At 62.3% G+C, this 55,728-nt stretch carries 56 protein-coding genes and 1 riboswitch (2 of these 57 only partly in view); of the genes, 13 read left to right on the top strand and 43 right to left on the bottom strand.

Going from position 1 to position 55,728, the window contains the following annotated elements; translation table 11 throughout:
- From LNV07_RS08175 to LNV07_RS08105, 15 genes are all read right to left on the bottom strand, one after another.
- On the bottom strand, positions 1 to 239 hold the 5' portion of the coding sequence (locus LNV07_RS08175; protein ID WP_263570687.1) for a phosphopantetheine-binding protein. Its footprint begins 40 nt before the window's first position; the window shows 239 of its 279 coding nt (coding positions 1-239); the start codon lies at positions 237 to 239; the stop codon falls past the left edge of the window.
- Between the two features lie 2 nt (positions 240 to 241).
- Positions 242 to 1,009 carry a lysophospholipid acyltransferase family protein gene (locus tag LNV07_RS08170; protein ID WP_263570686.1) on the bottom strand — a complete coding sequence of 256 codons (768 nt, stop codon included), beginning with the start codon at positions 1,007 to 1,009 and terminating at the stop codon, positions 242 to 244.
- Positions 999 to 1,775 (bottom strand): beta-ketoacyl synthase chain length factor, encoded by a 777-nt coding sequence (locus LNV07_RS08165; RefSeq protein WP_263570685.1) that lies wholly within the window; start codon positions 1,773 to 1,775, stop codon positions 999 to 1,001. The genes LNV07_RS08170 and LNV07_RS08165 overlap by 11 nt, the downstream gene beginning before the upstream one ends.
- 115 nt (positions 1,776 to 1,890) lie before the next feature.
- A complete protein-coding gene (locus LNV07_RS08160; protein ID WP_263555671.1) occupies positions 1,891 to 2,307 on the bottom strand; it encodes a F0F1 ATP synthase subunit epsilon in 417 nt (138 codons plus the stop codon).
- A 73-nt stretch (positions 2,308 to 2,380) separates the two neighbouring features.
- Positions 2,381 to 3,805, bottom strand: coding sequence for a F0F1 ATP synthase subunit beta (atpD, locus tag LNV07_RS08155; RefSeq protein WP_263570846.1), 1,425 nt, complete (start codon positions 3,803 to 3,805; stop codon positions 2,381 to 2,383).
- A 50-nt stretch (positions 3,806 to 3,855) separates the two neighbouring features.
- The gene (atpG, locus tag LNV07_RS08150) at positions 3,856 to 4,740 is read right to left on the bottom strand and encodes a F0F1 ATP synthase subunit gamma (RefSeq protein WP_263570684.1); all 885 of its coding nucleotides are present in this window, start codon (positions 4,738 to 4,740) and stop codon (positions 3,856 to 3,858) included.
- Positions 4,741 to 4,792: 52 nt separating this feature from the next.
- Entirely contained in the window at positions 4,793 to 6,346 is a 1,554-nt protein-coding gene (gene atpA / locus LNV07_RS08145) for a F0F1 ATP synthase subunit alpha (RefSeq protein WP_263570683.1), read from the bottom strand.
- An 87-nt stretch (positions 6,347 to 6,433) separates the two neighbouring features.
- Positions 6,434 to 6,961 carry a F0F1 ATP synthase subunit delta gene (locus tag LNV07_RS08140; RefSeq protein ID WP_263570682.1) on the bottom strand — a complete coding sequence of 176 codons (528 nt, stop codon included), beginning with the start codon at positions 6,959 to 6,961 and terminating at the stop codon, positions 6,434 to 6,436.
- Between the two features lie 2 nt (positions 6,962 to 6,963).
- Positions 6,964 to 7,434: a F0F1 ATP synthase subunit B gene (locus tag LNV07_RS08135; protein WP_263570681.1), complete on the bottom strand. Its 471-nt coding sequence runs from the start codon at positions 7,432 to 7,434 to the stop codon at positions 6,964 to 6,966.
- Positions 7,435 to 7,476: 42 nt separating this feature from the next.
- Positions 7,477 to 7,722, bottom strand: a complete 246-nt coding sequence (gene atpE / locus LNV07_RS08130; RefSeq protein ID WP_263532376.1) for a F0F1 ATP synthase subunit C — start codon at positions 7,720 to 7,722, stop codon at positions 7,477 to 7,479.
- A gap of 82 nt (positions 7,723 to 7,804) precedes the next feature.
- A complete protein-coding gene (gene atpB / locus LNV07_RS08125; RefSeq protein ID WP_263570680.1) occupies positions 7,805 to 8,701 on the bottom strand; it encodes a F0F1 ATP synthase subunit A in 897 nt (298 codons plus the stop codon).
- Positions 8,702 to 8,723: 22 nt separating this feature from the next.
- Complete coding sequence (locus tag LNV07_RS08120) at positions 8,724 to 9,260, bottom strand: ATP synthase subunit I (protein WP_263570679.1); 537 nt, start codon at positions 9,258 to 9,260, stop codon at positions 8,724 to 8,726.
- Positions 9,261 to 9,385: 125 nt separating this feature from the next.
- Positions 9,386 to 10,303 (bottom strand): SMP-30/gluconolactonase/LRE family protein, encoded by a 918-nt coding sequence (locus LNV07_RS08115; RefSeq protein ID WP_318013700.1) that lies wholly within the window; start codon positions 10,301 to 10,303, stop codon positions 9,386 to 9,388.
- Positions 10,304 to 10,373: 70 nt separating this feature from the next.
- Positions 10,374 to 10,865, bottom strand: coding sequence for a GNAT family N-acetyltransferase (locus LNV07_RS08110; protein WP_263570678.1), 492 nt, complete (start codon positions 10,863 to 10,865; stop codon positions 10,374 to 10,376).
- A 46-nt stretch (positions 10,866 to 10,911) separates the two neighbouring features.
- The gene (locus LNV07_RS08105; RefSeq protein WP_263570677.1) at positions 10,912 to 11,598 is read right to left on the bottom strand and encodes a cytochrome b/b6 domain-containing protein; all 687 of its coding nucleotides are present in this window, start codon (positions 11,596 to 11,598) and stop codon (positions 10,912 to 10,914) included.
- Between the two features lie 143 nt (positions 11,599 to 11,741).
- On the opposite strand from LNV07_RS08105, the gene LNV07_RS08100 reads away from it, so the two are divergent.
- Positions 11,742 to 12,221, top strand: a complete 480-nt coding sequence (locus LNV07_RS08100) for a c-type cytochrome (RefSeq protein WP_263570676.1) — start codon at positions 11,742 to 11,744, stop codon at positions 12,219 to 12,221.
- Between the two features lie 7 nt (positions 12,222 to 12,228).
- On the opposite strand, the gene LNV07_RS08095 is transcribed toward LNV07_RS08100, so the two are convergent.
- From LNV07_RS08095 to LNV07_RS08065, 7 genes are all read right to left on the bottom strand, one after another.
- Positions 12,229 to 12,858 (bottom strand): glutathione S-transferase family protein, encoded by a 630-nt coding sequence (locus LNV07_RS08095; RefSeq protein ID WP_263570675.1) that lies wholly within the window; start codon positions 12,856 to 12,858, stop codon positions 12,229 to 12,231.
- A 357-nt stretch (positions 12,859 to 13,215) separates the two neighbouring features.
- A complete protein-coding gene (locus LNV07_RS08090) occupies positions 13,216 to 13,965 on the bottom strand; it encodes an alanyl-tRNA editing protein (RefSeq protein ID WP_263570674.1) in 750 nt (249 codons plus the stop codon).
- Positions 13,966 to 13,978: 13 nt separating this feature from the next.
- Complete coding sequence (locus tag LNV07_RS08085; RefSeq protein ID WP_263570673.1) at positions 13,979 to 14,629, bottom strand: VOC family protein; 651 nt, start codon at positions 14,627 to 14,629, stop codon at positions 13,979 to 13,981.
- A 10-nt stretch (positions 14,630 to 14,639) separates the two neighbouring features.
- Positions 14,640 to 15,491 (bottom strand): PhzF family phenazine biosynthesis protein, encoded by an 852-nt coding sequence (locus LNV07_RS08080; protein WP_263570844.1) that lies wholly within the window; start codon positions 15,489 to 15,491, stop codon positions 14,640 to 14,642.
- 2 nt (positions 15,492 to 15,493) lie between these two features.
- Positions 15,494 to 16,705: an aminotransferase-like domain-containing protein gene (locus LNV07_RS08075; RefSeq protein WP_263570672.1), complete on the bottom strand. Its 1,212-nt coding sequence runs from the start codon at positions 16,703 to 16,705 to the stop codon at positions 15,494 to 15,496.
- Between the two features lie 41 nt (positions 16,706 to 16,746).
- Entirely contained in the window at positions 16,747 to 17,457 is a 711-nt protein-coding gene (locus LNV07_RS08070) for an aspartate/glutamate racemase family protein (RefSeq protein WP_263570671.1), read from the bottom strand.
- Positions 17,458 to 17,460: 3 nt separating this feature from the next.
- Positions 17,461 to 18,078: a LysE family translocator gene (locus LNV07_RS08065; RefSeq protein ID WP_263570670.1), complete on the bottom strand. Its 618-nt coding sequence runs from the start codon at positions 18,076 to 18,078 to the stop codon at positions 17,461 to 17,463.
- A 104-nt stretch (positions 18,079 to 18,182) separates the two neighbouring features.
- On the opposite strand from LNV07_RS08065, the gene LNV07_RS08060 reads away from it, so the two are divergent.
- Genes LNV07_RS08060 through LNV07_RS08050 form a run of 3 tightly spaced genes read left to right on the top strand, consistent with a single transcriptional unit; the run spans position 18,183 to position 21,083 of the window.
- The gene (locus LNV07_RS08060) at positions 18,183 to 19,622 is read left to right on the top strand and encodes an aminotransferase-like domain-containing protein (RefSeq protein WP_263570669.1); all 1,440 of its coding nucleotides are present in this window, start codon (positions 18,183 to 18,185) and stop codon (positions 19,620 to 19,622) included.
- Positions 19,623 to 19,673: 51 nt separating this feature from the next.
- A complete protein-coding gene (locus tag LNV07_RS08055) occupies positions 19,674 to 20,294 on the top strand; it encodes a response regulator (RefSeq protein WP_263570668.1) in 621 nt (206 codons plus the stop codon).
- A gap of 18 nt (positions 20,295 to 20,312) precedes the next feature.
- A complete protein-coding gene (locus LNV07_RS08050; protein WP_263570667.1) occupies positions 20,313 to 21,083 on the top strand; it encodes a fumarylacetoacetate hydrolase family protein in 771 nt (256 codons plus the stop codon).
- Here LNV07_RS08050 and LNV07_RS08045 read toward each other — a convergent pair.
- Together LNV07_RS08045 and LNV07_RS08040 are read right to left on the bottom strand one after the other, a co-directional pair.
- The gene (locus tag LNV07_RS08045) at positions 21,080 to 21,481 is read right to left on the bottom strand and encodes a hypothetical protein (RefSeq protein WP_263570666.1); all 402 of its coding nucleotides are present in this window, start codon (positions 21,479 to 21,481) and stop codon (positions 21,080 to 21,082) included. The genes LNV07_RS08050 and LNV07_RS08045 overlap by 4 nt on opposite strands.
- A complete protein-coding gene (locus LNV07_RS08040) occupies positions 21,478 to 23,352 on the bottom strand; it encodes an ATP-binding cassette domain-containing protein (RefSeq protein ID WP_263570665.1) in 1,875 nt (624 codons plus the stop codon). Before LNV07_RS08040 ends, LNV07_RS08045 begins: the two co-directional genes overlap by 4 nt.
- Positions 23,353 to 23,640: 288 nt before the next feature.
- Between LNV07_RS08040 and LNV07_RS08035 the strand changes: the two genes are divergently transcribed.
- On the top strand, positions 23,641 to 24,351 hold the full coding sequence (locus tag LNV07_RS08035) for a choice-of-anchor J family PEP-CTERM protein (RefSeq protein WP_263570664.1): 711 nt from the start codon (positions 23,641 to 23,643) through the stop codon (positions 24,349 to 24,351).
- 497 nt (positions 24,352 to 24,848) lie between these two features.
- Here LNV07_RS08035 and fghA read toward each other — a convergent pair whose 3' ends face one another.
- From fghA to LNV07_RS08010, 5 genes are read right to left on the bottom strand one after another with little or no spacing between them, the layout of a single operon-like run.
- The gene (gene fghA / locus LNV07_RS08030) at positions 24,849 to 25,691 is read right to left on the bottom strand and encodes an S-formylglutathione hydrolase (RefSeq protein WP_263570663.1); all 843 of its coding nucleotides are present in this window, start codon (positions 25,689 to 25,691) and stop codon (positions 24,849 to 24,851) included.
- The gene (locus tag LNV07_RS08025) at positions 25,688 to 26,794 is read right to left on the bottom strand and encodes an S-(hydroxymethyl)glutathione dehydrogenase/class III alcohol dehydrogenase (RefSeq protein WP_263570843.1); all 1,107 of its coding nucleotides are present in this window, start codon (positions 26,792 to 26,794) and stop codon (positions 25,688 to 25,690) included. Before LNV07_RS08025 ends, fghA begins: the two co-directional genes overlap by 4 nt.
- Positions 26,794 to 27,282 carry a GNAT family N-acetyltransferase gene (locus tag LNV07_RS08020; protein ID WP_263570662.1) on the bottom strand — a complete coding sequence of 163 codons (489 nt, stop codon included), beginning with the start codon at positions 27,280 to 27,282 and terminating at the stop codon, positions 26,794 to 26,796. The genes LNV07_RS08025 and LNV07_RS08020 overlap by 1 nt, the downstream gene beginning before the upstream one ends.
- A complete protein-coding gene (gene gshB / locus LNV07_RS08015) occupies positions 27,279 to 28,232 on the bottom strand; it encodes a glutathione synthase (RefSeq protein WP_263570661.1) in 954 nt (317 codons plus the stop codon). Before gshB ends, LNV07_RS08020 begins: the two co-directional genes overlap by 4 nt.
- A 14-nt stretch (positions 28,233 to 28,246) precedes the next feature.
- On the bottom strand, positions 28,247 to 29,416 hold the full coding sequence (locus tag LNV07_RS08010) for a benzoate/H(+) symporter BenE family transporter (RefSeq protein ID WP_263570660.1): 1,170 nt from the start codon (positions 29,414 to 29,416) through the stop codon (positions 28,247 to 28,249).
- Positions 29,417 to 29,505: 89 nt separating this feature from the next.
- Between LNV07_RS08010 and LNV07_RS08005 the strand changes: the two genes are divergently transcribed.
- Positions 29,506 to 30,279 (top strand): class II glutamine amidotransferase, encoded by a 774-nt coding sequence (locus LNV07_RS08005; protein WP_263570659.1) that lies wholly within the window; start codon positions 29,506 to 29,508, stop codon positions 30,277 to 30,279.
- A 25-nt stretch (positions 30,280 to 30,304) separates the two neighbouring features.
- Here the strand turns inward: LNV07_RS08005 and LNV07_RS08000 are convergent, their stop codons facing one another.
- The 3 genes from LNV07_RS08000 to LNV07_RS07990 all read right to left on the bottom strand — a co-directional run bounded on the left by LNV07_RS08000 (position 30,305) and on the right by LNV07_RS07990 (position 37,120).
- On the bottom strand, positions 30,305 to 32,155 hold the full coding sequence (locus LNV07_RS08000; protein ID WP_263570658.1) for a potassium transporter Kup: 1,851 nt from the start codon (positions 32,153 to 32,155) through the stop codon (positions 30,305 to 30,307).
- 117 nt (positions 32,156 to 32,272) lie between these two features.
- Complete coding sequence (locus tag LNV07_RS07995) at positions 32,273 to 34,339, bottom strand: S9 family peptidase (protein WP_263570657.1); 2,067 nt, start codon at positions 34,337 to 34,339, stop codon at positions 32,273 to 32,275.
- Positions 34,340 to 34,381: 42 nt separating this feature from the next.
- Complete coding sequence (locus LNV07_RS07990) at positions 34,382 to 37,120, bottom strand: TonB-dependent receptor plug domain-containing protein (RefSeq protein ID WP_263570656.1); 2,739 nt, start codon at positions 37,118 to 37,120, stop codon at positions 34,382 to 34,384.
- Positions 37,121 to 37,252: 132 nt separating this feature from the next.
- Between LNV07_RS07990 and LNV07_RS07985 the strand changes: the two genes are divergently transcribed.
- Positions 37,253 to 38,206 (top strand): LysR family transcriptional regulator, encoded by a 954-nt coding sequence (locus tag LNV07_RS07985; RefSeq protein WP_263570655.1) that lies wholly within the window; start codon positions 37,253 to 37,255, stop codon positions 38,204 to 38,206.
- Here LNV07_RS07985 and gshA read toward each other — a convergent pair.
- Entirely contained in the window at positions 38,197 to 39,471 is a 1,275-nt protein-coding gene (gshA, locus tag LNV07_RS07980; protein ID WP_263570654.1) for a glutamate--cysteine ligase, read from the bottom strand. The genes LNV07_RS07985 and gshA overlap by 10 nt on opposite strands.
- Before the next feature lie 126 nt (positions 39,472 to 39,597).
- Between gshA and LNV07_RS07975 the strand changes: the two genes are divergently transcribed.
- Positions 39,598 to 40,002, top strand: coding sequence for a response regulator transcription factor (locus tag LNV07_RS07975; protein WP_263570653.1), 405 nt, complete (start codon positions 39,598 to 39,600; stop codon positions 40,000 to 40,002).
- 71 nt (positions 40,003 to 40,073) lie between these two features.
- Here the strand turns inward: LNV07_RS07975 and amt are convergent, their stop codons facing one another.
- From amt to LNV07_RS07960, 3 genes are read right to left on the bottom strand one after another with little or no spacing between them, the layout of a single operon-like run.
- Positions 40,074 to 41,600 carry an ammonium transporter gene (gene amt, locus LNV07_RS07970; RefSeq protein WP_263570652.1) on the bottom strand — a complete coding sequence of 509 codons (1,527 nt, stop codon included), beginning with the start codon at positions 41,598 to 41,600 and terminating at the stop codon, positions 40,074 to 40,076.
- Positions 41,601 to 41,625: 25 nt separating this feature from the next.
- Positions 41,626 to 41,964: a P-II family nitrogen regulator gene (gene glnK, locus LNV07_RS07965; RefSeq protein ID WP_263570651.1), complete on the bottom strand. Its 339-nt coding sequence runs from the start codon at positions 41,962 to 41,964 to the stop codon at positions 41,626 to 41,628.
- A 36-nt stretch (positions 41,965 to 42,000) separates the two neighbouring features.
- Positions 42,001 to 42,726: a TorF family putative porin gene (locus LNV07_RS07960; protein ID WP_263570650.1), complete on the bottom strand. Its 726-nt coding sequence runs from the start codon at positions 42,724 to 42,726 to the stop codon at positions 42,001 to 42,003.
- Between the two features lie 268 nt (positions 42,727 to 42,994).
- On the opposite strand from LNV07_RS07960, the gene LNV07_RS07955 reads away from it, so the two are divergent.
- Positions 42,995 to 44,506 carry a YifB family Mg chelatase-like AAA ATPase gene (locus tag LNV07_RS07955; RefSeq protein ID WP_263570649.1) on the top strand — a complete coding sequence of 504 codons (1,512 nt, stop codon included), beginning with the start codon at positions 42,995 to 42,997 and terminating at the stop codon, positions 44,504 to 44,506.
- Positions 44,507 to 44,513: 7 nt separating this feature from the next.
- Here LNV07_RS07955 and LNV07_RS07950 read toward each other — a convergent pair whose 3' ends face one another.
- Both LNV07_RS07950 and metH read right to left on the bottom strand, forming a co-directional pair.
- Positions 44,514 to 45,137: a glycine zipper 2TM domain-containing protein gene (locus LNV07_RS07950; RefSeq protein ID WP_263570648.1), complete on the bottom strand. Its 624-nt coding sequence runs from the start codon at positions 45,135 to 45,137 to the stop codon at positions 44,514 to 44,516.
- A 109-nt stretch (positions 45,138 to 45,246) separates the two neighbouring features.
- Positions 45,247 to 47,994, bottom strand: a complete 2,748-nt coding sequence (gene metH / locus LNV07_RS07945) for a methionine synthase (protein WP_263570647.1) — start codon at positions 47,992 to 47,994, stop codon at positions 45,247 to 45,249.
- Positions 47,995 to 48,047: 53 nt separating this feature from the next.
- Positions 48,048 to 48,155, bottom strand: a riboswitch (S-adenosyl-L-homocysteine riboswitch).
- Positions 48,156 to 48,224: 69 nt separating this feature from the next.
- On the opposite strand from metH, the gene LNV07_RS07940 reads away from it, so the two are divergent.
- The gene (locus LNV07_RS07940; protein WP_263570646.1) at positions 48,225 to 49,418 is read left to right on the top strand and encodes an HD-GYP domain-containing protein; all 1,194 of its coding nucleotides are present in this window, start codon (positions 48,225 to 48,227) and stop codon (positions 49,416 to 49,418) included.
- On the opposite strand, the gene LNV07_RS07935 is transcribed toward LNV07_RS07940, so the two are convergent.
- From LNV07_RS07935 to LNV07_RS07915, 5 genes are all read right to left on the bottom strand, one after another.
- Positions 49,419 to 50,483, bottom strand: a complete 1,065-nt coding sequence (locus LNV07_RS07935; protein ID WP_263570645.1) for a homocysteine S-methyltransferase family protein — start codon at positions 50,481 to 50,483, stop codon at positions 49,419 to 49,421.
- A gap of 125 nt (positions 50,484 to 50,608) precedes the next feature.
- Complete coding sequence (locus tag LNV07_RS07930) at positions 50,609 to 51,331, bottom strand: PEP-CTERM sorting domain-containing protein (protein ID WP_263570644.1); 723 nt, start codon at positions 51,329 to 51,331, stop codon at positions 50,609 to 50,611.
- A gap of 176 nt (positions 51,332 to 51,507) precedes the next feature.
- Positions 51,508 to 52,233, bottom strand: a complete 726-nt coding sequence (locus LNV07_RS07925; RefSeq protein ID WP_263570643.1) for a ProQ/FinO family protein — start codon at positions 52,231 to 52,233, stop codon at positions 51,508 to 51,510.
- Between the two features lie 69 nt (positions 52,234 to 52,302).
- A complete protein-coding gene (locus tag LNV07_RS07920; RefSeq protein ID WP_397545535.1) occupies positions 52,303 to 52,983 on the bottom strand; it encodes a DUF4197 domain-containing protein in 681 nt (226 codons plus the stop codon).
- 34 nt (positions 52,984 to 53,017) lie between these two features.
- Complete coding sequence (locus tag LNV07_RS07915) at positions 53,018 to 54,016, bottom strand: fumarylacetoacetate hydrolase family protein (protein ID WP_263570642.1); 999 nt, start codon at positions 54,014 to 54,016, stop codon at positions 53,018 to 53,020.
- 53 nt (positions 54,017 to 54,069) lie between these two features.
- Here LNV07_RS07915 and LNV07_RS07910 point away from each other — a divergent pair, with 53 nt between their 5' ends.
- The 3 genes from LNV07_RS07910 to LNV07_RS07900 all read left to right on the top strand — a co-directional run.
- Positions 54,070 to 55,083 (top strand): DUF3108 domain-containing protein, encoded by a 1,014-nt coding sequence (locus LNV07_RS07910; RefSeq protein WP_263570641.1) that lies wholly within the window; start codon positions 54,070 to 54,072, stop codon positions 55,081 to 55,083.
- Between the two features lie 168 nt (positions 55,084 to 55,251).
- The gene (locus tag LNV07_RS07905; RefSeq protein WP_263570640.1) at positions 55,252 to 55,545 is read left to right on the top strand and encodes a BTH_I0359 family protein; all 294 of its coding nucleotides are present in this window, start codon (positions 55,252 to 55,254) and stop codon (positions 55,543 to 55,545) included.
- A gap of 109 nt (positions 55,546 to 55,654) precedes the next feature.
- A protein-coding gene (locus LNV07_RS07900; protein WP_263570639.1) for an ATP-binding protein crosses the window boundary here: on the top strand, positions 55,655 to 55,728 show its beginning. The gene runs 2,239 nt beyond the window's last position; the window shows 74 of its 2,313 coding nt (coding positions 1-74); the start codon lies at positions 55,655 to 55,657; its stop codon lies beyond the right edge, outside the window.

Raw genomic sequence — 55,728 nt, 5'->3', positions numbered from 1 at the left:
CGAATGCTGGCGAAATGCTGGCGCGTCTGCGCGGCGTCCGCCGTCATGCTGACGCCGTAACGCTGCTGCAGGGCCAAGCCCAATTCCAGCGCGTCGATCGAGTCGAGGCCGAGTCCGTCGACGAACAAGGCCTGCTCGGCATCAATCTGCTCGGGAGCAAGATCCTCAAGGCTCAGGCAAGAGATCAACAACTGTTTGATCTCTTGTTCGAGTTCCGGTGCTTTCTCTGTGTATTGCATTTTCATTCCCCCTGCTTCGAAAAATATTTAGCCAAGTGTGCCGTCAAACTTCGCGCGGCCAACCCCGGCTCCTGGGCCGCCGCGTCCAGGAACGGGGCGATCGCGATGTCCTCGCCGACCACGATGCTGAAGTGCAGAGGCCGATCCGCGACACGCCACCAAGGCTGGCCCTTGCTCAAGCCCGGAGGCCAGCAATGGATATGTACCGGCGTCACATTGCAAGGCGCGCGGGCAGCAATTTGGGCCGCACCGCGCTGCAGTTGCAAGGCTTGGCCCGGTTTGCTGCGAGTCCCTTCCGGGAAGATCACAAGGTTAGCGCCTTGGCGCAGACTGTCCATACAGGATTGCAGCAGGTCGGGACCCTCGTTATTGCGCACATAGTCGCAGGCGCGCACCGGCCCGAAGGTGAATGGGTTGGACGCCAAGCCCGCGCGCACCACACAGTCGGCATTGCGAACCATTGAAATCAAGAACACCACATCAATCAGCGTCGGATGGTTGGCCAGAATCAACAGCCCCGACCTATCCAGCCGGCTCTGTCCTTCGATCCGGTAACTGATCAAGCCGAGCCGGCGCATCAGGCCGATAAAGGCCGAGAAAACCCAGCGCACCACGCCGCGTGCGTGGCGGGAGCGCTGGGCGGGCCGGCGCTCGAGCAGCAGCAGCAAGGGGAAGTAGAGCAGGCCGATCAACGCTCCACCGACCCCGAAGACAGCGAAAGCCACGCCGGTGGCGGCGATGCGGCGCAGGCGATTCAGTTCAGCCCGCATCGCGAGTCCAACACCAGCGGCCATGATTCAGCGTCGCGGCATCGCCGATCAAAAACTCCAGCGTTTTCAAATCGGCACCTAGTTCCGGGGCACGCCCCTGCGCTATGAGGGCTTGCCTGCAGGCTTGCAAGTTCAGCAAACCCTGACCCTTGGCCGCCTGACTTGCGGTTCCTGCAGGACGCAGCAGGCAAGCCCAGGCGTGCAGAAACTGCTGACCCGGTGTTGCGGTGGCGGAAAACTGGGCAAAGCTTGCCGGCAGCGGCGCATCAAAATAGACCAGCAAGACGGCTGTCGCGCCATCGGCCAACAGCCCCTGAGCTTCGGCAAAACCGGCCTCGGCGCTGTGCTCACCTGCGCTCACCGCAAGGTAGTTGGCGCGGTCGTGGCGCGCAATCGAATAGAGCGCGCCGATCGCGTTGTGGACCGACAGGCTGAAGGCCGTAGGCGACAGCGGCTGGCCCAAGGCGAGTTGCTCCAGCATACCGACCGAGCGAGCCAACTCGCCCCAGCGCGACGCGAATACCACCGGGCAGCTATCGATGGCCGCTGTGGCCGTCTCCGTCGCTTGCAAGGCATAGGCTGTCTGCAAGGCCGCACGCCCCAAAGGCTCGATGCGGCGGCGCATCATGGCCGGCATCTCGGCCAAGGGCGCGACGCCGTCCGAGATCGGAAAACTGGGCGCCGCCAACCATTGCCGCCACTGCACCTGGGATTCGATGCCCGGCGCCCAAGCGGCCCATTGTTCAATCCAGAAGCGTGTCGGCATGATTGTGCTTGCGGTTCCGAAAACGACTCCGCCGCGACGAATCGCGGCGGAGCTGACTTGATCGGTTGAGGACTGAACTACTGGCTTGCGCTCAGGCGGTCTGTCCCCCAAACCATTAGTTTTTCCGGAACTTGCGCAGCGCAGCGATCTGGGCAGCCATTGCAGCGAACTCGCCTTGCGCCTTGGCAAAGTCGATATCGCTCTTGGCGTTCTTCATCGCTTCTTCGGCCAAGGCCTTGGCTTCAACCGCCTTGGCTTCGTCCAGATCCTTGCCGCGAATCGCGGTGTCGGCCAGCACGGTGACACGGCCCGGCTGCACTTCCAGCAAGCCACCGGCCACGAAGACAAACTCTTCCTGGCCGTTGTCGGCGCGCTGGATGCGCACAGCACCCGGCTTGATGCGGGTGATCAGCGGTGCGTGGTTGGGCAAGATGCCCAGCTCACCGCTTTCACCCGGCAGTGCAACAAACTTGGCTTCGCCGGAGAAGATCTGCTCTTCGGCGGAGACCACATCCACATGGATAGTTGCCATCTTGAATCTTCCTTAGCGTTTGCGTTGAGAACTGTGCTGAATGCAGGGAGAGCTGACGCCCTCCCCGCTGTCATCAGCCCAGCTTCTTCGCCTTTTCAAACGCTTCGTCGATGGTGCCAACCATGTAGAAGGCCTGCTCTGGCAGGTGATCGCATTCGCCGGCAACAATCATCTTGAAGCCGCGGATGGTTTCCTTCAATGGCACATACTTGCCAGGCGAGCCGGTGAAAACCTCGGCCACATGGAAAGGCTGCGACAAGAAGCGCTGGATCTTCCGCGCGCGGGAGACCGACAGCTTGTCTTCAGGCGACAGCTCGTCCATACCCAGAATCGCGATGATGTCGCGCAGTTCTTTGTAGCGCTGCAGCACTTGCTGAACGGCACGGGCCGTCGAGTAATGCTCATCACCGACCACGTTCGGGTCCAGCTGACGCGAGGTCGAGTCGAGCGGGTCCACGGCGGGGTAGATACCCAGCGAAGCGATGTCACGCGACAGCACGACGGTGGAGTCCAAGTGAGCAAAGGTCGTCGCAGGCGATGGGTCGGTCAAGTCGTCCGCTGGCACGTAAACGGCCTGGATGGACGTGATCGAACCGACCTTGGTCGAAGTGATCCGCTCTTGCAAGCGGCCCATTTCTTCGGCCAGCGTTGGCTGATAACCCACGGCGGAAGGCATACGACCCAGCAGCGCGGACACTTCGGTACCGGCCAATGTGAAACGGTAGATGTTGTCCACGAAGAACAGCACATCCTTGCCTTCGTCACGGAAGGACTCGGCGATCGTCAGACCGGTCAAGGCCACGCGCAGACGGTTGCCTGGAGGCTCGTTCATCTGACCGTAAACCATCGCGACCTTGGAGTCCTCAAGCTTCTCGAGGTTCACCACGCCGGAGTCGGCCATCTCGTGATAGAAGTCGTTACCTTCACGAGTCCGCTCGCCCACACCCGCAAACACCGACAGACCGCTGTGGGCCTTGGCGATGTTGTTGATGAGTTCCATCATGTTCACGGTCTTGCCCACACCGGCGCCACCGAACAGACCCACCTTGCCGCCCTTGGCGAACGGGCAGATCAAGTCGATCACCTTGATGCCGGTTTCCAGCAGTTCTTGCGACGGGCTCAGCTCGTCGTAAGCCGGAGCCTGGCGGTGGATCGACGCGATTTGCGTCGAGTCAACCGGACCACGCTCATCAATCGGCGCGCCCAGCACGTCCATGATGCGGCCGAGTGTGCCCTTGCCCACGGGCACCTGGATGTTCTTGCCGGTGTTGAAAACTTCGGTGCCGCGGCGCAGGCCGTCCGACGATCCCAAAGCAATGGTCCGCACGATCCCGTCGCCCAGCTGCTGCTGAACTTCCAGGGTCAGGTTGCTACCGTTCATCTTCAGCGCGTCATAGACCTTCGGCATCTGGCTGCGTGGGAACTCAACGTCCACAACGGCGCCAATGCACTGAACGATCTTGCCAACGGCGTTGGTTTGAGTGTTCGACATATCGATTCCTTAAAACAATCAGTATTCGTTGCGTATGGTTTGGCAGTTAGCAGGCATTAGCCCACTGCGGCCGCTCCGCTGACAATCTCTGACAACTCTTTGGTGATAGCTGCTTGGCGGGTCTTGTTATAGATCAGCTTCAGCTCACCAATCAAGGTGCCGGCGTTGTCGGTTGCGGCCTTCATCGCCACCATGCGTGCCGATTGCTCGGACGCCATGTTTTCTGCCACGGCCTGGTAGACCAGCGCTTCGGCATAACGCACCAACAGCTCGTCAATCACCGTCGGCGCATCGGGCTCGTACAGATAGTCCCAAGCGTGAGCTGGGGAGCCATCGGCCGCGGCCGTCTTCATGCCTTCGGTCGTCAACGGCAACAATTGCTTGATGACGGTTTCCTGCTTCATCGTGTTGATGAAACGGGTGTAGCAGAGGTAGACGGCGTTCAGCTTGCCTTCGGCGTAAGCGTCGAGCAGAACCTTGACCGGGCCGACCAGCTTTTCGATGTGCGGCTTGTCGCCCAGATGCGTGACATGAGCCACCACCTTGGCGCCGATGCGGTTCATGAAGCCCAGACCCTTGTTGCCGATGGCGACGACTTCGGCCGATTGGCCGACGGCGTCGAGGTCCTTCAGCTTGGCCGTGGTTGCACGCAACAAGTTGGTGTTCAAACCACCGCAGAGGCCTTTGTCCGTCGTCACCACCACGAAGCCGGCTACTTTTGCATCCGGATTGGCGGTCAGGAAGGCATGCTTGTACTCGGGGTTAGCCTGGGCGAGGTTAGCGGCGATATTGCCGATCTTCTCGCTGTAGGGACGACCCGCACGCATGCGTTCCTGGGCCTTGCGCATCTTCGAGACCGAGACCATTTCCATGGCCTTGGTGATCTTCTTGGTGCCTTCGACCGACTTGATCTTGCCGCGAATTTCCTTGCTTGATGCCATGATTTCTCCTTTTCAGATTGGGTGAATTTTCAAGCTCACCCAGTCAATGGCATTAAGCGAAGGACTTCTTGAACGCGGTGATTGCAGCGTTCAACTCGGCTTCGGCATCCTTGTCCATCGCCTTGTCGGCTTCCAGCTTGGCCAACAGAGCGGCGTGGCTGGTCTTCAGGAACTGGTGCATGCCGGACTCGAAAGCCAAGACCTTGTTGACCGGCAGACTGTCCATGAAGCCCTTGTTGACCGCGTACAACGTCGCGCCCATCAAGCTGATGGTTTGCGGCGAGTACTGAGCCTGCTTGAGCAACTCGGTCACGCGAGCACCGCGGTCCAACTGCTTGCGGGTGGACTCGTCCAGATCGGAAGCGAACTGCGCGAACGCGGCCAACTCACGGTACTGGGCCAGGTCGGTACGGATACCGCCGGACAGGTTCTTGACCAGCTTGGTTTGCGCTGCGCCACCGACTCGCGACACCGAAATACCGGCATTGATCGCAGGGCGGATACCGGCGTTGAACAGCGAGGTCTCCAAGAAGATCTGACCGTCGGTGATCGAAATCACGTTGGTTGGCACGAAGGCCGACACGTCACCGGCTTGCGTCTCAATGATAGGCAACGCGGTCAAAGAACCGGTCTTGCCCTTCACTTCGCCCTTGGTGAAGGCTTCGACATAGTCGGCGTTCACGCGAGCGGCACGCTCCAGCAGGCGGCTGTGGAGATAGAACACGTCGCCGGGGTAGGCTTCACGGCCTGGTGGACGGCGCAGCAGCAGCGATACCTGACGGTAAGCCACGGCTTGCTTGGACAGATCGTCATAAACGATCAGCGCGTCTTGACCGCGGTCGCGGAAGTACTCGCCCATCGTGCAACCGGAGTAGGCCGACACATATTGCATCGCAGCCGACTCGGAGGCCGAGGCCGCCACGACGATGGTGTAAGCCATCGCGCCGTTGGCTTCCAGAGCGCGCACCACGTTCTTGATCGACGAAGCCTTCTGGCCGATCGCAACGTAGACGCAGGTCATGTTCTGACCCTTCTGGTTGATGATGGCGTCGATCGCAACAGCGGTCTTGCCGGTCTGGCGGTCACCAATGATCAGCTCGCGCTGACCACGGCCCACCGGCACCATCGAGTCAATCGACTTCAGGCCGGTTTGCATAGGCTGATCAACCGACTTACGGGCGATCACGCCTGGAGCGACCTTCTCGATCACGTCCGTCATCTTGGCGTTGATCGGGCCCTTGCCGTCGATCGGGTGACCCAGCGCATTGACCACGCGGCCAATCAGCTCGGGGCCAACCGGCACTTCCAGAATACGACCCGTGCACTTGACGGTGTCGCCTTCGGAGATGTGCTCGTACTGGCCCAAGATCACGGAACCGACCGAGTCACGCTCGAGGTTCAGCGCCAGACCGTAGGTCGGCTGACCATCGGCACCGGCCGGGAACTCCAGCATCTCGCCTTGCATCACGTCGGAAAGACCGTGGATGCGGCAAATGCCGTCGGACACGGACACCACGGTGCCCTGGTTGCGGACGTCCGTCGAAGTGCCAAGGCCCTCGATGCGGCTCTTGATCAGTTCGGAAATTTCAGCAGGATTCAGATTCATTGCTATGGCTCCCAGCTGGCCCTCCGTCTGTTACCAGAGCGGACGACACAGGGATGAATGAAGGGTGTGAAGTTGCACTCAAGGCCATCAGGCCGTGAGCGCTACTTTCATGCGTTCCAGACGGTACTTGACCGAGGTGTCCAACACCTCATCGCCAACCACCACCCGAATGCCGCCAATCAGTGACGGCTCCAAGACGAGCTGTGCGTCGAGCTTGCGGGCGAAACGCTTTTCCAGCGACACCATCACCTCGGCCAATTGGGCCGCATCGATGGGGTAAGCGCTGTAAATCAAAGCGTCGGCGACACCGGCTGCAGCATTGGCCAAGAGATGGAATTGCTGAGCCACCGCCTGCAAAGCGCCGAGGCGCCCGTTGGCGATGACGGTGCGCAAAAAGTTCTGCACACCCTCAGCGAGCTCCAATTTGCCTGCCACAACGGCATAGACCTGCTCGGCCGTGGCCTTGGGATGGTCAGCAAACGCAAGCAACTCGGGCGCCCCGGCCATTTGGGCCAAGGCATCAAGCTGCAAGCCCCAGGCCTTGACGTCATGCTTGGACGCTACTTGATACAGCGCTTCGGCGTACGGACGGGCAATGGATGCGAGCTCGGCCATGCTTACAGCTCCGTCTTCAGGCGACCCAGCAACTCGGCGTGCACAGAGGCGTTGACCTCGCGCTGCAGAATTTGCTCGGCACCCTTGACGGCCAGCGCGGCGACTTGCTCGCGCAAGGCCTCACGAGCACGTACGGATTGCGCTTCGGCTTCGGCATGAGCGTCGGCCACGATCTTGGCGGCCTTCTCTTCGGCTTGGCCGGCGGCAGCAGCCACGATCGCAGCGGCACGCTTTTCAGCGTCGGCCAACAGCTTGGTGGTTTCGCCACGGGTCAGCGCCAATTGCTCGTCGACCTTCTTGTTGGCGTTGGCCAACTCGGACTTGGCCTTGTCGGCCGCAGCCAGACCTTCGGCGATTTTTGCGGCGCGCTCATCCAGGGCCTTCATCATTGGAGGCCAGATGAAGCGCATGGTGAACCATACAAGGATCGCAAAAACGATCGCCTGCAGGAACAGTGTTGCGTTGATATTCACAGAGCTATCCTTTCAACCGTGAACGGTTGGCGCATCAATTAATTAGATGGCGAAAGGCTTGGCGAATGCGAACAGCAGAGCGATAGCCACACCGATCAGGAACGCGGCGTCGATCAGACCAGCCAAGATGAACATCTTGGTTTGCAGTTCGTTCATCAGCTCAGGCTGGCGAGCCGAAGCTTCCAGGAACTTGCCGCCCATCAAAGCGATACCGATAGAAGCGCCCAATGCGCCCAGACCAACGATGAGACCGCAAGCCAGTGCTACGAGACCGAGAATGTTTTCCATGATTTGCTCCAGAAGGAAAGGTAAGTAAAGAAAAAGGAAAGGGAAAAGAGAAAAAGCGAACTATCCGACGCTCGGCCGCAGATCAATGCTGATCGTGCGCCTGGCCCGTGTAGATCAAGGTCAGCATCATGAAGATGAAGGCCTGCAAGGTGATGATCAGGATGTGAAACAGCGTCCACACCGTACCAGCCACCAAATGGCCCAGACCCAGCCAGAAGCCACCCGACAACGGGTTCAACTCCCAGGCCCAGACGCCACCCATCAGCGCGATCAGCATAAACACCAGCTCACCCGCAAACATATTGCCGAACAACCGCATGCCATGTGACACGGTCTTGGCAGCGAACTCGATCAGCTGCATCAGGAAGTTGATCGGATACAAAAACCACTTGTCACCGAAGGGAGCGGCAAGCAACTCATGCGTCCAGCCGCCGATGCCCTTGATCTTGATGCTGTAGAAGAAGCACATGATCAGCACGCTGGTCGACAGACCCAGCGTCGTCGACAAGTCGGCGGTCGGCACCACACGCATATAAGCGTGATGCGGGTCGTGACCCATGGAGCCAAACACCTTGGCCCACAGCGTCGGCAGCAGGTCGACCGGCAGCATGTCCATGAAGTTCATCAGGAAAATCCAGACAAACACGGTCAGCGCCAAGGGTCCGATGACCTTGCGGCTGGCGGCATTGTGAATCACACCTTTGGCCTGGTTCTCGACCATTTCGGACAAGATTTCAACCGCAGCCTGGAAGCGGCCGGGGACGCCGGAGGTCGCCTTGCGCGCGGCACGCCACAAGATGAAACAACCCAACACACCCAAAATCACCGCATAAATCAGTGAGTCCAGGTTGAACAAGCTGAAATCAACGATGCTGGTCTGCTTGACCAGTTCACCCTTGAAATTCATCTGCATATGCTGCAGGTGATGCTGGATATATTCCCCAGCGTTGGGCCCTTGCCCGTGTCCTTCGGCTGCCATCGTTAGTTTCCGTCCTGCGTATTTACTTAACTTGACTCGTCCGACCCTGCCAAAGCAGGGCCAACCAATTAACTTTCAAGCATCCGACCAAACCCGCCAGCATTGCCAGCCAATTCAAATCCGACACCCATACCGCTGCCACCGCCAAAATGGCAACAGCCGTCATGATCTTGATCAGCTCCCAGAACATAAACCCCAGCACCGCAGCAGCTGGCATTCCTCTGAAGAGCCCGGTCATCCCCCACGCCATCAAGGCATTCGGAAAAACCACCGCAGCCGCACCCCAAAGAGCCGACTGCGCTGTTTTGCCCTGCCCGGTCAACAGGTAGGCCAGCACAGCAATCACCGCACCGACCAAGGCCTGAATCCCGACGACACGCCAAACCGAAATCGGCGGGTGCTTAACTTGCAAGGCCTGCGCTTGTTCTCGCGTCAGGGTCTTGAAAGGCAGCTCCTCGGCCTCATTCTGTTTGTCTTCATTCCAGTCATCCCAATCAGGGCTTGCCAGAGAGACTTTCGGTCTTTCTTGGCGCACTTGCTTGGTCACCAAATTGGTCATGAAGGGCTGATGAATGTCGGCAAAACCCAAAGATTATATGTGGAAACCCGTAGGTTTCCGACAAGAACCTTAGCAAAGGCTCAAGATGTGGCCGTGACTTCCGGCACAGGCGAGCCCGCCCGCCCTCAGAGTTGGAGCAAATTGGCCGGCAATCCCGCGACCTCCACACGCACCCGCAACACGCAGCCGGCCAAGGGCTGGGCCGCCAATTCCTCGACCGAGCGGCCCTCGCTGGCGGTGGTGATGTAGAGCGTGCGCAGGTCGGCGCCGCCAAACGTCGGCATGGTCGGGCAGCGCACCGGCAGATGCAGTTCGCACAAGACCTGACCCTCGGGCGACAGCCTCAGCAAACGCTGGCCTTCGAACATCGCCACCCAGTAACAACCCTCGACATCAACGGCTGCGCCGTCAGGGCGGCCGCCGTATTGATCCAGGCTCTCCCCGGCCGCGCGCGGCGTGAACTTGGCAAACAGTTGTCGCTCGCCGATAGTCCCGGCGGCGGCATCAAAGTCCAGCACATAGATTTCATGCGCCTTGGTGTCGGACCAATACATCTTGCGCTGATCGGGGCTCCAGGCCACACCATTGGAGGTGACGATGCCTTCGGCCATGGATTCAAAGCTGCCGTTGGCATAACGGTACAGGCCGGCGTGGGGCGCGCGAGCGTCATCAATGGTGCCGACCCAGAAGCGCCCTTGCGCATCGGGCTTGCCGTCATTGAAGCGCTGCTGCCCACTGTCGAACGGCGCTGCCGCCAGCTGCGTATGCTCACCGGTCCGGGTGTCCAGGCGCCACAAGCCATTGCGCTGGGCCACGGCCAAGCCGCCACCTTCGATCAGCGCAATACAGCCTGGCTCGCTGTCCAACTGCCAATGACGAAGCTCACCACTGGCCGGCTCAAGCCGCAAAACCTGCCGCTTCGGGATATCTACGTAATAGAGACATTGCTCGGCGACGCTCCAGAGCGGCGATTCGCCCAAGGCGGCGACGGCCGGGCCGGCGGCCTCAAGCTGGTAGAGCGTTGCATCGGACTTGTTCATCATGGCTGCGACTTGGGCGGGACAAAGCGCGATGCTAAAGCCGTAACCCGATGAAACCAAGCTTGAAACCCAATCAGTCCAAATCAACCTTCAAATAATGCGCGCCCGGAATCGGGTTGAAATAGTAAGGCGGCACCGACTCGAAGCCCAGGCTCTCGTACAGGCCGCGCGCCGATTCCATATCGTCCAGCGTATCCAGCAACATCGCCGAATAGCCGGCTTGGGTCGCCGCATCGATCAAGCCCTGCGCCAACAAGCGCCCCAGGCCAAAGCGGCGAAAGGCCGGCCGCACAAACAGGCGCTTCATTTCGCAGGCGTTCGCATAGTCGACATCAAGCAGCGGGCGAAAGCCACCGCAACCCGCGACTTGGCCGTCCACCAAGGCCAAGAGCATGACCCCACCGGGCGCTTCATATTGGCCAGGCAGGCTTTGCAGCTCCGCCTCGAAATCCTGGAAGCACAGATCAACCGCCAAGCTGGCGGCGTAGTCGCGCAGAATCTCGCGGGTCGACTCCCAATATTCGGCGGAATCGGGCGAAAGCAGAGTGATGTCGGGGCTATTCATGGGCCAAGGCTGAGGGCAGCCAGCAGTGTACCCATCCAAGGCCGCATCAGACCGTCTCCAGGCCGATCAAAAGATAGACCGCCGCGGCGCAAGCCCCCAGCAGAGTCAAGGCAAACAAGCGGGTTGCCAAGCTATCCCGCGCCGCCGGCACCGCATGCGGCAATAGCTTGTCGCCGCTGAACATCGGCCCGATCAGATCGTTGCGATGGCGCAAGCGGTAAAAGGCAATCGCCGCCACATGCAGGCCCACCAGAACAAACAAACCCCACTGACCGTAGCTCTTGTGATAGGCGGTCCAAGCCAGGCTGACCTCGCCCGACACAAAACGTATCAAAGGGCCGGTACTGGCGATTTCGTCATCGGCAATCAGGCCGGAGCCGACTTGCAACAACAGCCAAGCCAGCATAGCCAGCACCGCGTACGCGCCCAGCGGGTTGTGGCCCACCTCGAAATGGTCATCGGCATGGGCCCGGCCGCGCAGATAGCGGACAAGCGCGGCCGGCGAATAGACAAAGCTGCTGAAGCGCGACCAGCGCCCGCCGACCAAGCCCCAAACAATTCGAAATGCCACCAGCGCCAGCACCGCGTAGCCCAGGCGCATATGCCAGACAAGCGCATTGCCACCAAGCTTGGCGCTGATCACCGAACCCAGCACGCAAGCCACCAAGGTCCAGTGAAACAAGCGAGTGGGCAGGTCCCAGATCCGCACCGGCATCAACAAATCTTTAGGCATCAGATCTCCCTTTCGATGTATTCAACGATAACGCATGCGGCCCTGGCTGCAAAGATCGCGCCGGCTGTCTACACTGCAGCGGGCCAGCGACTTTGCTTGCCGTCCAAAATCACCAGCCAATGCAAAAACCCAAGGAAGCCAGCATGGAAAAAAGAAAACTCCTGATCGCCGCGAGCTGCGTGGCCAGCATGGTCGGCCTCTGCGCCGCCCTGCCCGCCCACGCACAGTTCCAGAAACCGGAACATGCCATCAAGTATCGGCAGTCATCGATGAGTATCTTGGCCACCCATTTCGGCCGCATTGCGGCAATGGCCAACGGCAAGGTCCCCTTCGATGCCAAGGCCGTCGCGGCCAATGCCGAAGTCGTGAGCATGATCGCCAAGCTGCCTTTGGCGGCCTTTGGCGAGGGCACCGACAAGGGTCTGCCAACGCGCGCCAAGCCCGAGATCTGGAAGGAGTCCGCCAAGTTCAAGGAAGCCTCCGACAAGATGATCGGCGAAATCGCCAAGCTGGATGCGGCGGCCAAGGGCGGCAATCTGGATCAGATCAAGGCGGCGGTCGGTGGCGTCGGGCAGAGCTGCAAGGCCTGCCACGACAGTTTCCAGAACGACGACCTGAAGTAGGCGGCCCTCAGGCCATGCCGTTGCGGCCGTGCGCGATGAAGCCCGGCCGCTCGCTCAAGCGCTCGCAGTAGGCCGCAATCGCCGGCAACTCCGGGCGACCATGAGCATCCAAGGGCGCCATCAACCAGCGCTGTGCCGACAGACCCAAGACCACGTCGGCCAAGCTGAACGTATCGCCGGCCACAAAAGCGCCGGTCTGGGCCAAGCGGCGCGCCAGGATTTCGACGTGGCGGTTCCAATTTGCCACGCCCGCACTCAAGAGCGCCGGATCCCGATGCGCCGGACTTTGCCGCACTAGGCTCATGAAGGCATAGCGCCAGGAGTTATTGAACTCACCGGCCTGCCAATCCATCCATTGCTCGACGATGGCGCGCTCGCGGGGCTGCGCCGGCAGCAAATCAATACGCTGCTCACGCGCCGCCAAGTAACGGCAAATGCTGTTGGACTCCCACAGCACAAAGTCAGCATCGATCAAGACCGGCACCATCGCATTCGGATTCAAGGCCAGGAACTCGGGCGCTTCGGTCGAGGCGAAGCCGGAGCCCCAATCCTCACGCTCGTAATCGAGGCCGAGTTCGGTGCAGGTCCAGAGCACTTTGCGGACGTTGATGGAGCTGGCTTTGCCGAGTATTTTCATGGCATTGAACTTGGTTGGAAAAAGAAGAAACCGGCCTTCATGCTTCGCAAGGCTGGGCAAAGCCGAGCACGGCCCAGTCGCCGGTATCGCGACTGAGCCTTCGGCAGCCACGCGCCGCCTTCCGGCGCCACATGCGCGGCCTCAGCCCATGCGGGTCGAGGCCACACTTTTACTATTCTGGTGATCACCCACTTCGGCTGCGCCGAAATGAGTGCTCCCCGAAGAAAAGCACCTTCAGCCTCCGGCTGACTCGGCAAAGCCGAGCACGACCCTGCGGGTCGAGGCCACCCTTTTACTATTCTGGTGATCACCCACTTCGGCTGCGCCGAAATGAGTGCTCCCCGAAGAAAAGCGCCTTCAGCCTGCGGCTGACTCGGCAAAGCCGAGCACGACCCTGCGGGTCGAGGCGCTTTTCTTCTCAATCTTCGTGACGACCACGGCCCCGATTTCGGCGGTGTTGGCGACATGGGTGCCCCCACAAGGCTGCAGGTCAACCCCGTCGATCTTCAAGACCCGCACACGCCCCATGCCACGCGGCGGCTGCACGCTCATGCTGCGTACCAGGCCCGGATTGGCATCCAGCTCCGCCTCGCTTATCCAGCTGTGACTGACCGGGTGCGCCTCGGCCACCAAACGGGCCAGGCCCGCCGTCAGCTCTTCCTTGCTCAAGGCCTCGGTCATGTGGAAGTCCAGCCGCGCATAGGTCTCGGTGATCGAACAACCATCAACCGGATGCGGCACCAGCGCACAGAGCAAATGGGTCGCCGAGTGAAAGCGCATCAAGGCATGCCGGCGCGGCCAGTTCAAGCGAGCAACAAGGCCAATACCCGGCTGCAAACCGGCCAGCAAGGCCTCCTGACCGGGAGCCGGCAGATGCAGGATTTCGCCCTCGGCGCCCTCTCCCTTGCCTTTGCGGGTGTCGGCGATGTTGACGACCCGGCCATCGACCAAGAGCAGCTCGCCCACATCGCCGGCCTGCCCGCCACCCAAGGGATAAAACACCGTCCGGTCCAACAACAGACCGCGCTCGTCGATGCGCAGCACGATGGCCGCGCATTCGCGCAAGGTGGAGTCTTCCCGAAACAGCTCTTCGCTATGCGTCGTCATCGCGCTCCAACCTTCACGTCATCAATGGCAGGGAAACAAGGCCTAAGGGCGTCTGCAACCGGGCCTCAAGCCAGGCCTCGCCGGCATCGGCAGCCAAACCTGGCAGCAAGCCCGGCTGTGGCAAGCGAAGCAGCAATTGCTGCAAACTCACGCCACTGTTCGGTAAGCCATCGGCCGGGTGCACCTCGCCCCACTCGATCAGCAAGGGCAGCGCACCGCCGAAAAGGCGTTGACCATCGGCTCTCAAGGCAATCCGCCAGCGCAGCTCGCCGGCCGCGGTCATGCGCGACGCCGCCACGGCCTCACCCGCCTCGGCGCCCTGCTCTCGCCAAGCAATCAGTTGTGCCTCCAGATCGCCATCGACCCTGGCCACCCAATGGATCAGCCCCGGCCCTTCGACCCGCAAACGCTGCTGCAAGGCAGGTGAATCGAGATCGAACCAGCGCGCCCGCCCAGGCGGCGGAGCATCCGGATCGATGGCGATGATCTCCAAGTAGCAGCGCGGGAAGCTCGGCCCGCTCAGATTGAGCAGGCGGTTATGCGTGCTCATCAACAGATGCTTGCCGCCACCGCTGGGCCGAACACCCAGCGTCGCCTCGCACCAGGCCTCGCCCTCGGCCAGGCTGGCGGCACCAATCACCAGATGATCAAGCCGCAAACTCACAATTGCACACTCACAGCCGCACTTCGCCGTTGATCATCGGCGTTACGTCACCACCGATCCAGACATCAGCACCGCTGCGCTGTACATGGATGCGGCCGGCACGCCCGAGCATCTTGCCCTGCGCCACCACATAGCTGTCGCTGCACAAGCCCTTCTCCAACATCCACAGCGCCAAGCCCGCATTGAGGCTGCCGGTGACAGGGTCTTCGGGTACGCCCATGCCGGGCACAAAGGCGCGCACCTCGAACTGCTGTTTGGCCCCGCTCGGGTAGGCGCCGACGACGCCCAATTCGAGGCCGGCCATGGCGTTGAAATCCGGCGTCAGGGCCAAGACCGCCTCGGCGCTCTTCAGCCTGGCCGCAATCCAGGGCGGGCCGTTGTCCACCCACACCACGTCCAGCACCTCCTCGGCGGGCAGGCGCAGCGAGCGCAAGACCTGCTCATGCAAGTCCGCTGCCACCGGGCCGCCCCGGCGCAGCGGCGGCGCGGCAAATGCCAGCCTCTCCTTGCCGCTGCGCTCGACCACCCGCTTGATGCGCACCAGGCCGATGTCGCATTGCTGCAGCAACTCAAGCTTGTTGCGCGGCGTTCCGCCGGCCGCCAGCCAGCAATGCGCCGAACCCAGCGTCGGGTGGCCGGCAAAAGGCAGCTCACCGCCGGGCGTAAAGATGCGCAAACGGTAGTCGGCTTGCGGATCGGTCGGCGGCAGCAGAAAAGTCGTCTCCGACAGATTGGTCCAGCGGGCAAAGCTGGCCATCGCCGCATCACTCAAACCCTCGGCATCGATAACGACAGCCAAGGGGTTGCCCAGCAAGGGCATGGCCGTGAACACATCGACCTGAGCGAAGCGCCTCGTTTGCAGACTCATGGGGCTGATTCGGCGCCGATGTCTTCCAAGGCAGTACGCAAGACCCGGCCGAGTATCGCCACGCCCTCTTCAATCTGCGGTGGCGTCAAGGTGACAAAAGACAGGCGCATCGCGCGCGGGTCGGGCGTATGGGCATAGAAGGCTGCGCCCGGCACAAAGGCGATGCCGGCGTCGACCGCCTTGGGCAGCAAGTCCATCGCATTCAGCCCCTCGGGCAGGCGAATCCAGAAGAACATGCCTCCCTTCGGCGTTTGCCATTCGCAGCCCGGCGGAAGATGCTGCTTCAGCCCCTCGGCCATCGCATCGCGGTTGGCCTTGTAGCGGGCGCGGATCTTGGGCACATGCTCGTCAAGGAAACCGTTGCGCACGACTTCGTAAACAACACGCTGATTGAAGCCCGGCGTGTGCAGGTCGGCGGCTTGCTTGGCCTGCAAGAGCTTGGGATACAACTCGGGCGGCGCAATCATGAAACCGAGCCGGAAACCCGGTGTCAAGACCTTGCTGAAGGAGCCCAGATAGATCACGCCCTCGGGCCACAGCGAGGCCAGCGAAGGCAGCGGCGGCTCATCAAACCAGAGGTCGCCGTAGGGGTTGTCTTCGACGATGGGCACGCCCGCTGCCTTGGCCGCGGCGACCGCTGCTTGGCGCCGCTCCAGGCTCATCACGCGGCCGGTCGGGTTTTGGTAATTGGGCAAGAGATAGGCGAAGCGCGTACCCGGCGCATCATGCGGCAGGCGGGCGATGGCGGCCGGGTCAACACCCTGCTCATCGCTGTCCAGGCTGGTGAAGATGGGCTCATAGGGCGTGAAGGCCTGCAGCGCACCGAGATAGGTGGGCGTTTCGACGGCCACCGGCGCGCCGGCGTCACAGAGAATCTTGCCGACCAGATCCAGGCCCTGCTGCGAACCGCTGGTAATCAGCACCTGATCGGGCGTGACCTGCATGCCCAAGCTGGTGACCCGCTGCGCCACCCATTCGCGCAGCGGCGCGAAGCCTTCGCTGGCCGCGTATTGCAGCGCCTCTTTGGCGTTCTCGTTCAGGACTTTGTCGCAGGCGGCCTTCAGCTCCGCGACCGGAAAGGTATCGGCCGAGGGCAGGCCACCGGCCATCGACAGGATGCCGGGCTTTTCGGTGACCTTGAGGATTTCCCGAATGATCGAGGGGTTCATGCGCGCGGCACGCCGCGCTTGGGTCCAGACTGAGTTCATGTTGTCTCACTTGTAAGCTTGTTGCGGCGTGATTCGGCCGTCTAAGTTGACGTTGTACCACCCAACATCCAGTCCACCGCCGCACGGGCATGCAGGGCGGTGCCGTCGAACAAGGGCGTTGGGCCGGCAGCCGACGGGTCCAGCAGCAAGCAGATTTCGGTGCAGCCAAGAATCACCGCCTCGGCTCCGGCCTCACTCAAGCCCTGGACGATGCGCTGATAGCGGGCTCTTGAGGGCGCCAAGATCTGGCCGCGGCAGAGCTCTTCGAAAATGATGCGGTGAACCTCGTCGCGGTCCTCTTGGCCTGGCAGCAGCAGCTCGATCCCATGCCTATCCTGCATGCGCCCCCGGTAAAAATCTTGCTCCATCGTGTAGCGGGTAGCCAACAAACCGGCGCGTTTGACGCCGGCCGCCTTCAAGCCAGCGGCCGTCGCATCGACGATATGGATCAAGGGCAGGCCGCTCAGGCGCTCGACCTCGTCGGCGACCTTGTGCATGGTGTTGGTCGCAATCAGCAATCCCTCGGCGCCGGCCGCCTTCAAGCCGCGCCCGGCCAAGCCGAGCATTTGGCCGGCTGCGGCCCAGTCGCCAGCGCGCTGCATCGCCTCGATCTCGGCAAAGTCGACGCTGCGCAAGAGCAGGTCGGCGCTATGCAGTCCGCCCAGCCTGGCGGCCACGTCCTGATTCAGCAGCTTGTACAGATGGGCGGTCGACTCCCAACTCATGCCGCCCAGAATTCCCAAGGTCTTCATCTCTCAAGCTCCCAACATCGGCCAGATACTGGCCAGCAATGACAAGGCCATCACGGCATTGAAGGCGCGGCGGCGCGCAGGCTCAGCCAAGAAGCGGCTCAACTTGGCGCCAGCAAACGCCCACAGGCCCACACAAGGTGCATTGACCAGCGCACAGATCAGCGCCAAGCCCAGCATCGCCGCCAAGCCGCCATCCGGCGCCGTGAAGCCCGCCACCGCGCCGATCGCAATCATCCAGGCCTTCGGGTTGACCCACTGAAACGCCGCCGCGCCCCAAAAACCCATCAAACTCGCCGGGCCTGAGCTTGCCGGATTCCCTGCCGGCCCGGTCGGTGCCTCGGCGTGCCAGAGCTTCCAGGCCAGCCACACCATATAGGACACGCCCACCACCTTCAGCCCCAGATAAAGCTGCGGCCATTGCTGCAACAAGGCCCCCAGACCGAGGCCGGCGGCCAAAAGCAGGACCAGGAGTCCGATGCTGATGCCGGCAATATGCGGCAGCGTCTTCTTGAAACCGTGGTTAACCCCCGAGGCCAGCAGCATCATATTGTTGGGGCCGGGCGTGATCGAGGTGACCGTGGCAAATGCGATCACGGCAAACAAGGTGGGCAGGGTCATCATGGCGGGCATCCAAATCTCTCAACTTCAGAGCCTCAGTATGCTGCCCGCAACCAATACAGCTGCAGTACACTTTTACGGTCAATTGATCAATCTGTATCGGCAAAATGACCAACACAGCAGCCATACCCAGCAGCCCGCTTGCACGCAAGGCCAGCCAACCCTTGGCGCAGCAATTGGCACAGCGTTTTGCCGAGCGCATCCGGCAGCGCCTGCTCTTGCCCGGCGCGCGCCTGCCCTCGGTACGCGAATGTGCGCGCCATCACGGCGTCAGCCCCTACACAGTGGTGGCCGCTTATGACCAACTGCTGGCCGCCGGCCTGCTGGAAGCACGCAAGCAGCGCGGCTTTTTCGTACGCGACAGCCAGGCCGCCGCAAGAGCTAGACCGCCCGCCGCCGCGGCGGTGGTGGTGCCGCAGCCGCCGCCGGTCGACGCGACTGCCTTGATACGCGGCATGTTTCAGGCCGACGCCAAGCGCGCGCCGGGCCTCGGCACCTTGCCGGCCGAATGGCTGGACCTGCCCATGCTGCAAGCAGCGATGCGCCAGGTGCTGAAGGCCGGCAGCGGCGCCGAACAACTGGCCTTGCACTATGGGGAGCCGGCCGGCGACGCCCGTCTGCGCCAAGCCTTGGGTCTGCGGTTGGCCGATCTCGGCATCGCCTGCCCGGCCGAGCAGATCGTTACCACAGTCGGCGCCACCCACGCGCTTGACCTGATCACCCGCACGCTGCTGCAACCGGGCGACGCGGTGCTGGTGGATGACCCCGGCTGGGCGATCGAGTTTGCCCGCCTGACGCATGCCGGCATGCGCTTGCTGCCGGTGCCGCGTGGCGCCAACGGCCCCGACCTGGCCGTGATGGAGCAGCTCATCGAACAGCATCGCCCGCGCATGTATGTGACGGTGTCGGTGCTGCACAACCCGACCGGCAACAGCTTGTCGCTGGCGAATGCGCACCAAATCCTCAGTCTGGCCGAACGAGGTGACTTTCAGATCGTCGAGGACGATACCTATGCCTTCCTGGCGCCCAACCATGCGCCGCGCTTGTCCGCTCTGGACGGCCTGCGCCGCACCATCTATGTCTCGGGCTTTTCAAAGATTTTGACGCCCGCTTGGCGGGTCGGCTATCTGGCCGCCAGCCCGGCCTGGATCGAGAAGCTCACGAACCTGAAACTGCTCAGCAGTCTGACCACCAGCCCCTTGCTGGAGCGTGCCGTCGCCCATTGCCTGGAGCAGGGGCAATTGCGCCGCCATGCCGAGCGGGTTTTGACCCTCTTGGACGCCGCCCGCCAGCGCAGCATGAAGCTGGCCGAGGCGGCGAGCTGCCGCTTCGTGGCGCCGCCGCAAGGCCTGTTCGGCTGGGTCGATGTGGGCATGGACACCGAACGCCTGGCCCAAGCGATGATGGACGAGGGCTGGCTGACCGCGCCCGGCATGCTGTTCAGCGCCAGCCGCCAAAGCAGCACGCTGATGCGGATCAACTTCGCTACCGCGCAAGACGCCCTGTTTTGGCGGCGCTTGCAAAGCCTGCGCGCTGCAGCGGCCTGAACAAGCCGTTACCATCCTGTCAATTCACCAGTGAGCCCCTTTGCCTTGCCCATGCCCGCCGACCTTCGATTTCTAGTGGTAGATGGCCTTGCCGGCGTTCAGACCTTTGCTCGCCAATTGTTGGAGGGCTTCGGGCTCCCTGCCGACACCATTCGCTGCGCCAGCGATCCGGAATCAGGCTTGAAGATCGGGCTGGACTTCAAGCCCGACTACCTGATCAGCGACTGGTTCCCCAAGGCCACCATGAGCGGCATCGAGCTATACGGCCGCCTGAAAGAAGCCAATCCAGGCTGCCGCCTGGCGCTGCTGAGCTTCGAAGTCAGCCCGCAGCATATGGCGGACGCCTATGAGGTGGGTTCGAATTTCTTGCTGAAAAAGCCCTTCACGGCGGCAGAGCTGAAGTCGACCATGACGCAGGCGCTGGAGGCGCTGGCGAGAGAGCGCCCCGAGCTGCACGCAAGGCTCAGCGCCATCGTCAAGATCGCGCCGCCGGCTCCAAAACCGCCCAGAATTGTCTTGCCCGTGCTGCCCGTCCTGAAGGCCGGTGACCGGGTCAAGTACCACGACAAGATCGAAACGGTTCAATGCGTGGTCGTCAGCCATGGTGAGTTGGTGGTGCAACTGAAGGGCCACCAGGTGCTGATTCCCGCCATCCGGCTGGACAAGGTCTGACTCCGCCCGGGCAAACTCATGAACAGCAAAGCCAAGCAAGATCTCGCCCTGGCGCTGCGCCAAGCCTGGAGCCAGTCTCTGCGCATCAGCGCCGCCGACTGGCCGGACTGCGTGCCCAACGGCGAGGCCGCCTACGCGATTCAACAGTCGGTGGCGCAGGGCTTGGGCTGGCTTGAGCCTGGCCGGCCGCAATATTGGAAAAGCGGCGGCGCCTCGCGTCAAGTTAGCTTGACACATGCGCCGCTGTCACCTACCGGCGTGCGCCAAAGCCCGGCCGACTTCAGCGATTTGCAACTGACTTCACCGGGCATCGAGGCCGAGATCGCCTTGCGCATTGGCAGCGAAGTCACGCCCGAGCAGGCGGCCGGACTGAGCATTGAGGGCGCACGCGACTTGGTCGACGCGATGACCGTGTCGGTCGAACTGGTGAGCTCGCGCTGGCAAGAGGCGGGCGCGGCGCCGGCCCTGTTGCGGCAGGCCGACTTTCTCTCGCATGGCGCCTTGGCCCTGGGCGACTGGCAGCCCTTCAAGCCACGCGACTGGTGGGCGCAGGCCTGCGAATTGCGGGTCAACGATGGCCCGGTTCTGCGCGGCGTCGGTGGCCATACGCTGGATGACCCCGCCTGGGGTTTGAGCGCCTGGCTCAGGCATGTCACCCGCGAGGGCCGCAGCTTGCCCGCCGGCAGCGTGGTGACGACCGGTGCCTGGTTGAGCCAAGCGGGCCTGCAGCCCGGCGACCGCGCCAGCGTCGGCTTTGCCGGCCTCGGCAGCGTGACGGTGCAGCTCTAAAAGAACCCCACCAGCAAGGCCAGCAGCGGATAAGGGAAGGCCACCGTCGGGCGCAAGGCGCTGAGCGCATATTCGCCCAGCAGCGCCGCGCCACGCGGCCTTGAAACCAGCCATTCGCTGTGCAACTGCAGCGCTTGATCCGGCCCTGCTTGCCCCTCGCGAAGCAAGGCCTCAACGCGCAGGAGGCGAGCGCCCAAGCGTGCCTGAAAGGTCTTGAAAATCGCCTCTTGCACCCACAAGATCAGCATCAGGACCCAGAGCCAGCGCAAACCAAAAGCCAGCGCGCAGAGCGCCACGGCCAGCAACTTGACGCCGAGGGCCGCGCGCTCGTATTGCTCATGGTTGGCCTGCAGCGCCAGCCACTCGGCCTCCAGCTTCTCGGCGGCGCCTGCTGTCACTTCGCCTCCAAAGCTTCCCAGCGCTCCATCAGCGCCAGCAAATCGGCATCGATCTGGCCGCCGCGCTCGGTGACTTCAGCAATCCGCGCCGCGCCTTGCGAGTAAAGCTCCGTGCCATTCAGCAAGGCATTGATCTGCACCTGCTCGGCCTCCAGCGCCGCCACCTTGGCCGGCAACTCATCCAGCTCGCGCTGCTCCTTGTAGCTGAGCTTTTTCTTGTTGGCGACGACGGGCGCTGGCGCTGCTGCCGGAGCCGGAGCCGCCGCTGGAGCCTGCTTGGCTTTTTGCTCATTGATGGCCGCTGCGCGCTTGGATTGAATCAGCCAGTCCTGCACGCCGCCCTCGTACTCGCGCCAGCGGCCATCACCCTCGTTGACGATGGTGCTGGTAACGACGTTGTCGAGAAAACGCCGGTCATGGCTGACCAGAAAGACCGTGCCGTCGTAGTCAGCCAGCAGTTCTTCCAGCAACTCCAGCGTTTCGATATCGAGGTCATTGGTCGGCTCGTCCAGCACCAGCACATTGGCCGGCCTTGCGAACAAACGCGCCAGCAGCAAGCGGTTGCGCTCGCCACCGGACAAGCTCTTGACCGGCGAATTGGCGCGCGCCGGCGAGAACAGGAAGTCGCCGAGGTAACTCTTTACATGCTTGCGCTGGTTGCCGATCTCGATCCATTCGCTGCCGGGGCTGATGGTGTCGGCCAGCGTCGCCTCCAGGTCCAGCACATCGCGCATCTGGTCAAAGTAGGCGACATTGATCTTGGAGCCCATATTGACGGTGCCGCTGTCCGGCGCCAGCTGGCCCAAAATCATTTTCAGCAGCGTGGTCTTGCCGGCACCGTTGGCGCCGACCAGGCCGACCTTGTCACCGCGCAGAATGGTGGCGGTGAAGTCGCGCACAATCATCCGGTCGCCATAGCTCTTGCAGACGTCTTCCATCTCGGCCACGATCTTGCCGCTGGCGCCGCCGGTGTCGATGTCCAACTTGACCTTGCCCTGCACATCGCGGCGCGACGCATGCGCCAAGCGCATGGTCTCAAGCCGCTGAATCCGCGCCACGCTGCGGGTACGACGAGCCTCGACGCCCTTGCGGATCCAGACCTCTTCCTGCGCCAGGATCTTGTCGAAGCGGGCGTTGTAAAGCGCCTCGTTTTCCAGCTCATAGAGCTTGGCGGCGGTGAAGGCGGCAAAGTTACCGGGGTAGTTGCGCAGCTGGCCACGGTCCAACTCGACGATGCGGTTGGCGACGTTGTCCAAGAAGGTCCGGTCGTGGGTGATCAAGAGCAAGGAGCCCTTGAAGTTGTTGAGCAACTCTTCAAGCCAGGTGATCGCATCCAGATCCAGATGGTTGGTCGGCTCGTCGAGCAGCAACACGTCGGGCTGGGCAACCAGCGCGCGGCCCAGCGCCACCCGTTTTTTGAGTCCCCCAGAGAGCGAGCCAATCAGGCGCGAGCCGTCCAGGTCGAGGCGATGCAAGGACTCCTCGACGCGCTGCTCCCAGTTCCAGGCGCCGATATGTTCGATGCGCTCGGCCACCCATTCGAGGTCATCCTCGGGGTCATGGATCTCGTAGCGCGCGCGCAAGGCCTTGGCCTCGGCCACACCCTCGCTGACGGCCTCGAAAATCGTTGCCTCGGGGTCCATGATGGGCTCTTGCGGCACATAGACGCTGGTCAGGCCTTGCTGCAATTGCAGCAGGCCGTCGTCGAGCTTCTCCATCTGGGCGAGGATTTTCAGCAACGACGATTTGCCGGTACCGTTGCGGCCGATCAGGCCGACACGCTCACCCATTTCGAGCGAGAACGAAGCGCCATCCAGCAAGGCGACATGGCCGTAAGCGAGATGGGCGTTGGAGATAGATAGGACTGCCATATCCTTCCATTGTCGTTGACTGGCGAGAAGTCACCGTTATACGGGTTTAAACCAGGATGCTGGCGAGCAAGGCCAGGCCTGAGCCCCGGGAATGTCCGGGGGCCTACAAGCTAGGGGGCGTGAGGGGTTTCACGGATTCGTCACATCCCTGCAGCCGGTACAAAGCAGATGTGCAACGAGCACGATGAGGCGCTTAAGCCAAGCACCCCACCCGATCGGACCGCAACAAATCAGCCCGGCGCAAGCCAAACCCGATCCAGCACGGATCTGCTTCAGGAGGAACGCAAGATGACTTCAGCTTCTTTGTTTGCCAAGGCCAGCGTGCCAGCAATCGTTACGGCCTTGGCGCTGGCTTTTGCCGGCAGCGCATCGGCGGCATCGCTGACCGAAGGTTTTGATACAGGCGTCCCGGTTGGCTGGACAGTCAAGAACAATAGCGTGCCGGTCGGCACCATCGCTTGGTTTCAAGGCGGCAGCGGCACCACGTTCGCCGGGCACGCGGGTGGTCAGACCTCCTATGTGGCGTCCAACTTCAACAGCACCGGCAGCGTCGGAGACATCAGCGATTGGTTGATTCTGCCGAGCATGAGCTTCAACGCCGGTGACATGCTGAGCTTCTACACCCGCACAGCCACCGGATCGACCTGGCCAGATCGCCTGGAAGTTCGTTTCAGCGCTGTCGGTGGCACCGATGTGGGCGGCGACGCCAGCAGCGTTGGCACCTTCACCACGCTGCTGTTGAGCATCAACCCGGACGTGAATGTGGGCGGCTACCCGGAAACCTGGACGCAGTACAGCGCAGCACTCAGCGCGGCGGCCAATGGCGCGATCGCCTTCCGCTACTTTGTGCCGAACGGTGGCCTTAGTGGCGACAACTCCAACTTCATCGGCGTGGACTCCTTGAGCATCACCGCCGCCGTGCCGGAGCCAAGCACGTACGGGCTGATGGCGCTGGGCCTTGGCGTTTTGGCCCTGCGCCGCAAGCAAAAACAAGCCTGATCGTCGACTGAACGGCAAAAGGGGTGATGCCTAGCATCACCCCTTTTCTATTGCCGGCCCGCGGGCCTAGGCGATTACTTCTTCGGTGCTTCTGCGGGTTTGGCGACGGCCGCAGTGGCGGGCTGCGCAGGCGCACTGGCGGCAGTTTCAAGTTTTGTCACAGCTGCTTTGACTTCAGGCTTGGTTGCAGCCGCCTTGGCTGCAGGAGCAGCGGTCGTCGCCGCCGCAGTGACAGCCGGTGTAGCAGCAACTGCCGCAGCGGCAGCAGGCTTGTCCTGAGCCATGCTCGCTTGAGCGGCAAAAACAGCAATCAAAGCACCAGCAACAGCCACAGAAAACTTAGTCATCTCAGAACTCCAATCAAAGTCTCGCCATCCGGCGCCGCATCAGCTCTCGTCTGTTATTGACTATTGCTGCTTCAGTCGCCTGGCCCTTGCACAACGGGGGCCAGAGTCAGGTTGTTGACGAGGCAATTGTGAGCAATTGCAACAGCCTACTTAGCCCAATAACTGCGCCGCGTGATGGCGCAGATGGTCTTCGACAAAGCTGGCAATGAAGTAGTAACCATGGTCATAAGCGGCATGCCGGCGCAGGGTCAGGTCTTGCCCTGCCACCAGGCAAGCCGCCTCGAACGCCTCGGGCATCAGCTGCGTTGCCAAAAACGGATCGGCCAGGCCTTGGTCGATCAGAATGCCGGCAGGGAACGGTGGACGAGTCTGCGTCAGCATCAAGGCGCTGGCGTCGTGACCGGCCCAATCCGCGTGATCCCGCCCCAGGTAGCCTGCAAAGGCTTTCTGCCCCCAAGGGCATTGCAAGGGCGCGCAGACCGGTGCAAACGCCGACACCGAGCGGAAGGCGCCAGGATGGCGCAGCGCCAAGGTCAAGGCACCATGGCCGCCCATCGAATGACCAAAAACCCCGCTGCGCTCGGGCCCTAGATTGAACTGCTGTTGCACCGCCGGCAGCAACTCATGCATCAGGTAACTCTCCATGCGCCAATAGCTTGCCCAGGGCGGCTGGCTGGCATCGAGATAAAAACCGGCGCCGACACCAAAGTCCCAACTGTCCGACTCGCCGGCAATGCCGACGCCGCGCGGGCTGGTGTCGGGGGTCAGCAAGGCCATGCCCAGCTCCGATGCCAAGCGCTGCGCGCCGGCCTTGATCGCAAAGGTTTCTTCGCTGCAGGTCAGCCCCGCCAGATAGACCAGCAAGGCGCGCGGCTCGGGCGGCAGGAACAGCCCGAAGCGCATGCTGAGGCCTATCTCGCGTGAAGCATGGCGATAGAAACGCTGCCGGCCGCCGAAGCAAGCGTGCTCACCGAGCAGTTCGAGTTCTTTCAAAACTCCACCACCGCCCGAATCGACTCGCCACGCTTCATCAAATCAAAGCCTTCATTGATGCGCTCAAGTGGCAGCTTATGCGTGATCAGGTCATCGATATTGAGCTTGCCGTCCATATACCAATCGACGATTTTCGGCACATCGGTGCGGCCGCGCGCACCGCCAAAGGCCGAGCCCTCCCATTTGCGCCCTGTCACCAACTGGAAGGGCCTGGTGCTGATCTCCGCACCCGCCTCGGCCACGCCGATGATGATGCTGCGCCCCCAACCCTTGTGCGTGCATTCCAGCGCATCGCGCATCACCTTGGTGTTGCCAATGCACTCGAAGCTGTAGTCGGCGCCGCCGTCGGTCAACTGCACGATCTCATCCACCACGTTGGCAACATTCTTCGGGTTGATGAAATGCGTCATGCCGAATTTGCGCGCCATCGCTTCCCGCGCCGGGTTCAGATCGACGCCGATGATCTTGTCGGCGCCGACCATCTTGGCGCCCTGGATCACGTTCAGGCCGATGCCGCCGAGGCCAAACACCACCACGTTCGCGCCGGCCTCGACCTTGGCCGTGAACAGCACCGCGCCAACGCCGGTGGTGACGCCGCAGCCGATATAGCAGACCTTGTCAAACGGCGCATCCGAGCGGATCTTGGCCAGCGCGATGCCGGGCACGACGATGTGATTCGAGAAGGTCGAGGTGCCCATGTAATGAAAGATCGGCTGGCCATCGATCGAGAAGCGCGAGGTCGCATCAGGCATCAAGCCCTTGCCCTGGGTCGAGCGGATCGCCTGGCAGAGATTGGTCTTGCGCGAGAGACAGAACTTGCACTGCCGGCATTCGGGCGTGTAGAGCGGGATCACATGGTCGCCGGGCTTGAGCCAGGTGACGCCCTCGCCGACTTCGAGCACGATGCCGGCACCCTCATGGCCGAGGATGGCGGGGAAGATGCCTTCCGGGTCGGCGCCCGACAGCGTGTAGTAATCGGTATGGCAGATGCCGGTGGCCTTGACCTCGACCAGAACCTCGCCGGCGCGCGGGCCGTCGAGTTGCACCTCTTCAATCGTCAAAGGGGCGCCGGCTTTCCAGGCGACGGCGGCACGGGTTTTGATCATTCCATTCTCCTTGTTGTTGAGTCGTCCAGGCTCAGGCACAGGACGGTTTCATCGTCATCAATTTCGCCCGTGGCCACAAAGCCCAGCGAGGCGTAAAAGTCCGCCAAATTCGGGCCCGTCGGGCCGTCATGAACATAGCTGGTGAAGAGCTCACGCGCACCTGGCCTGGTTCGCACATGCTCGATCAGGGCCAATAGGGCGAGCCTGCCAAACCCACGCCCCTGCTCGGACTTGTCAATCATCAAGCGCCACAGCGAGAAGCGCTTTTCTTCGGCGTCGGCGCTGAGCGTCGGGTCATTCAGCAACAAGAAGCCGACCGGCCGGCCATCGACGTAAATGGCACGTATCCAAGCCTCGGGCATCACCGCCGCCTCGGCGATCGAGTACAGATTGCTGGCCACCTGCTGCTGCGCGTCGCCGGCATCCAGCGCGCGGACGGCGTCGAAGTTATGGCGGCCGACCGGCCTTAATTCGAGCCCGCTCATGGGTGCTGCAGCGCTTTCTCCAAGGCATCGATAAACATCTTCGCCACATCAAAACCGGTTTGGTCGGTGATCTCCTGAAAGCAGGTCGGGCTGGTGACATTGACCTCGGTGAGGCTGTCGCCAATCACGTCCAGACCCACCAGCAACAGGCCTCGCGCCGCCAACAGCGGCCCGACCGCCTCGGCTATCTCGCGGTCACGCGCGCTGATGGCCCGCGCCACGCCCTTGCCGCCAGCCGCCAGGTTGCCGCGCACCTCGCCGCCCTGCGGAATGCGCGCCAGGCAAAACGGCACGACCTCGCCACCTATCACCAGCACGCGCTTGTCGCCGTCTTTGATGGCGGGCAGGTAACGCTGCACCATGACGGTCTCGGCGCCGCCCTTGTTGAGCGTCTCGATGATGGCGCCGAGGTTCATGCCGTCGGCGCCGACACGGAAGATGCCGGTGCCACCCATGCCGTCCAGCGGCTTCAGGATGATGTCGCCATGCTCGGCATGGAAGGCGCGGATCGCCGCCTCGCTGCGCGTCACCAGCGTGCTCGGGCAGAACTGCGGGAACTGCATCAAGGCCAGCTTCTCGGGGTGGTCACGCAGCGCCTGCGGCTTGTTGAAGACACGCGCGCCCTCGCGCTCGGCCTGCTCCAGCAGATGGGTCGCGTAGAAGAACTCGCTGTCAAACGGCGGGTCCTTGCGCATCAGGACGGCGTCGACCTCGGCCACCACCAGGTCGCTCCGCTCGCCCTCGGCAAACCAATTGAGCGCATCGCCGGTCAGCGTGAGGGCGCGGGCCCGCTGCGCCGTCACCCGGCCGCCGGAGCGCCAGATCAGGTCTTGCACCTCGCAGGCCCAGAGCTGATGACCGCGTTTGGCCGCCTCGCGCATCATCGCGAAGGTGCTGTCTTTGTAGATCTTGAACGACTCCAGCGGATCGGCGACAAATAGCAGTTTCATTTGATTCAGTCCTGTTAATTCTTCGAGCGTAAATATTGCACCAATAAGGCCGAGCTACCGGCGACCACGCCCCAAAAAGCGGAGCCGATGCCAGCCACCGTGAGTCCGGACAAGGTCACCAGAAAGGTCAGGCAGGCGGCGTCACGGTGTTTCTCTTCCTTCAAGGCCGTGGTCAGACCGCCGGCGATGGTCGAGATCAAGGCCAGGCCCGCCAGCGCCGCCACCAACTCGCGCGGGAAGGCAACCAGAAGCCCGACGACGGCGCCGCCGGCCAGACCCACGCCAATGTACACAAGGCCGGCCGACATCGCCGCGGTATAGCGCCGCGCCGGGTCGGCATGCGCCTCGGGGCCGTTGCAGATCGCGGCCGTGATGGCGGCAAGATTGAAGGCGAAGCCGCCGAACGGCGCCAACAAAAGGCCGGCAAGACCCGTCACCGTGAGGCTGGCCGAGACCGGCGTGCGGTAGCCGGCCGCACGCTGCACCGCCACACCGGGCAGGTTTTGCGAGGCCATGGTGACCAGGAACAAGGGCAAGGCCACGCCCATCAGCGCCGCCCAACTGAATTGCGGCGTGGTCCAGACCGGCTGCGCCCAGGCCCAGTCGACGGCGGCCATCTGCAAGCGTCCTTGCAGGCCCGCCACCGCCACCCCGGCCAAGAGCACGCCGGGCACCGCATAGCGTGGCCACAGGCGCTTGCCCAGCAAATAGGCGCAGGCCATGGCCAAGACCAAGGTCGGCGCGGTCTTGACGGCCAGCACCGCGTCGAGCCCAAAGCGGGCCAACACACCGGCCAGCAAGGCGGCCGCCACGGCCAAGGGGATACGGGCCATCACGCGCTCGAACCAACCGGTGACGCCGAACAGGCAAATCAGCGCGGAGCTGAACAAAAAGGCCCCGATCGCCTCGGGCATGGAGATGCCCGAAGTGGCCGCGATCAAGGCCGCGCCAGGCGTCGACCAAGCGGTCAAGAGGGGCTGACGGCTCCAGACCGACAGACCCAGGCTGGTAATGCCCATGCCCAAGCCGAGCGCCCAGATCCAGGAGCTGGTTTGGGCGGATGTCGCACCCAAGGCCTGGGCGGCCTGAAAAATAATCGCTACCGAGCTGGTAAAACCGACCAAGACCGCGACAAAGCCGGCCACAAGGCTTGAGACTGAGAGATCATTGAGGCTGCGCTTCATTCTGCAAGCATAGCGGCATGGGCAGCAAGCCGCGGCGCCGCTCGGTTTGACCGCTAGCAGTTCAGGACATTGGAAGGAGGCTTTCGCCCATGTGCAGATTTCTGGCCTATCTTGGCCCCTCGATCTTTCTGGATGAGTTGGTCTGCAAGCCCCAGCATTCGCTGGTGCGTCAGTCGCTGCGTGCCGATCAGGCCAAAGCCGTCACCAATGGCGATGGCTTCGGCGTTGGCTGGTACGGCGAGTTGAGCTCACCCGGCGTCTACCGCGAGGTGATGCCGGCTTGGTCGGACGAAAACCTGCTGGCGCTGTGCAGCAATGTTCGTTCGCATTTGTTCTTTGCCCATGTGCGCGCCGCCACCGGCACCGGCATCGCGCGGCAGAACTGCCACCCGTTTCGCTACGGCCCTTACCTCTTCATGCACAACGGCCAGATTGGCGGTTACGGGCAAGTCCGCCGTGCGATGGAGGCGCGCCTGCCTGACCATCTCTACGCCGAACGCAAGGGCGCGACCGACTCGGAGTTGCTGTTCTTGCTGATCATCGCGCGCATCGAGTCCGGCCAAAGCGTCACGCAGGCGGTCAGCCAGATCCTCAACGAGACGCTGGCGATGATGCAGGTTCTGAACATCCACGAACCGCTGCGTTTTGCCGGTGCCTTGGCCGACGGCAGCCAAGTGCACGCGTTCCGCTTTTCCAGTGACCAGCGCGCGCCGACCCTGTACCTGCGCCAGGACGGCGCGAACGGACTGGTAGTGGCGTCGGAGCCCTTGGCCGATGAACAGGACGGCTGGGGCTTGATCCCACCGGGCAGCGTCGTGCACATGAACGCGCATGGTGTCAGCAGCAGCGAGGCGCTGATGTAGGCGAACTCGTCGCCCCAGGCGACGCCTAGATTTCGACCTTGGATCCCAACTCCACGATCCGGTTGGTGGGCAGGTGCAAGAAGTCCGCCGCAGCGGCGGCGTTGCGGTGCATGCTGGCGAAGAGTTTTTCACGCCACATTGCCATGCCGCCATTGCCGATGGTGGGGATCACGATGTCGCGGGAGAGGAAATAGCTGGTTTCCATATCCTCCAGGACCACCCCGTTTTGCTCCAGCAGCTTCAGCGCATAGGGCACATCGGGCTCATTCTTGAAACCGAAATGCAGGCTCACCGCCCAGCATTGATTGCCCAGCGCGGTGACCTGTACACGCTTGTCGAAACCGATCCAGGGCACTTCATGGTGCTTGACGGTGACGAACAGGTTCTGCTCATGCAGCACCTTGTTGTGCTTCAAATTGTGAAGCAGCGCATTCGGCGTTACGCCGGCCTCGGCCGACAAGAACACGGCCGTGCCTTCGACCCGCACCGGCGGGCTCAGGAAGACCGCATCGAGAAAACTGCGCAGGTCGATGGCATCCTCGCGCAACTTGCTGCTGAGCAGGCGACGGCCCTGCTTCCAGGTCAGCATCAGCGTGAACATGCCTATGCCTATCATCAGCGGGAACCAGCCGCCGGCGACCAACTTGAGCATGTTCGAGGCCAGGAAGGTCAGGTCAATCACGAAGAAAAAGCCGGTCGCTGCCACACACAAGGCCAAGGGGTACTTCCAGCCATAGCGGATCACGAAGAAGGTCATCACCGTGGTGATGGTCATGTCAATGGTGACCGCGATACCGTAGGCGCCGGCCAACTTGCTGGATGAACCAAACAAAACCACCGCCAACACGATGAAGACAAACAGGCCCCAATTGATGAAGGGCACATAGATCTGCCCGGTGTCACGCTCGGAGGTGTGCAGGATGCGCATGCGCGGCAGGATGCCCATCTGCACCGCCTGCTTGGTGACCGAAAACGCGGCCGTGATCAGCGCTTGGCTGGCCACCACGGCGGCCGCCGTGGCCAGCAAAAACAGCGGTATCTCCGCCCAAGCCGGTGCCAGCATGAAGAAGGGGTTTTGCACTCCTTCAGGGTGATCCAAAAGCATCGCGCCTTGGCCAAAATAATTGATCACCAAGGACGGCATGACGATATTGAACCAGGCCATGCGGATCGGCTTCTTGCCGAAATGCCCAAGGTCGGCATACAAGGCCTCGCCGCCGGTGACCACCAGCACCACCGCGCCCAAGGCTACAAATGCGACCCATCGATGTTCCAGGCAAAAGCCCAGCGCATAGGCCGGATTGATCGCCACCAGCACATGCGGATTTTCAAGAATGTGCGGCAGACCCAGCAGCACCAAGCTGCCAAACCACAGCAGCATGATAGGGCCGAAAGCCTTGCCGATGCCGCCTGTACCCAGACGCTGCACGGCGAACAGACAGGCCAGCACAATCAAGGTCAGCGGCAGAATCAGTTCGTGCAACTGGGGCGCGTACACATCGATACCCTCGACGGCACCAAGCACCGTCATGGCCGGTGTGATGACCGCGTCGCCATAAAAGATGGCCGTGCCAAAAAGGCCGACCAACATCAGCGTGCGGCGCAGCTTGGGCTGGTCATTGACGGCATTGGTGGCCAGCGCCAGCATCGCAATCAAGCCGCCCTCGCCGTTGTTGTCGGCACGCAGGATCAGCACCACATACTTGATCGACACGATGATGGTCATCGTCCAGAACAACAGCGAGAGCACACCGAGGATGTTGTCCGGCGTCGGCGCAACATGGCCGCCGTGGAACACCTCCTTCAGCGCATAGAGTGGACTGGTGCCGATGTCGCCGTAGACGACCCCCAGCGCGCCGAGGGTCAAACCGGCCATGGCCGTATTCGAATGACCCACCGATGGGGCAGTGTTGGAAGAGCTCACGTGGTGTTGCAGCGCGCTTTGCGCCGCCTAGCCAAAAGCGCTATTCTGCGCTCACTTTGCTGCACCGCATCAAAGCGATTGGGTTGTGGCGCCAGCAAGCTCGCCTTCTGAGGGTGGCGCCGGCTTGGCCGACCGCTCGTCCACGGCCTCGGCTTTGGCCCCGATCAGCCGGCTCACAAACTCCACCGTGGCCTGAAATAGATAGTCGCGATTGTCGACATTGGTAAAGCTATGGCCCTCATCCTCGGCGGTCAAGAACCACACCGGCGTGCCGCCGGCCCGCACTGCGGCCACCATCTGCTGCGCCTCGGCATAGGGTACGCGGGGGTCATTGCGGCCATGAACAATGAAGAGCGGCTTTTTCACCTTGGCCGCATGGTTCAAGGGCGATATTTGCTGCAAGAACTCACGCATCTTCGGATCGCGCTCGTCGCCATATTCGCCGCGGCGGTTGTCGCGCCGATAGCTTTCGGTGTTTTCCAGAAAGCTGGCGAAATTGGCAATCCCGACCCGGCAGATATTGCCGGCAATGCGTTTGGACTCGCGCACGGCCACCGCCAGGGACATATAGCCCCCATAGCTGCCGCCGGCCACGACCACGCGAGCGGCATCCATATCGGCGCGGCTGGCGACCACATCCAGCAAGGCGCTGATGTCTTTGACCGAATCCTCGCGCCGCCGGCCATTGTCCAGACTGAGGAATTTCTTTCCAAAACCGTCCGAGCCCCGCACATTGGGCAGGATCACATGCATGCCCATCACTTCGACCAGATGGCGCAACGTGGCATTCAAATAACCGGGACGGGACTGCGAGGAAGGCCCGCCATGGATGCTGATGTAGACCGGCCGCGGCCCCTTGAAGCGGGCCGGCGGCGCGATGTGCAGGCCGCTGATCGTCAGGCCGTCAAAGCTGGTCCAGCGCAAGCTGCCGTAGTCGATACGGTCGCCAGCCTCGCCAGCTTGAAGCGTGGCGTCCGCGCCGGTCCAAGCGCGCAACTCGCCATTGCTCAAGTCGTAGACCTGAACCCGACCGGGGCTCTGCGCCGAAATATGGTCAAAGGCCAGCAAAGGCAGCCGGTGATGCCAGCGTGGGTTTTGCACCAGTCCCGCCGGCAGACTCTCGCCAATGCGGATCGGTGCGCCCGCAGTGGGCGTGTAAAGGCGCAGCACAGACACGCCATCCTCGTTATGAATCAGGGCAAAGGGCCTGTCACTGCCGGCCGGCGGTACGCCCAGCGCCTCCAGGTCGGCCTTCAACTCGGGCAACTGCGCGCTGCGGTGGCCGCTTGCCAGGCCCAGCGACACGAGTTGCCGAAAATCGCCTTGCAGCACTCGGCGCCCCCACAGCAATTCTTCATCTTCAAACTCGGCATCGGCCGCCGCCACCGCGTTGCCCAGCGGGCGCCCCGCCTCGCCGTTCAGTCCGAAAACCAGCGTTTGCGACTTACCGGCCAAAGTGTGCGTTAGCACCACGGCGCCGGACGGTGCCACACGCAGATCGGTATAGCGCCCACCCAGGGTCTCGCCGAGTTGGCGGGCGCTGTCGGGCTTCAGCGGGTCCACCCACATCAAACGACTGCGAGACTGCCGGCTGCCGCCCTGTTGCCCCGCTTCGGCCTGCCGATCCAATCGGTCCAACACATAGACAAGACCCGATCCTTTGGGCAGGAAGGTAAATTCACTAACGCGCCCGTCGACCGGGGTCAATGCCTGCGCCTCGGCCATCGCAGCGCCTTCCTGCTGCGCTTGCAAACGAAACAGGCGATAGGCTTCGTCGCCGCCATGGTCACGACTGAACACCAGATACTCGCCCTGGCTGGGCTCCCAGCGCGCCGTCTCGACCTTGTCGCGGCCGGCGGTCAGAGGCCGGGGTTTGGCGCCCGGCTTGGCCAGGCTGTGCAACTGCATGCTGCCGCCGGCCGTGGCCAGCACCAGCATTTCTGGCCGCATCGGGTGCCAGTCGACAAAGCGGACGGCGTTTGGAGCCTTGCGCTCGCTCGAGCCGACCCACTCGAAGCTCGGAATGCCGTCGGCCACCAAACTGGCCGGCGGCACGGCGGGCTTGGCCTGCACCGCCGGCAGGCTTACACAGGCCAGCAACACCAGCCAAGCAAAAGAACACAAAGTAGGTCGCATGAGGGAACTCAGGGGAACTGCAAAAAGTAGTCGCTTGACGCGTCAGAACTCGTAACTGGCGCTCACCGACAGGTAGCGCCCATATGGGTTGGCATAGCTGCTGTCGAATCCAGTATCGCCTTCGGTCGGGTCAAACGGCGGTTTGGCGCCGCTCAGATTGCGCAAGACCGCGCTGAGTTTCAGTCCCTTGATACCTTTGTAGACCACGGCCACATCGGCCGTTACCCAAGCAGCCATGGTGCACAAGTCCTCGCGCTTGGCTTCCGTCAACTCGGCCTGGCAAGTTGCGCTGCTGGCGCTGTAGCTGCGGAAGCTGCCGGCATGGTTACCGGTCAAGGTGGTCGACCAAGGCCCCTGATCCCATTCCAAACTCAGCCGATTTTTGGACCGCGGCACACCGTAAAAGCCCAGGGTCTCCAGCACCGGCTGGCCCGTTTCGGTCTGGCGTTTACGCGTCAACATCCGCATGCCACTGAACTTGAGCTTGAAGCCATGGCCCTCGCCCATCTTCCAGCGATAGCTGCTTTCGTAGTCGATACCGCCGGTCTTGGAGGTCGACAAATTGCGGAACTTGCGCAACACCTGACTGATTTGGCCCGGCTTCCCCGGCACGTCACTGCTCAGGCGGACCACCGAATCTGGAAACTCGGCTTCACGGTCGATCACTTGCTGTGCGGTCAAGCGATCAACTTCGCCCTTGCGATCAAAGAACCAGCCATCCACCACCAGTTCCGCGCCCTTGACCGGCTCGAACAGCAAACCCAGGGTGTAAGCACTGGATTTCTCCGCTTGCAGTTCGGGATTCGATTGATTGACACTGGAAATGCGGCGCGCGCAGTCATCATTGGTGGTGCTGGAAACCGGGCAGAGCTTTTTGTCCTGCACGGTTGAAAAGGCGAACACTGCCGACTTGGCAATCTGCGACAGCGACGGCGCGCGAAACCCGGTGGAATAGGTGCCACGCACGGCCAGGCTGTCGATGAACTTGAACTTGGCTCCCAGCTTGCCCGTGACCGCCGAGCCGAAGTCCGAGTAATGCTCGGCCCGCAGGGCCACTTGAGTCTCAAGCTTCTTGATGAAGGGCAATTGCAGCTCAGCGAAGGCGGCGCTGACGGTGCGACTGCCGGTCGCCTCGCCAATGCCACGCCCGATGATGTCGCCCTGCGCCATCAAGGGATCGGCCACGACCGAGAAGGACTCGCGCCGCAACTCACCGCCCAGACCCAGCATCATGACGCCGCCGGCCAGTTCGCCAAGCTCACGCGTGCCCTTGGCATCGACACTGCTGGTCTTGCTTTCACCTTGGTCTTCGGTGTGGCGGGCTATCCCGGCAATCGCTTCCGCGGAATTGATCCCGCCAAAACGGTAGCTGCTGGTTTCCAGCGCCTTGGTCAAGCCCGCCAGACTCAGGCGGCCTTCGCCTATCCTGGTGTTTTTCTGAATATGGTGCAACAAACCCGCATCCAGATCCCAGGCGCCGACGGTGCTGCTGGCACTCAACACCATGCGCAGGTTGTCGGCCACGCTCTGGCTGCTGGCGGGGATGTCGGCAAAGCGGTAACGCAAGCCCAGCACGGTTGGTTTGGTGAATGTATAGGTATTGCTGCCGACCTTCATCACCACCGGTTTGGCGACCGTCGCCAGGCGCGTCGGATTGTCCAGATGCGCACCCGGTAATGCCAGGCCATTGAACAGCTTGGGCTTGCCCTGCGCGTCGCCCCACTGTGTCAGCGCCTCGGTGCGCGAGGGCGGCGCATCGGAAAAGCGGCTGTCGACCCGCGATGCCAAAATCTCGCCAAAGAGGGTCGTGTCCTTGCTGAGAGCCAGCGAGCCGCGCAGGAAGGCAGCGGTCCGCAATTGATCGCCGGTGTATTGGATGCCGGCCGCGTCTGGGTTGAATTTGCACTGCAGGGCGGCATTGGTGCTGGAAGTTGGCACCTGGTTCTCGGCCGCACAGCCTGGCATCATGGCGCGGAAACTGCCCGACTTGCCAGCGTTGTAGGTGTAGAGATTGCCGGGGTAGGCGCTGGTACTGTCGATCGCCAGACGGCCAAACAAGGGCCCAAACAAATCTTGCTGAACCAGCCCGGGGTTCTCGGCAATCATGACGCCATCGCGTTTGTAGACGTCAACGCCACCGAACAGGTTGTAGCCCTCAGTGGCCAGATTGCCCAGACCCAACATGGCACTGGCGGTGCTGGTTTTGAACAATCCGTCGCTCGGCCGTTGCTGGGCATTCAGGGCCAGCAACGCACCTTGGTAGTCATTGCGCAAAATGATATTGACCACGCCGGCCATGGCGTCGGAGCCGTACAGCGAGGAGGCGCCGTCCTTGAGGATTTCAATCCGCTCAATCGCCGACAGCGGAATCGAATTGATGTTGAACACGGTGGATTGCCCCGTGTTCGGGTCGACCACGGCGGCTGGCGCCAAGCGACGCCCGTTGATCAGCGTCAAAGTGGCGGCGGAGCCCATGCCGCGCAGGCTGATGGAGGCGGTTCCGCTGGCAAAGCCATTGCCGCTGTCCATGTCATTGAGGCCACCGGTACCGGTGGCCGCATCCATACGCAGCAACTCATCCAACGAGGTCGCACCGCTGCGCTCGATCGCCTGCCGGCTGATCACGCTGACCGGGGCCGGCGTTTCTTTATCCAGCCGCTTGATCATCGATCCCGTGACCTCAACGCGATCCAGCTTGGCCGAATGGGCATTGTCTTGGCCGTGGGCAAGCCCACAAAGAGTGATGACCGCCAAGGCGATTAGGTGGTGACGCTGTTGCACAAGTTTCTCCAAACTTCCACTGAGGGGGTTGATACGCCCGGCTGCCGGGTGGGCTGGCCGCAAAGAACGCCACGGTAGGTGCTTGCATCAAACCGCTCATGACGAATGGTTTGCTACTATTTCCGGATGGTTATGTCAGACACGAATCCCTTAACACCCGACGAGGCCGAGGGCTTTGTGGGCCGGCGCCTGAGCCTTCGGCATTTGCGCGTGGTGCAGGCGATCGCCACTGCGGGCAGCCTCAGTGAAGCGGCCGATTTGCTGCATGTGACACAACCCGCCGTCAGCAAGACCCTGGCCGAGATTGAAAGAGGCCTAGGACAAACCCTGTTCCAGCGTCGCGGACGCAGCTTGCGCGCCACAGTGCTGGGTCAACGCATGGTGACCTTGGCCGCAAAACTGGAGGCCGACATGCTGCGCGGTGCCGGCGATGTGGCGTCCATCCTGCGAGGCGCTTCGGGCGAATTGCTGATCGGCGCGACCAACTCGGCCTTGGCCCTGGTGTTACCGAACGCGATGATGGCGATGAAGCAGGCCTACCCCAATGTCACGCTGAGCGTGCGCACCCATGCCTTGACGGGGCTGGTGACCGAGTTGCGCGAGGGCCGTCTGGACCTGGTGATTGCGCGCATGCCCGAACATGAAATGCCGCAGGACCTGGATGCGCACCGTTTGCTGGAGCAGCGCGAGGTGTTGGCCATCAGCTCGGTCCACCCCTTGGCCAAGGCAGGCAGACAGCTGGGCTGGGACACGCTCAACAGCCAAGCCTGGATCTGGCCACTGCCCGGCACGCGCTCACGCGCCCTGCAAGACCGCCTCTGGCAAAGCATGCAGCTGGAGCTGCCGACCAATCTGATCGAAACCGGTGACATCACACTGACGCTCAGCATGATGAAGCGCATGCCACTGCTGGCCTTGCTGCCTTTGCATGTGGCAAGGGTCGCGGCCCAGAACGGCTTGCTGGTGATCTTGCCGCTCGACATCAACCTGGGTCTGGCCGACCTGACCCTCTGGCATCTGCGCGAGCCGCAGAGCGAGGTAGTGAGCCGATTTATTGAATTGCTGCGAACCGCCGCTCAGGCATAAACCTCGGCCTCGGGGTCGGTTACTTCCAGCTCATAGCTGGCGGCCACCGAACCAAGCCTTGCGATCACACCGTACATGTAAAAACGGTTCGGGCCACTGGAACCGGGTTTTTCACCCAGGCGCGGCAGTTGGGATGCCTGCGAAAACGCCAAAGGCACATAACTGGCGCCGGGCGCGTTGAGGTTCTCGTCGACGCCGCGGTCGGCATGCACGCGGTAGAAGCCACCCACAACATAACGGTCCATCATATAGACCACGGGCTCGGCCACCGCATCATTGACCCGCTCATGGGTCACCACCCCCTCCTGCACGATCAGCCGGGTCAGTGCTTCGGCGTCTTGAGTACCGCTCATTCTCCCCGTCAGCTCCTTGGCGTCACGCACCATGATCAGCCCTGCGCCATGCGTACCCGCATCGGGCTTGATGACCACAAAGGGCTTTTCCTGGATGCCGTATTCCTTGTATTTGCGCCGCGTCTTGCTCAACACCGAATCGACCTGCGTTTGCAGCGCCTCCAGCCCCGCTCCGGCGCTCAGATCATGGCCCGACACCGCGACCGTCAGCGGATTGATCAACCAATGATCCATGCCCAGCAGTTTGGAGAACTTCTTCGCCACCTCTTCATAGGCCTTGAAATGCTGACTCTTGCGCCGCATGGTCCAGCCCGCATGCAAGGGCGGCAGCAGGTATTGCTCATGCAGATGCTCGAGCACGCGCGGCACGCCGGCCGACAGGTCGTTATTGAGCAGCACGGTGCAGGGGTCGAAATCTTTCAGGCCCAGGCGACCCCGGTTGCGCACCAGCGGCTCAAGGACGAGCGTGTTGCCATCGGCCAGATTCAAGCTGGTCGGCTCGGTGATGCTGGGATCAAGCGAGCCCAGCCGCACGTTCAGTCCGGCCTGCGTGAAAATGCGTTTGAGCGTCGCCACATTGCTCAGGTAAAAGCTGTTGCCGATATTGCTCTCGGGGATCAGCAATAAATTCTTGGCCTCGGGGCAGATCTTCTCGATCGAGGCCATCGCCGCCTGCACCGACAGCGGCAGCATGTCCTGGGTCAGATTATTGAATCCGGTGGGGAACAGATTGGTGTCCACCGGCGCCAGCTTGAAGCCGGCGTTGCGCAGGTCGACCGAACTGTAGAAGGGCGGCGTGTGCTCCATCCATTCAAGCCTGAACCAGCGCTCGATGGCGGGCATGGATTCCAGCACGCGCTGCTCCAACTCATTGATCGGGCCGGTCAGTGCGGTAATGAGGTGGGGAACCATGTTTTGGTGCTCGGAGCTGGGTTGGTTGACTGATTCTAGAGACAAGTTCACATGGGGCCGTAGTTCGAAATGCCAAGCCCGGAAGAACAGGAATATGCTTAGGTCGTCGCTAACAAGGTCGCTCACGTGAAGTCAAAAATTCTTGTCGTTGAAGATCATGCCGATATTCGTCGCCTGGTTCGTTGGGCTCTGGAGGACAGCGGCCACACGCTGTACGAAGCGCCCAATGGCGCGCTGGGGCTGGAATTGGCCCGCACCGTGCATCCGGACCTGGTGTTTTTAGACGTGATGATGCCGGGTGACCTGGACGGCATCGAGGTCTGCACGCAGATCCGCAAGGATCCGGCCCTCGCTCACACCTTGATCGTGATGCTGACCGCCGATGCGGCCCAGCAAACCAAGGCCAAGTCACTGGCCGCCGGCGCCAACTTCTTTTTGCCCAAACCCTTCAGCCCGGCCAAGCTGCTGGAGCTGACCGAGGTTTTGCTGAAGGCCAGGCCCCCATCACCCTCGCCTATCGAGCGCGAATAAAAATGGCTGCCATTGGGCAGCCATTTTTCTGGGCAGCGAGACCCTAAAACGGCCTCGCCTGAAGCTTCTTCTTACTTATGGTACGCCGTCTCGCCATGCGAGCTGATGTCCAGGCCTTCGCGCTCTTCTTCTTCCGTCACGCGCAGACCAATCACCAGATCCACAAGTTTGTAGGCCAGCAGCGACACCACCGCCGACCAAATAACGGTCAGGCCGACCGCCTTGGCCTGAATCCAGACCTGCGATGCGATCGAATAGGCCTCTTGCGTCACCATCGAGACCGTCACCCAGTCGCCCACCAGGCTCGGGCCACCCAAGGCGGGTGAATTGAAGACGCCGGTCAGCAGGGCGCCGACGATGCCGCCAACCCCGTGCACACCGAACACATCGAGGGAGTCATCCACGCCGAGCAGCTTCTTCAGCCCCGTCACGCCCCACAGGCAGGCAAAGCCGCCGATGAAGCCGATCACCAAAGCGCCACCGATACCGACATTGCCGGCCGCCGGCGTGACCGCCACCAAACCCGCTACCGCACCGGAAGCCGCACCCAGCATCGAGGCCTTGCCCTTCAGCAGCGCCTCACCCAAGGACCAGGCCAGGACCGCAGCGGCGGCCGCCACCAAGGTATTGATAAAGGCCAAAGCGGCGAAACCATTCGCTTCCAAGGCGGAGCCGGCGTTGAAGCCGAACCAACCCACCCAGAGCAGCGCCGCACCGACCATGGTCAGCGTCAGGCTGTGCGGGGTGAAGGCTTCCTTGCCGTAACCGACGCGCTTGCCGATCATGTAGGCACCGACCAAACCGGCCACCGCCGCGTTGATGTGCACGACGGTGCCGCCGGCAAAGTCCAGCGCGCCCATCTGCCAGAGGTAACCGGCCTTGGCGTTCATCTCATCGACCACCGCAGCGGCGGTGTAGGCGTCCGGGCCCATCCAGAACCAGACCATATGCGCGACCGGCAGGTAGCTGAAGGTGAACCACAGGGCCAGGAACATCAGCGCGGCCGAGAACTTGATGCGCTCCGCAAAGGCACCAATGATCAAGCAGGCGGTGATGCCGGCAAAAGTAGCCTGGAAGGCGGCGAAGACGATCTCGGGAATGACCACGCCCTTGCTGAATGTAGCCGCATTGGCGAAGGTGCCGGCCGCGTTGTCCCAGATGCCCTTCATGAACAGGCGGTCGGTGCCGCCGATGAATGCATTGCCTTCGGTGAATGCAAAGCTGTAGCCGTACAGCACCCACAGCACGACGATCATCGAGAACGCGACCATCACCTGCATCAGCACCGACAACATGTTCTTGCTGCGCACCAGGCCGCCGTAGAACAAGGCCAGACCTGGCACCGTCATCATGATGACCAAGAGCGTGGACAGCAGCATCCAGCCGGTGTCGCCCTTGTTGGGGACGAGGGCCGGCGCAACGGCCGAAGCGGCTTCAGCAGCAAGAGCCGCAGCGGCTGCAGCCGCCGGTGCCGCGTCGGACGCAGGCGCCATCACGGCGCTGGCCGTAGCGGCCGGGGCCGCCGCATCTTGTTGAGCCCAGGCGGCGGGTGCGAACACCGCAGCGGCCAGAGCCAGGCAAGCGAAAAGTTTTTTCATGTCATGTTCTCCGCAGGAATTAGCGTCAAAGAGCTTCGTTGCCGGTCTCACCGGTGCGAATGCGCACCACCTGATCAAGCGGCGAGACAAAAATCTTGCCGTCACCGATCTTGCCGGTTCGCGCGGCGGCCTCGATGGCTTCGATCACCTGCTCGACCACGGCGTCATCGACGGCGGCTTCGATCTTGACCTTGGGCAAAAAGTCCACCACATATTCGGCGCCACGGTAGAGCTCGGTATGGCCTTTCTGGCGGCCGAAGCCCTTCACCTCGGTGACGGTCAGGCCCTGCACGCCGATGGCGCTGAGCGCTTCGCGGACTTCATCCAGCTTGAAGGGCTTGATGATGGCTGTGATCAATTTCATGATGTCTATCTCCGATTTCTATTGGTTTGAGCGTGATCAGAAAGTCTTCTTCACCGACACGACCAGGCCGTCTTTGCCCAGATTTTTCAAGGACGGGCCACCCACATAGGCATCCGTGTTGGTGCCCACATAGGCCGCGCCGAAGGTGAAGCCGGCGTAGTCCTTGTTCAGCGTCAGCGAGTAGTCGGTGTAGCTGCCGGCGCTGTTGTGTTTGACCTTTTGGTAGCCAACATGCGGCGCCAGGGTGAAGCCGCCGCCCACATCGAAGCTGGCCGACACATCGAGGTAGCCGCTACCCTTGCTGTCCGCAGTGCCAAACAAATTGGTCAGGCTGTGCGAATATTTGGCCGTCACCGGGCCGAAACTCAAGGCGCCATAGATCTCGGTCGTATCGGCCTTGGGGTGCAAATCATTGCTTGGGTAGATATAGGTCAGCGCACCGACATCCAGGGTCAGGCCACTGGCGATCTCGGCCTTGTAGCCGCCGTAAACATCGATTTCCACATTGGCGCCACCGTTATAGGGCGCGTCCTTGATCCATTTGATGGTCGAGGCCCAAGTCCCCAGATAGAAGCCGTTGGCAGCCGGATAGTCGGCGCCGCCTTGCAGAGCCGGGTTCAAGCGCGACTGCGACAGGCCACGGTAGCGGTAGTCCGAAGTCAGGCTGACATTGAAAGACAGGGGACTGGCGGCTTCCTGCGCCAAGGCCATGGTGGAGCCCAATGTCAGCGTGACAGCAAGCGCAGCAAAAATCGACTTCATGGCTGGTTTCCTAATGTGTGAAATAGAAGAGGGTTGAACGAGCAAGGACGATCAAGGGGATCTACTCACCCTCCGCAGCTTTCGTGCCAAGTTGATTTCGCCAGATCGCAGCCGCGCCACCGCGTATTTGCACCAAGATGGATCGATCCGAGCCGCGCTCCGTGCCGGTGCACGCACCGATACAGGGCATTGCACCAATCCACCCCGAGGCCGTGCACAATCGGCGCACAGGTCCCGCCAAATGCGGGCCCGGCAGAGCCAATCACCTATGTCACTCGCGATCGTTCACAGCCGCGCCCTGGATGGTTTGAACGCATCGGCCGTCAGTGTTGAAGTGCATCTGGCCAATGGACTGCCATCGTTCACACTGGTTGGCCTCGCCGAGACCGAGGTCAAGGAATCCCGCGAGCGCGTGAGGGCGGCGCTGCAGAACAGCGGCCTGAGCTTCCCCCATAACAAGCGCATCATCGTCAACCTGGCACCGGCCGAGTTACCCAAGGAGGGCGGGCGCTTCGATCTGCCGATTGCACTCGGCCTGCTCGCCGCCAGCGATCAGATCGACGCGGCTCGGCTCAATGGTTTCGAATGCGCGGGCGAGTTGTCGCTGGGCGGCGAGCTGCGGCCGGTGCGCGGGGCGCTGGCGATGAGTCTGGCGCTGCGCCAGGAGCAGTCCAAGCGCAGCCTGATCCTGCCCGAGGCCAGCGCGGCCGAAGCGGCGCTGGTGGCCGGCATCGAGGTGCTGGGCGCCGCCCATTTGCTGGATTTGGTCGCGGCGCTGGTGCCGGGCAGTGATGCGCCGCTGCGCCACGCCAGCCCCTTGCCGCGCGTCAAGGCTGCGGCCCAGCCCGATCTCAGTGACATCAAAGGCCAGCTAGGGGCCAAACGGGCGCTGGAGATCGCCGCCATCGGCGAACACAGCCTCTTGATGATTGGCCCACCCGGCACCGGCAAGTCGATGCTGGCGCAGCGCCTGGCCGGTTTGCTGCCCCCAATGACGGATGAAGAAGCGCTCGAATCGGCCTCGGTCTTGAGCCTGGCGGGGCAGTTCGAGTCCTCGCGCTGGGGACAGCGCAGCCTGCGCAGCCCGCACCACAGCGCGTCCAGCGTCGCCTTGGTGGGTGGCGGCGCACCGCCGCGACCCGGGGAAATTTCCTTGGCCCTGCATGGCGTGCTGTTTCTGGACGAGTTGGCCGAATTCAATCGCGCGGCCCTGGAAGCGCTGCGCGAACCGATGGAAACCGGCCGCATCCTGATTTCGCGCGCCGCCCGGCAAGCCGAATTTCCGGCCCGCTTCCAATTGGTCGCCGCCATGAACCCCTGCCCTTGCGGTCAGCTTGGCAACCCCTTGACTTTTTGCCGCTGCAGCCCCGATCAAATAGCTCGTTACCAAGGCAGACTCAGCGGGCCTTTTCTAGACCGGATCGACATGCTGATCGAAATCCCGATGATCCGCCCCACCGAACTGGCTGCGATCGCTATTGGCGAAAGCAGCCCCGTCGTGGCCGACCGCGTTGCATTGGCCCGCGAGCGCGCGCTGGTCCGCCAAGGCTGCAGCAACGCACGCCTGGCGGCGCAAGATCTGGATCAACACATTCACGCAGAGCCCGCCGCGCAGGCATTTTTACAAAAGGCTGCCGGCCAGCTGGGCCTATCGGCGCGCGGCTATCACCGCTTGCTGCGGGTGGCACGCAGCATCGCCGATCGGGAAGACAGCGCCGCCGTCACGCAAGTTCAGATGGCCGAAGCGATTCAGCTGCGGCGCGGCCTGAGGGCAAATTGAGCTGGCCTCAGTAGCGTTCAAGTGAACCGTTATGCACCCGCACCACGGCATTCACGCGAAACTCGGGTTGATGGTCAAACTCAAAGCTGCGTTTGCCGCCGTCCGGGTAGCTCACGCGGACCGTCCAGACCTGGTGAGCGCCATGGCTTTTCTCGACCTGATTGCCGGCAAAGCCGCCGGCCGCCGCGCCGGCAACGGTCGCCAATTTCTTGCCCGTGCCGCCGCCCACTTGGTGGCCCAACAAACCGCCCAGCAGGGCCCCGCCGACAACGCCTATGCCGCTGGCCTTGCCTTCGCGCTGCTCGCTGCGAACATCCACGACGGTCGCGCATTCGGCACACAGCTTGGGCGCCTCAGCGACGGGCGCCTGGGCGTCTTGCCGAGGCAAAGGCGGCTCGACCGCTTTGGGGGCAAGCGACACTTTCTTGGCCGGCGCTGCGACTTCGGGGCTGCTGCCGGCGCCGGTATTCAACGGCTCACCCACCGGAGCTAGGGTCGCCAGCGGTGCGGCCACGACGGCAGGCTCGGCCGCAGCGGTCGGCGCCAAGATTTGGCTGCGTCCGGCCTGGAAAGCTCCGCCCAACAAGGCCAGAACCGCGACGCCACCGACGGCAATTTGCACTGATTTCATCCGAACAAAGCTCCTCAAATCCAAACTCAGGGGACAGGCTTATCCCGAGGCTGGAAGGTAGCATCTCAGAGGAGTCAAACCGCAACCAAGCGGCCAGTGTTACTTTGACTTACAGCAGCGGCGCCAACGCCCGCTCGGCCGCCTCTTTGCTCAGCTGCATACGCTCGGCCCAGCTTTGCACCTGATCCTCGCCGATGCGGCCAACGTTGAAGTAGGCAGCATCCGGGTGAGCAAAGTAAAAACCCGAGACACTGGCGGCCGGCGTCATCGCCATGCTGTCGGTCAGACCCATGCCGATTTCTTCCGGCGCCAAGGTTTTGAACAAAGCACGCTTGACCAAGTGATCGGGGCAGGCCGGATAGCCGGGTGCCGGGCGGATGCCTCGGTACTGCTCCTTGATCATCTGCTCGCTGCTCAGCGCTTCATCGGCCGCATAGCCCCAGAACTCGGTGCGCACGCGTTGGTGCAGGCGCTCGGCAAACGCCTCGGCCAGACGGTCGGCGATGGCCTTGAACATGATGGACGAATAGTCATCCAGGTCGGCGACGAACTGCGCCTCCTTCTTCTCGACGCCCAGGCCCGCCGTCACCGCGAACAGCCCGATGTAGTCGGGCACCGATCCCTTTGGCGCCACAAAGTCCGACAAGCAGCGATTCGGCCGCCTAACTCCATCCACTACCGGCCGCTCCGACTGCATGCGCAGGCCATGCCAAGTCATCAAGACCTCGCTGCGACTCTCGTCGGTGTATACCTCAATGTCGTCATCATTCACCTGCGCGGCCGGGTACAAGCCGAACACACCGCTGGCCGTCAACCAGCGCCCGGCAATCAGGCGCTGCAACATCCGCTTGCCGTCGCTGAAAACGCGCTGCGCCTCGGTACCGACGACCTCATCTTTCAGGATCGCCGGGAAGGCCCCGGCCAGATCCCAGGTCTGGAAGAACGGCGCCCAGTCGATGTACTCGGCTAGCTCGGCCAGGTCGTAATTGCGGATCACCCGGCGGCCGATGAACTTGGGCACCGGCGGCGCATAACTCGCCCAGTCCACTGCATGCTTGTTGGCCCGCGCGGCCGCCAGACTGACCATCGCCGTCTGCTTCTTGTTGGCATGCAGGTGGCGCACCTGGTCGTAGTCGGTCTTCAGTTCGGCGATGAACTTGGCGGCGCGCTCGTCGCTGAGCAGATCGCTGCAGACACCGACGCTGCGCGAGGCGTCGGGCACATAGACGACCGGCCCTTCGTAATGCGGCGAAATCTTCACCGCCGTGTGAACGCGGCTGCAAGTCGCGCCGCCAATCAGCAGCGGCGTTCCGCGCGAGCGGAAATGCTCGTCGCGCTGCATCTCGGCCGCCACATGCTGCATTTCCTCCAGGCTCGGCGTGATCAGGCCGGACAGGCCGATGATGTCGGCGCCCTCTTCCTTGGCCTTGGCCAAGATGTCCTGGCAGGCCACCATCACGCCCATATTGACGACTTCGAAGTTATTGCACTGCAAGACCACGGTGACGATGTTCTTGCCAATGTCATGCACATCGCCCTTGACCGTCGCGATGACGATCTTGCCCTTGGGTTTGGCTTCGCCGCCGGCGTCGATCAAGGCCTTTTTCTCGGCCTCGATATAGGGCAGCAGATGGGCGACCGCCGCCTTCATCACGCGCGCCGATTTGACTACCTGAGGCAAGAACATCTTGCCGGCTCCGAAGCGGTCGCCGACCACATTCATGCCGGCCATCAAGGGGCCTTCGATCACATGCAGCGGGCGCCCGCCGTCGGCCTGAATCGCCTGCCAAGCCTCCTCGGTATCGGCGGTGATGAACTCGGTGATGCCATGCACCAGCGAATGGCTGAGCCGCTCGTTGACGTCGCCGGCGCGCCAGGCCAGCCGCGCCGTGTCGTCGATCGCCATGCCCTTGGCGCGCGCGGCCACTTCGACCAAGCGCTCACCCGAATCAGGGCGGCGGTTCAAGACCACATCCTCGACCCGCTCGCGCAACTCGGCGTCGAGGTCGTCGTAGACGCCCACCATGCCGGCGTTGACGATGCCCATGTCCATACCGGCCTGGATCGCGTGATACAAAAAGACGGTGTGGATGGCCTCGCGCACCGGATCATTGCCCCGGAAGCTGAAGCTCACATTGGAGACGCCACCCGAGACCTTGGCACCGGGCAGGTTTTGCTTGATCCAGCGCGTCGCCTCGATGAAGTCGACCGCGTAGTTGTTGTGCTCCTCGATGCCGGTCGCGATGGCAAAGATATTCGGGTCGAAGATGATGTCTTCGGCCGGGAAACCGACCTCGTCCACCAGCAGCCGGTAGGCGCGCTCGCAGATTTCGATCTTGCGTGCATAGGTGTCGGCCTGGCCCTTTTCGTCAAAGGCCATCACCACGGCGGCGGCGCCATAACGCCGCACCAGCTTGGCCTGGCGCTTGAACTCGGCCTCGCCCTCCTTCATCGAGATCGAGTTGACGATGCCCTTGCCCTGAATGCACTTGAGGCCGGCCTCGATCACCGCCCATTTGCTGCTGTCGATCATGATGGGCACGCGCGCGATCTCGGGCTCGCCGGCGATCAGATTCAGGAAGCGCACCATCGCGGCCTGGCTGTCCAGCATTGCCTCATCCATATTGATGTCGATCACCTGCGCGCCGTTTTCGACCTGCTGGCGGGCGACGGCCAGAGCGTCCTCGAACTGGCCATTCAGGATCAGCCTTGCGAAAGCTTTCGAGCCGGTCACATTGGTACGCTCACCGATATTGACGAACAGCGTGCCGGCCGCAATTTGCACCGGCTCCAGGCCGGAGAGCTTCAGCGCCGGCGGCGTTGGAATGGGGGTGCTGGCGGAATTTGTAGCAGTCATGGCGGCCTCGAGGAAACATCGGGCCGCGAACTCACCGCGGCCACAAAAACATGGATCGGTGAGCGTCGTTATCAGCAGCCCAGATCGGCTTGGACTGCCTGTTCAAGCCTGGCGAGCCACCGCTTGATGCGGGTGGACTGGTCGCAACGCTCCTTGAACCGTGCGCGATTTTACAGGCAGCGCAGCAACACGGCTGAATTTGCAGCCACATCAGCCGACAATGATTCAACATGGATCTGATACAGCTACCCCCCAACAGCCTGCGCGTCGGCCAGGTGCTGACGTTTTCCCTGCGCGACTCGTCCGGCAAGCTGCTGGTCGCCAGCGGTCAGACCCTGAGCAACGCGCCGCAAATGCAGGCTCTGCTGGCGAGTGGCGTTTGGGTCTTGGCTCACGAGACCAAGGAATACCATCGCGCTCAGGCCCACAAGATGGACACCTTGATGCACCAAGGCGCCAATCTGGGCGACATCGTCAAGGTGCAGGCCGATTTCATCAGGCAAGATCGCAACAAGAAGGTCGATCTCGGCGAGCAGGCCGCTTGGGCCGATTTGCAAATGCATGCACACAGCCTGCTGCGCGACCCGCGTACCGATGACTTCCGCGGCCGCTTCCAGCAACTGCACAACGATGCGGTGGCGCGCCTAAGCAACAAGCCCGATGCGATCCTGATGCTGTTGATTTACGACGCCAGCCAAGGCTTCGAGAAATACAGCGGCCGCCACGCCCTGCTCTGCCTGGCCTTGGCCGAATTGTGTGCAGCCAAGCTCGGCTGGCCCGATGACTGGCGGCTGGCGCTGACGCAAGCCGCCTTGAGCATGAATATCAGCATCAGCGCCCAGCAAGACCGACTGGCCACCCAGCTTGAAGAACCCAGCCACAGCCAAAGCCAGGCCCTGATTTCACATGGCGACCGCTCGGCCACCCTGTTGACGGAGCTGGGCGCTAGTTCCGAGTTGTGGCTCAAGACCGTTTGCCTGCACCACGATGCCGGCCCCGGCCCTTTGGCCGGCCGTGCCCCGGCCGAGCAATTGGCCCGACTGTTACGCCGCATCGATATGTTCGCCTCGCGCGTCAGCCCACGCGGTTCGCGCAAGGCGCAACCCGGTGCAATGGCGGCCCGCGCGGTTTTTTTGGATGAGCTGAAGCAGCCCGACGAAGCCGGCGCTGCCATCGTCAAGACCATCGGCCTCTACCCGCTGGGCAGTCTGGTGCGACTGGCCAATGGCGAGGTCGGCATCGTCTTCAAGCGCGGCCACAGCGCCACCGAGCCTATGGTCGCCAGCTTGCTGGGCAAAAGCGGCAACCCGCTCAGTGAGCCGGTGCCTCGCGACACCCGCTTGGCCGCCCAGGCCGTCAGCGCCAGCTTGGCGCCGCATGAGCTGAAACTCAGGGTGTCGATGGAAAAGTTGTTGAAGCTCTGATCAGGCTTCTTGCGTCACCAGCTCGCTGAAGAACTTCTCTCCGCTGACACGCGGCTTGTAGGCCGACACCTGGCGCGCAATCGCCGCGATATGGTCCGGCGTGGTACCGCAGCAGCCGCCGGCGATGTTCAAGAAACCGCTTTTGGCAAACTCCTCCATCAGCCGCCCGGTCACATCCGGCGTCTCGTCAAAGCCGGTGTCGCTCATCGGGTTGGGCAGGCCGGCGTTCGGGTAGCAGCTGATCGCCGTCGCACCCGCCGCCTTGGACAGCTCCTCGATATAGGGGCGCATCAGCGTGGCACCCAAGGCACAGTTGAGGCCAATCGCCAAGGGCCGGGCGTGGCGCACCGAATGCCAGAAGGCGGTCACTGTCTGACCTGACAGAATGCGGCCGGACGCGTCGGTGACGGTGCCGGAGACGATCACCGGCAAGCGCTCGCCGGTGTCTTCCATCAACTCATCCAGCGCGAAGATCGCCGCCTTGGCATTCAAGGTGTCAAAAATGGTCTCAACCAGGAACAGATCGACCCCGCCGTCCAACAAGCCCTTGGCCTGCTCGTAATAGGCGGCGCGCAAGGTGTCGAAATCGACATTGCGGGCACCGGGGTCGTTGACGTCGGGGCTGATGCTGGCGGTGCGCGGCGTGGGGCCCAAAGCGCCGGCGGCGAAGCGGGGCTTGTCGGGCGTGCTGTATTTGTCGCAGGCGGCGCGGGCGATGCGGGCCGCCGCCACATTCATCTCCAAGGCTAGGCCTTCGAGGCCATAGTCCTCTTGCGCGACCGAGGTGGTGCCGAAGGTATTGGTCTCAATGATGTCGGAGCCGGCTGCGAGGTATTGCTCGTGGATCTCGCTGATCACATCGGGCCTTGTCAGCACGAGCAAGTCGTTATTTCCTTTCAGGTCCTTGGGGTGGTCGGCAAAGCGCTCACCCCGGAAATCGGCCTCGGTCAGTTTGTAGCGCTGGATCATCGTGCCCATGGCGCCATCCAAAATCGCGATGCGCTGTTGCAGGATGGCGGGCAGGGCCGCGCCGCGGGTGTAGCTGATGGTGGAAGCGGTATTCATGCCAGCATTGTAGAAAGCTGCGCGGGTCTGGCGAAAAACAAACCTCAAAAACAAAAGCGCCCGCAGACATGCGAGCGCTTTTTCAGGCGTCGGGTCGCAAAGACCCCGCACCGTGGCTCTTGAAATCAGTCTTGCTTGCGGCGGCGACGCACCAAACCAGCCATTGCCAGACCACCGGCCAACATCAGCATATAGCTGCTGGGCTCGGGCACAGCGGCTGTCATGCCGTTGATGGCGAAAGGCAGTTCGACGGTCAAGGTACTACCAGCATCGGCCAGCCCGAGAAACGCAGCGCCGGCAATCGACTGCATCGCATTGCCGGTGCGGGCATCGGATGTTGGCGGCTGCCATGGGCCAGACGCCGCCGTACCGGTCAAGCTCCAGAGCAACCAGTAATGTCCGTCGCTCAAAGAAAAATCGGTCACATCTGCCTGCGCCTTGTAAATACCGCGTGCGGTACTGGTCAGGGTTGTTTCCGACACACGGTAGCCCATGCGCCCGCCATCTGTCACATTGGTGACGCCGCTAGCGACAACTGCACCATCGATGGAACCCGAAACAACGCTCCAAGATGCTTGTTGAAAGGTAAATGCGCCGGCATTGGTCTGATAGCCGAAGAAGTCCAGGCTCTGAACGTTCCAGCCGCCACCTGCAACGGTGAAGTCATCGGCAACCCGGTTATTGGCCGTGGTCTGTGCGCCGAAACCCAGCGTTGTTGCAGGCGAGGTCAAAACCGACAAGCCGGCGTTCGCGCCGGGGCCGTTCACCACCGGGCCATTGTTATAAAGCTCGGCCGCATTGGCCAGGCCGCAGGCAGCGGCAATGCTCAAAAGTACCAGACGTTTCATAGTTTCTCTCTCCACTCGGTTGCAATGACTGTTCGAGAGGGTTTGGCGTCTTTGTTCACCAAACCTTCCAGCGAAGTCATAAGTTATCAGCCGAGCGAAGAGATTTCACTAGCGTCTTCTACGCAAAGGTTTTCCGCAGCTTGACAAAGTCGGCACGCGCTGAGCAACGTGAAATATTACCGACCGCCGCGCCGCCCACCACGGCCAAGGTCGCGCTCTTGCGTGCGCTCACGACCACGCGGAGCATGCTGAGGCCGGTTGTCGCGCGCCTCGCGAGGGCCCCGTGCATCCCGCGCCGGCGGCTGTGCGGCGGCCTCTTGGCGGGCAATCTCCAGCAAACCGGGCAGCTCTTCGGGCGTCACACCTTTGAGCGCGCAGAAGTTGGGCAGGGTCAAGGTGGTGCGTTCGAAATCATGCAACAAGCCGGCGCGGTTACGGGCCTGCGCCTGTTCCAAGTCGATACGCTCTTGCTGAAGGCCGCGTCGACGGGCCAACTCTTCTAGCGCGGCGGCACGATGCTCATCGCTCAAATCACCGGCCGGCTGACCGTCCAGATCAAAACGGGTGCGGGCCTTGCTGATGGCCATCAAATAACTGGTGCTGCCGGTATGGCGACGCAAGAACGCCGATAAGGCCGACTTGGTAAAGACGCCGGGCGCACGCTCCTGAATATCGGCCTGCACGCGCAGCTTCAAGGGCTTGACGCCGCCACCGACGAACAAGGCCGGGAACAGCTCCTTCAGTTTGGCGGCACAGGCGGCCGGGCTCATCTCATTGGCGGCCGAGGCGACGGGTGTCGCGACCTCAGCAACAACTTCGACAGCGTCGGCTGCCACTTCGACAATCGCTTCGGCGGGAGTATCCAAAGCCAAAGTTGGCGCGGGTGTAAGGGCTTCGTTCATGGGCGGGCGCTGAAATACTACAAAAGGAATCAAGCCCGTATTGTCCACTGGACCGGCCCTTGAACAAAATCAGCCCCCAAACACCTTCTTCAACAAGGCGCTGCCGCTGGCCAAGGGATCCTTGCGGATCTTGCGTTCTTCTTCGGCAATCATCAGGAACAGCCCGTCCAGCGCACGCTTGGTCACGTATTGCTGGATATTGGCATCCTCGGCCTTGACCAACCCGAAGCCGACGCCCTTGCCGGCCACCGCGTTGTACTTTTCCGCCAACGCCACTTTTTCGGTCGCATGCGTGACGATGGGCAAAAACTGCGCGGTCAGGGGTTCGCGGGTCTTGGCGGCGAAGAAGCGGGTGACCGAAGCGTCGTCGCCCTTGATGATTTGCAGCGCGTCTTCGACGCTGATGGACTTGACCGCATTCAGCAGCAAAGGCCGAGCCGCCGGCACCGCGGCCTCGGCCGCCCGGTTCATGGCCAGCAGCAACTCATCCACCTGCTTGCCTTGGCCGGTCATTTTCAGCAGCTTGGCGCCGTCCTTCAAATAGCCCGGCAGCTCGATCTTGACCGCCGGGTTACCCATGAAACCATCCGTCTTGCCCAAGCCCGCAACCGCCGCCTCCGCGCCACGCTCCAGCGCCACGCGGATGCCCGAAGCGGCATCGCTCTCGGTGACGGCGGCCCAAGCCATGGCGGCGGGCAGCGTAGCGCCAGCGGCCAAAATCATCGTCAACATCATCTGCCTGCGTTGCATAGCGTCTCCCGTTTGAAATTTCATTCCGCCCGTATCAAGGCGCGAGCGCCTCGGCCAAGGAGGTGACATCTTGGTCGATGGCCCCGAACAGGCTGAGGCCATCGCGCCCCTTCATTTCGATCCGAATGCTATCGCCGAATTGCATGTACTCGGTCTTGGCTTGACCCGATTCCAGCAGCTCAAGCGCGCGCTTTTCGGCAATGCAGCCGTAACCTCGGCTGCTGTCTTTATTGCTGACGCAGCCCGAACCAACGATGGCCCCGGCGCGCAAACGGCGCGTCTTGGCCGCATGCGCGATCAAAGCCCCGAAGTGGAAGCTCATGTCCGAGCCGGCCTCGCAAAGGCCCACCTTGCGGCCGTTCCACATCGACTGCAGCGGTAGATCGACGCGCCCGCCACTCCAGGCCGAGCCCAACTCATCGGGGGTGACGGCGACCGGACTGAAGGCAGTAGCGGGCCGGCTTTGCAGCAAGCCATGGCCCTTGGCCAACTCGGCCGGCATCAAATGGCGCAGGCGCCAGTCGTTCACCAACATCAGCAGACGCACGCCCTCCAAGGCCTGCGCCGCCGACGCGCCGACGGCCACATCGCCGGTGACGACGGCCAGGCCGGCTTCAAAGTCGACACCCATCGCCTCGGATGCGAATTGCGCCGGCTCGCAAGGGCCCAAAAAATCATCGCTGCCACCCTGCATCATCAGGGGATCGACCAACTGGCCCGCGGCCAAATCGGCGCCACCGGCCTTGCGCAACAGGTCTAGATGATTCGAATACGCGCCACCGGCAACCCATTGGAAGGCCCGAGGCAAGGGCGCCATACATTGTTTGGGCTCGAAATTGAAGGCGTGGCGCAACTTGCCATGGTTCAGTTGGGCATACAACTCCTCCAACTGAGGCGACAAGAAACCCCAGTCATCGACGACTTGTTGCATGCGCGTGGCGATGCCGTTGGCGTAATGGGCCTGGCTCAAATCGCGCGACACGACCAGCAGTTGGCCGTCGCGTGAGCCATCTTTGTAGGTAGCAAGTTTCATCGATGAGGCAAAAAGCGGCAAAGCATTAAACAAAAAGCTGGCAGCATTGTCCAATGCGCAGCGTCCCCTGGTTCAATTCAACAACTCTTGTCGGCTTTTTTGCCGGCACTCATATTCGCCCCTGGGCATGGGCGGCTGCCTTCAGCTTGGCCGCGCATGGGCTGCTGCTGTCTCCCTGGCAGGCCGCCGAGCCGCTTGTTCCGGGCCGAACACAAGCCATCAGGGTCACCCCATATGGCCAAGCAGCCACGCCGACTCCGGCAGTGGCGCCGCCGGCAGCGCCCAAGCTAGCCAGGCCGGCGACGGCATCAGCCCTGGCAGCAGGCCCGGAACCGGTTCCGGCGACCGAAGCCGCGCCGCCTGCGGCCGAGTCCATCGCTCCGGACTCCGCGCTGTCGGCCGCCATCGCACCCGCCATCGACTGGACCTATCTGCTGCTGCAAAACGGCCGCCAAGGCCAAGCTCGGCTGACTTGGCAACCCGATGGCGCCGTCTATGCGCTGCGCTTGGAGCGCGAGCTGGAGGGCCGCCCAATCCCTGGCTCACGCAGCGAAGGCCGCTTGAGCTTGCAAGGTCTCAGCCCCGAGCGGTTCACCCAACAACGTCCCGGTCGGCCGGGCCAAGCCCCGCGCGATTCGGCCGCCACCAACTTTCGCCAGGGCGAGGCGCAAGGCCAGATCAGCTTTTCTACCAGCCCCGAGCTCGTAGCCATGCCCGAAGGCGTGCAAGACCGCATCAGTTGGTGGTTGCAACTGGCGGCCATCGTCGCCGCCACACCGCAACAGTTCCAGCCCGGCCGGGAATTGCGCATGACGGTGATAGGCCTGCGCGGCGAAGCCAGGGAGTGGGTCTTTGAGGTACTGAGCAGCGACGAGCTGGACCTGCCCCTTGGCCACATCGGCAAAACCGTGCATTTGCGTCGCGCAGCGCTCGGCCCCTACAGCGGAGAAGTCGAAATTTGGCTCGACCCCGCCCGCCACCATCTGCCGGTCCGTCTCTTGTTCACGATGCCCGATGAGCGCGGCTGGGAGTTGCAACTGCTGAACGAGGGTTTGCCGCAACCCTGATTCAGGGGGGAGATCGGCATCTTTTGACGCTTTGAGCACAAATCTCTCGCAGTAATGCACCGAAAAGATCCGAGTTCTGACATTATTTGTGCACGGCCAGGCGCGGTTTCTGCCGATAAGACTTGAAACAGGCGCCGCTGGCCGCAGTTGACGCTGAAAGGAGCCATCATGCACATGCTTTACAACTCCCCCAGTTTCAGTGTCGTGAAGTTCGACATTCAAGTGGCCGAACCCCTTCCTGGGGAATTTTTACTTGCCAACCCGGAACTGCAGTTGAACCGCGGCGGATTCGAAATCGTCGACAAGTTCAGCCGTAAAGAAATCTTCATCGAAGGCGCGCTGGCCCAACAGTTTCAGGACGGCGTCGAGGCCTTGATCGAGCAGGATCCGAGTGAAGAAGACCTGGATGATTTCATCGAAAGCTATGCCAGCATGGGGCATCAACCGGTGGTGATGCACTAAAAGCCATGAAAAACAGGCTCTAGGCCACTTGTCCTCGGCACGCGGCTGAGACAAGATCGGGCAGCGCCGCGCAGTCTGTGGCGCGCAAGACTGCGAGGAGCTGCCCATCATGGTCAAGCGTTTGGCTGACGCTCGTGTAATGCCCTCACCGGGCCTCAAGGAGGCGCCGGTGATGGATCGGAT

It is taken from the genome of Roseateles oligotrophus (assembly GCF_025717515.1).
GTDB classification, from domain to species: Bacteria; Pseudomonadota; Gammaproteobacteria; order Burkholderiales; family Burkholderiaceae_C; genus Paucibacter_A; species Paucibacter_A oligotrophus.
Note: the sequence above shows the minus strand (reverse complement) of the source record. Positions and strands in the feature narration are given on the sequence as shown.

Bases quoted from the DNA above. Each gene is read 5' to 3' on its own strand.
- LNV07_RS08170 (WP_263570686.1), bottom strand. From the start codon at position 1,009: ATGCGGGCTGAACTGAATCGCCTGCGCCGCATCGCCGCCACCGGCGTG.
- LNV07_RS08165 (WP_263570685.1), bottom strand. From the start codon at position 1,775: ATGCCGACACGCTTCTGGATTGAACAATGGGCCGCTTGGGCGCCGGGC.
- LNV07_RS08160 (WP_263555671.1), bottom strand. From the start codon at position 2,307: ATGGCAACTATCCATGTGGATGTGGTCTCCGCCGAAGAGCAGATCTTC.
- atpG (WP_263570684.1), bottom strand. From the start codon at position 4,740: ATGGCATCAAGCAAGGAAATTCGCGGCAAGATCAAGTCGGTCGAAGGC.
- atpA (WP_263570683.1), bottom strand. From the start codon at position 6,346: ATGAATCTGAATCCTGCTGAAATTTCCGAACTGATCAAGAGCCGCATC.
- LNV07_RS08140 (WP_263570682.1), bottom strand. From the start codon at position 6,961: ATGGCCGAGCTCGCATCCATTGCCCGTCCGTACGCCGAAGCGCTGTAT.
- atpE (WP_263532376.1), bottom strand. From the start codon at position 7,722: ATGGAAAACATTCTCGGTCTCGTAGCACTGGCTTGCGGTCTCATCGTT.
- atpB (WP_263570680.1), bottom strand. From the start codon at position 8,701: ATGGCAGCCGAAGGACACGGGCAAGGGCCCAACGCTGGGGAATATATC.
- LNV07_RS08120 (WP_263570679.1), bottom strand. From the start codon at position 9,260: ATGACCAATTTGGTGACCAAGCAAGTGCGCCAAGAAAGACCGAAAGTC.
- LNV07_RS08115 (WP_318013700.1), bottom strand. From the start codon at position 10,303: ATGATGAACAAGTCCGATGCAACGCTCTACCAGCTTGAGGCCGCCGGC.
- LNV07_RS08110 (WP_263570678.1), bottom strand. From the start codon at position 10,865: ATGAATAGCCCCGACATCACTCTGCTTTCGCCCGATTCCGCCGAATAT.
- LNV07_RS08105 (WP_263570677.1), bottom strand. From the start codon at position 11,598: ATGCCTAAAGATTTGTTGATGCCGGTGCGGATCTGGGACCTGCCCACT.
- LNV07_RS08100 (WP_263570676.1), top strand. From the start codon at position 11,742: ATGGAAAAAAGAAAACTCCTGATCGCCGCGAGCTGCGTGGCCAGCATG.
- LNV07_RS08095 (WP_263570675.1), bottom strand. From the start codon at position 12,858: ATGAAAATACTCGGCAAAGCCAGCTCCATCAACGTCCGCAAAGTGCTC.
- LNV07_RS08090 (WP_263570674.1), bottom strand. From the start codon at position 13,965: ATGACGACGCATAGCGAAGAGCTGTTTCGGGAAGACTCCACCTTGCGC.
- LNV07_RS08075 (WP_263570672.1), bottom strand. From the start codon at position 16,705: ATGAACTCAGTCTGGACCCAAGCGCGGCGTGCCGCGCGCATGAACCCC.
- LNV07_RS08070 (WP_263570671.1), bottom strand. From the start codon at position 17,457: ATGAAGACCTTGGGAATTCTGGGCGGCATGAGTTGGGAGTCGACCGCC.
- LNV07_RS08065 (WP_263570670.1), bottom strand. From the start codon at position 18,078: ATGATGACCCTGCCCACCTTGTTTGCCGTGATCGCATTTGCCACGGTC.
- LNV07_RS08060 (WP_263570669.1), top strand. From the start codon at position 18,183: ATGACCAACACAGCAGCCATACCCAGCAGCCCGCTTGCACGCAAGGCC.
- LNV07_RS08055 (WP_263570668.1), top strand. From the start codon at position 19,674: ATGCCCGCCGACCTTCGATTTCTAGTGGTAGATGGCCTTGCCGGCGTT.
- LNV07_RS08050 (WP_263570667.1), top strand. From the start codon at position 20,313: ATGAACAGCAAAGCCAAGCAAGATCTCGCCCTGGCGCTGCGCCAAGCC.
- LNV07_RS08040 (WP_263570665.1), bottom strand. From the start codon at position 23,352: ATGGCAGTCCTATCTATCTCCAACGCCCATCTCGCTTACGGCCATGTC.
- LNV07_RS08035 (WP_263570664.1), top strand. From the start codon at position 23,641: ATGACTTCAGCTTCTTTGTTTGCCAAGGCCAGCGTGCCAGCAATCGTT.
- LNV07_RS08020 (WP_263570662.1), bottom strand. From the start codon at position 27,282: ATGAGCGGGCTCGAATTAAGGCCGGTCGGCCGCCATAACTTCGACGCC.
- gshB (WP_263570661.1), bottom strand. From the start codon at position 28,232: ATGAAACTGCTATTTGTCGCCGATCCGCTGGAGTCGTTCAAGATCTAC.
- LNV07_RS08010 (WP_263570660.1), bottom strand. From the start codon at position 29,416: ATGAAGCGCAGCCTCAATGATCTCTCAGTCTCAAGCCTTGTGGCCGGC.
- LNV07_RS08005 (WP_263570659.1), top strand. From the start codon at position 29,506: ATGTGCAGATTTCTGGCCTATCTTGGCCCCTCGATCTTTCTGGATGAG.
- LNV07_RS08000 (WP_263570658.1), bottom strand. From the start codon at position 32,155: ATGGCCGGTTTGACCCTCGGCGCGCTGGGGGTCGTCTACGGCGACATC.
- LNV07_RS07995 (WP_263570657.1), bottom strand. From the start codon at position 34,339: ATGCGACCTACTTTGTGTTCTTTTGCTTGGCTGGTGTTGCTGGCCTGT.
- LNV07_RS07985 (WP_263570655.1), top strand. From the start codon at position 37,253: ATGTCAGACACGAATCCCTTAACACCCGACGAGGCCGAGGGCTTTGTG.
- gshA (WP_263570654.1), bottom strand. From the start codon at position 39,471: ATGGTTCCCCACCTCATTACCGCACTGACCGGCCCGATCAATGAGTTG.
- amt (WP_263570652.1), bottom strand. From the start codon at position 41,600: ATGAAAAAACTTTTCGCTTGCCTGGCTCTGGCCGCTGCGGTGTTCGCA.
- glnK (WP_263570651.1), bottom strand. From the start codon at position 41,964: ATGAAATTGATCACAGCCATCATCAAGCCCTTCAAGCTGGATGAAGTC.
- LNV07_RS07960 (WP_263570650.1), bottom strand. From the start codon at position 42,726: ATGAAGTCGATTTTTGCTGCGCTTGCTGTCACGCTGACATTGGGCTCC.
- LNV07_RS07955 (WP_263570649.1), top strand. From the start codon at position 42,995: ATGTCACTCGCGATCGTTCACAGCCGCGCCCTGGATGGTTTGAACGCA.
- LNV07_RS07950 (WP_263570648.1), bottom strand. From the start codon at position 45,137: ATGAAATCAGTGCAAATTGCCGTCGGTGGCGTCGCGGTTCTGGCCTTG.
- metH (WP_263570647.1), bottom strand. From the start codon at position 47,994: ATGACTGCTACAAATTCCGCCAGCACCCCCATTCCAACGCCGCCGGCG.
- LNV07_RS07940 (WP_263570646.1), top strand. From the start codon at position 48,225: ATGGATCTGATACAGCTACCCCCCAACAGCCTGCGCGTCGGCCAGGTG.
- LNV07_RS07935 (WP_263570645.1), bottom strand. From the start codon at position 50,483: ATGAATACCGCTTCCACCATCAGCTACACCCGCGGCGCGGCCCTGCCC.
- LNV07_RS07930 (WP_263570644.1), bottom strand. From the start codon at position 51,331: ATGAAACGTCTGGTACTTTTGAGCATTGCCGCTGCCTGCGGCCTGGCC.
- LNV07_RS07925 (WP_263570643.1), bottom strand. From the start codon at position 52,233: ATGAACGAAGCCCTTACACCCGCGCCAACTTTGGCTTTGGATACTCCC.
- LNV07_RS07920 (WP_397545535.1), bottom strand. From the start codon at position 52,983: ATGCAACGCAGGCAGATGATGTTGACGATGATTTTGGCCGCTGGCGCT.
- LNV07_RS07915 (WP_263570642.1), bottom strand. From the start codon at position 54,016: ATGAAACTTGCTACCTACAAAGATGGCTCACGCGACGGCCAACTGCTG.
- LNV07_RS07910 (WP_263570641.1), top strand. From the start codon at position 54,070: ATGCGCAGCGTCCCCTGGTTCAATTCAACAACTCTTGTCGGCTTTTTT.
- LNV07_RS07905 (WP_263570640.1), top strand. From the start codon at position 55,252: ATGCACATGCTTTACAACTCCCCCAGTTTCAGTGTCGTGAAGTTCGAC.